This is a genomic window from Rhizobium sp. Root482, assembly GCF_001426565.1.
GTDB lineage: Bacteria > Pseudomonadota > Alphaproteobacteria > Rhizobiales > Rhizobiaceae > Pararhizobium.
On sequence record NZ_LMFA01000020.1, the window covers coordinates 2,501 to 59,840 of the forward strand.

Annotated in this window: 49 protein-coding genes, 1 tRNA gene, 2 rRNA genes and 4 pseudogenes (1 of these 56 only partly in view); 31 read left to right on the top strand and 25 right to left on the bottom strand. The window is 60.2% G+C overall.

Annotated elements, in window-relative coordinates; translation table 11 throughout:
* Positions 1-589 precede the first annotated feature (589 nt).
* From ASD31_RS12245 to ASD31_RS26795, 6 genes and pseudogenes are all read left to right on the top strand, one after another.
* A 23S ribosomal RNA gene (locus ASD31_RS12245) occupies positions 590-3,389 on the top strand.
* 447 nt (positions 3,390-3,836) lie between these two features.
* A 5S ribosomal RNA gene (rrf, locus tag ASD31_RS12250) occupies positions 3,837-3,951 on the top strand.
* Between the two features lie 252 nt (positions 3,952-4,203).
* Positions 4,204-4,280: transfer RNA gene (locus tag ASD31_RS12255), tRNA-Met, on the top strand.
* A 312-nt stretch (positions 4,281-4,592) separates the two neighbouring features.
* The coding region (locus ASD31_RS26490) for a transposase (protein ID WP_210168917.1) at positions 4,593-4,839 on the top strand (247 nt) is incomplete at its 3' end.
* Positions 4,840-4,842: 3 nt separating this feature from the next.
* Positions 4,843-5,239: pseudogene (locus ASD31_RS26495) on the top strand (IS3 family transposase); the annotation flags it as partial.
* 1 nt (position 5,240) lies between these two features.
* Positions 5,241-5,913, top strand: a pseudogene (locus ASD31_RS26795) (IS3 family transposase); the annotation flags it as partial.
* Positions 5,914-6,008: 95 nt separating this feature from the next.
* On the opposite strand, the gene ASD31_RS26930 reads toward ASD31_RS26795, so the two are convergent.
* From ASD31_RS26930 to ASD31_RS12320, 10 genes and pseudogenes are all read right to left on the bottom strand, one after another.
* On the bottom strand, positions 6,009-6,137 hold the full coding sequence (locus ASD31_RS26930) for a hypothetical protein (protein ID WP_274534268.1): 129 nt from the start codon (positions 6,135-6,137) through the stop codon (positions 6,009-6,011).
* A gap of 27 nt (positions 6,138-6,164) precedes the next feature.
* A pseudogene (locus tag ASD31_RS26510) lies at positions 6,165-6,377 on the bottom strand (recombinase family protein); the annotation flags it as partial.
* A gap of 268 nt (positions 6,378-6,645) precedes the next feature.
* Positions 6,646-7,944: a glycerate kinase gene (locus ASD31_RS12285; protein WP_056333688.1), complete on the bottom strand. Its 1,299-nt coding sequence runs from the start codon at positions 7,942-7,944 to the stop codon at positions 6,646-6,648.
* Entirely contained in the window at positions 7,916-8,998 is a 1,083-nt protein-coding gene (locus ASD31_RS12290) for an ABC transporter ATP-binding protein (protein WP_056333692.1), read from the bottom strand. Before ASD31_RS12290 ends, ASD31_RS12285 begins: the two co-directional genes overlap by 29 nt.
* Positions 8,999-9,027: 29 nt before the next feature.
* Entirely contained in the window at positions 9,028-9,855 is an 828-nt protein-coding gene (locus tag ASD31_RS12295) for a carbohydrate ABC transporter permease (protein ID WP_056333695.1), read from the bottom strand.
* Positions 9,856-9,858: 3 nt separating this feature from the next.
* Positions 9,859-10,719, bottom strand: a complete 861-nt coding sequence (locus tag ASD31_RS12300; protein WP_056333696.1) for a carbohydrate ABC transporter permease — start codon at positions 10,717-10,719, stop codon at positions 9,859-9,861.
* 79 nt (positions 10,720-10,798) lie between these two features.
* Complete coding sequence (locus ASD31_RS12305) at positions 10,799-12,049, bottom strand: ABC transporter substrate-binding protein (protein ID WP_056333699.1); 1,251 nt, start codon at positions 12,047-12,049, stop codon at positions 10,799-10,801.
* 40 nt (positions 12,050-12,089) lie between these two features.
* A complete protein-coding gene (locus tag ASD31_RS12310) occupies positions 12,090-13,202 on the bottom strand; it encodes a mannonate dehydratase (RefSeq protein ID WP_244483834.1) in 1,113 nt (370 codons plus the stop codon).
* A gap of 239 nt (positions 13,203-13,441) precedes the next feature.
* Positions 13,442-14,638 carry a mandelate racemase/muconate lactonizing enzyme family protein gene (locus ASD31_RS12315; protein WP_056334643.1) on the bottom strand — a complete coding sequence of 399 codons (1,197 nt, stop codon included), beginning with the start codon at positions 14,636-14,638 and terminating at the stop codon, positions 13,442-13,444.
* A gap of 35 nt (positions 14,639-14,673) precedes the next feature.
* A complete protein-coding gene (locus ASD31_RS12320) occupies positions 14,674-15,462 on the bottom strand; it encodes an IclR family transcriptional regulator (protein WP_056333702.1) in 789 nt (262 codons plus the stop codon).
* A 313-nt stretch (positions 15,463-15,775) separates the two neighbouring features.
* Here ASD31_RS12320 and ASD31_RS12325 point away from each other — a divergent pair, with 313 nt between their 5' ends.
* Complete coding sequence (locus ASD31_RS12325; protein WP_056333705.1) at positions 15,776-16,516, top strand: ribonuclease activity regulator RraA; 741 nt, start codon at positions 15,776-15,778, stop codon at positions 16,514-16,516.
* Positions 16,431-17,423: an SMP-30/gluconolactonase/LRE family protein gene (locus ASD31_RS12330; protein WP_244483835.1), complete on the top strand. Its 993-nt coding sequence runs from the start codon at positions 16,431-16,433 to the stop codon at positions 17,421-17,423. Before ASD31_RS12325 ends, ASD31_RS12330 begins: the two co-directional genes overlap by 86 nt.
* Before the next feature lie 96 nt (positions 17,424-17,519).
* On the opposite strand, the gene ASD31_RS12335 is transcribed toward ASD31_RS12330, so the two are convergent.
* Positions 17,520-18,500 (bottom strand): aldo/keto reductase, encoded by a 981-nt coding sequence (locus ASD31_RS12335; RefSeq protein ID WP_056333710.1) that lies wholly within the window; start codon positions 18,498-18,500, stop codon positions 17,520-17,522.
* Between the two features lie 15 nt (positions 18,501-18,515).
* Positions 18,516-18,932, bottom strand: coding sequence for a lactoylglutathione lyase (gloA, locus tag ASD31_RS12340; RefSeq protein ID WP_056333712.1), 417 nt, complete (start codon positions 18,930-18,932; stop codon positions 18,516-18,518).
* Between the two features lie 170 nt (positions 18,933-19,102).
* Here gloA and ASD31_RS12345 point away from each other — a divergent pair, with 170 nt between their 5' ends.
* Complete coding sequence (locus tag ASD31_RS12345; protein WP_056333715.1) at positions 19,103-19,885, top strand: SDR family oxidoreductase; 783 nt, start codon at positions 19,103-19,105, stop codon at positions 19,883-19,885.
* Positions 19,886-19,911: 26 nt separating this feature from the next.
* Here the strand turns inward: ASD31_RS12345 and ASD31_RS12350 are convergent, their stop codons facing one another.
* The 5 genes from ASD31_RS12350 to ASD31_RS12370 all read right to left on the bottom strand — a co-directional run bounded on the left by ASD31_RS12350 (position 19,912) and on the right by ASD31_RS12370 (position 25,521).
* Positions 19,912-20,997, bottom strand: a complete 1,086-nt coding sequence (locus ASD31_RS12350) for an ABC transporter ATP-binding protein (protein WP_056333722.1) — start codon at positions 20,995-20,997, stop codon at positions 19,912-19,914.
* A 6-nt stretch (positions 20,998-21,003) separates the two neighbouring features.
* A complete protein-coding gene (locus tag ASD31_RS12355) occupies positions 21,004-21,921 on the bottom strand; it encodes a carbohydrate ABC transporter permease (RefSeq protein ID WP_413813813.1) in 918 nt (305 codons plus the stop codon).
* 4 nt (positions 21,922-21,925) lie between these two features.
* Complete coding sequence (locus tag ASD31_RS12360; protein WP_056333725.1) at positions 21,926-22,807, bottom strand: carbohydrate ABC transporter permease; 882 nt, start codon at positions 22,805-22,807, stop codon at positions 21,926-21,928.
* A 74-nt stretch (positions 22,808-22,881) separates the two neighbouring features.
* Entirely contained in the window at positions 22,882-24,123 is a 1,242-nt protein-coding gene (locus ASD31_RS12365) for an ABC transporter substrate-binding protein (RefSeq protein WP_244483836.1), read from the bottom strand.
* Between the two features lie 369 nt (positions 24,124-24,492).
* Positions 24,493-25,521, bottom strand: coding sequence for a LacI family DNA-binding transcriptional regulator (locus ASD31_RS12370; RefSeq protein WP_056333729.1), 1,029 nt, complete (start codon positions 25,519-25,521; stop codon positions 24,493-24,495).
* Between the two features lie 184 nt (positions 25,522-25,705).
* Between ASD31_RS12370 and ASD31_RS12375 the strand changes: the two genes are divergently transcribed.
* The 10 genes from ASD31_RS12375 to ASD31_RS12420 all read left to right on the top strand — a co-directional run bounded on the left by ASD31_RS12375 (position 25,706) and on the right by ASD31_RS12420 (position 35,903).
* On the top strand, positions 25,706-26,119 hold the full coding sequence (locus ASD31_RS12375) for a Rieske (2Fe-2S) protein (RefSeq protein ID WP_056334652.1): 414 nt from the start codon (positions 25,706-25,708) through the stop codon (positions 26,117-26,119).
* Between the two features lie 57 nt (positions 26,120-26,176).
* Positions 26,177-27,241 (top strand): amidohydrolase family protein, encoded by a 1,065-nt coding sequence (locus ASD31_RS12380; protein ID WP_082520553.1) that lies wholly within the window; start codon positions 26,177-26,179, stop codon positions 27,239-27,241.
* On the top strand, positions 27,238-28,350 hold the full coding sequence (locus ASD31_RS12385) for an amidohydrolase family protein (protein ID WP_244483837.1): 1,113 nt from the start codon (positions 27,238-27,240) through the stop codon (positions 28,348-28,350). Before ASD31_RS12380 ends, ASD31_RS12385 begins: the two co-directional genes overlap by 4 nt.
* Before the next feature lie 13 nt (positions 28,351-28,363).
* Positions 28,364-29,362, top strand: coding sequence for a dihydroxyacetone kinase subunit DhaK (locus ASD31_RS12390; protein ID WP_056333735.1), 999 nt, complete (start codon positions 28,364-28,366; stop codon positions 29,360-29,362).
* On the top strand, positions 29,362-29,997 hold the full coding sequence (locus ASD31_RS12395) for a dihydroxyacetone kinase subunit L (protein ID WP_056333739.1): 636 nt from the start codon (positions 29,362-29,364) through the stop codon (positions 29,995-29,997). Before ASD31_RS12390 ends, ASD31_RS12395 begins: the two co-directional genes overlap by 1 nt.
* A 200-nt stretch (positions 29,998-30,197) precedes the next feature.
* Positions 30,198-31,145: a carbohydrate ABC transporter permease gene (locus tag ASD31_RS12400; RefSeq protein WP_056333742.1), complete on the top strand. Its 948-nt coding sequence runs from the start codon at positions 30,198-30,200 to the stop codon at positions 31,143-31,145.
* A complete protein-coding gene (locus ASD31_RS12405) occupies positions 31,145-31,990 on the top strand; it encodes a carbohydrate ABC transporter permease (RefSeq protein WP_056333746.1) in 846 nt (281 codons plus the stop codon). The genes ASD31_RS12400 and ASD31_RS12405 overlap by 1 nt, the downstream gene beginning before the upstream one ends.
* Positions 31,991-32,018: 28 nt before the next feature.
* Entirely contained in the window at positions 32,019-33,365 is a 1,347-nt protein-coding gene (locus tag ASD31_RS12410) for an ABC transporter substrate-binding protein (protein WP_056333749.1), read from the top strand.
* Between the two features lie 56 nt (positions 33,366-33,421).
* The gene (locus tag ASD31_RS12415; protein ID WP_056333751.1) at positions 33,422-34,498 is read left to right on the top strand and encodes an ABC transporter ATP-binding protein; all 1,077 of its coding nucleotides are present in this window, start codon (positions 33,422-33,424) and stop codon (positions 34,496-34,498) included.
* A gap of 61 nt (positions 34,499-34,559) precedes the next feature.
* Positions 34,560-35,903, top strand: a complete 1,344-nt coding sequence (locus ASD31_RS12420) for a mandelate racemase/muconate lactonizing enzyme family protein (RefSeq protein WP_082520554.1) — start codon at positions 34,560-34,562, stop codon at positions 35,901-35,903.
* Between the two features lie 293 nt (positions 35,904-36,196).
* Here ASD31_RS12420 and ASD31_RS25985 read toward each other — a convergent pair.
* Both ASD31_RS25985 and ASD31_RS12430 read right to left on the bottom strand, forming a co-directional pair.
* Positions 36,197-36,306: pseudogene (locus tag ASD31_RS25985) on the bottom strand (transposase); the annotation flags it as partial.
* 645 nt (positions 36,307-36,951) lie between these two features.
* The gene (locus ASD31_RS12430; RefSeq protein WP_056333758.1) at positions 36,952-37,599 is read right to left on the bottom strand and encodes a MarC family protein; all 648 of its coding nucleotides are present in this window, start codon (positions 37,597-37,599) and stop codon (positions 36,952-36,954) included.
* A 488-nt stretch (positions 37,600-38,087) separates the two neighbouring features.
* On the opposite strand from ASD31_RS12430, the gene ASD31_RS12435 reads away from it, so the two are divergent.
* The gene (locus tag ASD31_RS12435) at positions 38,088-39,479 is read left to right on the top strand and encodes a DUF3300 domain-containing protein (RefSeq protein WP_244483838.1); all 1,392 of its coding nucleotides are present in this window, start codon (positions 38,088-38,090) and stop codon (positions 39,477-39,479) included.
* A 24-nt stretch (positions 39,480-39,503) separates the two neighbouring features.
* Positions 39,504-40,469, top strand: a complete 966-nt coding sequence (locus tag ASD31_RS12440; RefSeq protein ID WP_082520555.1) for a DUF2950 family protein — start codon at positions 39,504-39,506, stop codon at positions 40,467-40,469.
* Between the two features lie 122 nt (positions 40,470-40,591).
* Here ASD31_RS12440 and ASD31_RS12445 read toward each other — a convergent pair whose 3' ends face one another.
* Both ASD31_RS12445 and ASD31_RS12450 read right to left on the bottom strand, forming a co-directional pair.
* The gene (locus ASD31_RS12445; protein ID WP_056333764.1) at positions 40,592-41,494 is read right to left on the bottom strand and encodes a proline iminopeptidase-family hydrolase; all 903 of its coding nucleotides are present in this window, start codon (positions 41,492-41,494) and stop codon (positions 40,592-40,594) included.
* 72 nt (positions 41,495-41,566) lie between these two features.
* On the bottom strand, positions 41,567-42,343 hold the full coding sequence (locus tag ASD31_RS12450; RefSeq protein ID WP_056333767.1) for a helix-turn-helix transcriptional regulator: 777 nt from the start codon (positions 42,341-42,343) through the stop codon (positions 41,567-41,569).
* A 139-nt stretch (positions 42,344-42,482) separates the two neighbouring features.
* Here ASD31_RS12450 and ASD31_RS12455 point away from each other — a divergent pair, with 139 nt between their 5' ends.
* The 5 genes from ASD31_RS12455 to ASD31_RS12475 are packed head-to-tail and all read left to right on the top strand — an operon-like array spanning position 42,483 to position 48,439.
* Positions 42,483-43,373: a proline iminopeptidase-family hydrolase gene (locus tag ASD31_RS12455; RefSeq protein ID WP_056333770.1), complete on the top strand. Its 891-nt coding sequence runs from the start codon at positions 42,483-42,485 to the stop codon at positions 43,371-43,373.
* Positions 43,374-43,424: 51 nt separating this feature from the next.
* On the top strand, positions 43,425-44,363 hold the full coding sequence (locus tag ASD31_RS12460; RefSeq protein WP_056333772.1) for an ABC transporter permease: 939 nt from the start codon (positions 43,425-43,427) through the stop codon (positions 44,361-44,363).
* Positions 44,360-45,214, top strand: a complete 855-nt coding sequence (locus ASD31_RS12465) for an ABC transporter permease (protein ID WP_056333775.1) — start codon at positions 44,360-44,362, stop codon at positions 45,212-45,214. Before ASD31_RS12460 ends, ASD31_RS12465 begins: the two co-directional genes overlap by 4 nt.
* Positions 45,211-46,890, top strand: a complete 1,680-nt coding sequence (locus ASD31_RS12470; RefSeq protein WP_056333778.1) for a dipeptide ABC transporter ATP-binding protein — start codon at positions 45,211-45,213, stop codon at positions 46,888-46,890. Before ASD31_RS12465 ends, ASD31_RS12470 begins: the two co-directional genes overlap by 4 nt.
* Before the next feature lie 34 nt (positions 46,891-46,924).
* Positions 46,925-48,439 carry an ABC transporter substrate-binding protein gene (locus ASD31_RS12475; RefSeq protein WP_056333781.1) on the top strand — a complete coding sequence of 505 codons (1,515 nt, stop codon included), beginning with the start codon at positions 46,925-46,927 and terminating at the stop codon, positions 48,437-48,439.
* 49 nt (positions 48,440-48,488) lie between these two features.
* Here ASD31_RS12475 and ASD31_RS12480 read toward each other — a convergent pair whose 3' ends face one another.
* Entirely contained in the window at positions 48,489-49,511 is a 1,023-nt protein-coding gene (locus ASD31_RS12480) for a LacI family DNA-binding transcriptional regulator (RefSeq protein WP_056333786.1), read from the bottom strand.
* A 282-nt stretch (positions 49,512-49,793) separates the two neighbouring features.
* Between ASD31_RS12480 and ASD31_RS12490 the strand changes: the two genes are divergently transcribed.
* The 5 genes from ASD31_RS12490 (at position 49,794) to ASD31_RS12510 (ending at position 55,428) form a co-directional block, all read left to right on the top strand.
* Positions 49,794-50,840 (top strand): sugar ABC transporter substrate-binding protein, encoded by a 1,047-nt coding sequence (locus ASD31_RS12490; RefSeq protein WP_056333791.1) that lies wholly within the window; start codon positions 49,794-49,796, stop codon positions 50,838-50,840.
* A gap of 73 nt (positions 50,841-50,913) precedes the next feature.
* Entirely contained in the window at positions 50,914-51,735 is an 822-nt protein-coding gene (locus ASD31_RS12495; protein WP_056333795.1) for an ATP-binding cassette domain-containing protein, read from the top strand.
* Positions 51,732-52,994 carry a sugar ABC transporter permease gene (locus ASD31_RS12500; protein WP_056333798.1) on the top strand — a complete coding sequence of 421 codons (1,263 nt, stop codon included), beginning with the start codon at positions 51,732-51,734 and terminating at the stop codon, positions 52,992-52,994. The genes ASD31_RS12495 and ASD31_RS12500 overlap by 4 nt, the downstream gene beginning before the upstream one ends.
* Before the next feature lie 15 nt (positions 52,995-53,009).
* Entirely contained in the window at positions 53,010-53,738 is a 729-nt protein-coding gene (locus ASD31_RS12505; RefSeq protein WP_056333802.1) for an SDR family oxidoreductase, read from the top strand.
* A gap of 58 nt (positions 53,739-53,796) precedes the next feature.
* Positions 53,797-55,428, top strand: coding sequence for an FGGY-family carbohydrate kinase (locus ASD31_RS12510; RefSeq protein ID WP_056333804.1), 1,632 nt, complete (start codon positions 53,797-53,799; stop codon positions 55,426-55,428).
* 47 nt (positions 55,429-55,475) lie between these two features.
* Here ASD31_RS12510 and ASD31_RS12515 read toward each other — a convergent pair whose 3' ends face one another.
* From ASD31_RS12515 to ASD31_RS12525, 3 genes are all read right to left on the bottom strand, one after another.
* Positions 55,476-56,162, bottom strand: a complete 687-nt coding sequence (locus ASD31_RS12515) for an MOSC domain-containing protein (protein ID WP_056333808.1) — start codon at positions 56,160-56,162, stop codon at positions 55,476-55,478.
* A gap of 21 nt (positions 56,163-56,183) precedes the next feature.
* Positions 56,184-56,735: an alkyl hydroperoxide reductase gene (locus ASD31_RS12520; RefSeq protein ID WP_082520556.1), complete on the bottom strand. Its 552-nt coding sequence runs from the start codon at positions 56,733-56,735 to the stop codon at positions 56,184-56,186.
* 245 nt (positions 56,736-56,980) lie between these two features.
* On the bottom strand, positions 56,981-57,340 hold the 3' portion of the coding sequence (locus ASD31_RS12525; RefSeq protein WP_056333811.1) for a hypothetical protein. 357 nt of this gene lie beyond the right edge of the window; the window shows 360 of its 717 coding nt (coding positions 358-717); its start codon lies off the right edge, out of view; it ends in the stop codon at positions 56,981-56,983.

The window sequence follows — 57,340 nt, forward strand, 5'->3', positions numbered from 1 at the left end:
CTTCGGTGGACCAAACATCATATCCTAAGAGAGAAATAAAAGTTTGCATCGGCTCGATAGAGCCTGATGCCTGTTCTGATACCATTGTGAAGAGAAGATATGTCTGGAAGCTTCCAGGTGTTGAGGGTGATCGAAAGATTGCTTGAGACGTCCGAGCCCAGTCCTGTTCAAGCTGTCGACGGTCTAGCCGATCCGAGACAGACCAGGGGCTGGAGAAGGTAGGAAGCTTGTTCACTCAAGGCATGTTTGTTGTTGGTGATTTGAACCATCTGAACTTCGAGGCTTTCGGGCTTCGGGGATTTTGGTGTTTTGGTCATCTCTGATGACATGTCGATGGATGTTGCCTGACCGCGCATCCCCGGACAGATCTCGAGAAGCTGGTCTTAAAATACGACCTCGAAGTGCACCGGCGTGCCTTCATATGAGGATTGTATCGAACACGTCGATGGCATCTGGATTGGCTGTGGCTGTAAAAGGTAGCTGCAGTGTTGGATCTGGCCGTATAGCCAGATTTGGAACCCCTTCGAGCGCAAGCGAGAAGGATAGGAATTCCAAATCCAACTCAAAGATGAGCATTGGCAATGAGAACGATCAAGTGAAATAAGGGCAATTGGTGGATGCCTTGGCATGCACAGGCGATGAAGGACGTGATACGCTGCGATAAGCCGTGGGGAGCTGCGAATAAGCTTTGATCCATGGATTTCCGAATGGGGAAACCCACCTTAAATGCTTAGAAAATCCAAACTGCCAGCGATGGCGGCTTGGGTTTCTAAGCATTGTTATAAGGTATCTTACTTTCGAATACATAGGGGTAAGAAGCGAACCCAGGGAACTGAAACATCTAAGTACCTGGAGGAAAGGACATCAACCGAGACTCCGCAAGTAGTGGCGAGCGAACGCGGACCAGGCCAGTGGCCTTGGGGAATAAAGTGGAACGGAATGGAAAGTCCGGCCGTAGCGGGTGATAGCCCCGTACGCGTAGAACACCCAAGGTCCTTGAGTAAGGCGGGACACGTGAAATCCTGTTTGAAATTAGGGGGACCACCCTCTAAGCCTAAGTACTCGTGCATGACCGATAGCGAACAAGTACCGTGAGGGAAAGGTGAAAAGCACCCCGACAAGGGGAGTGAAATAGAACCTGAAACCGGTTGCCTACAAACAGTCGGAGCCATCATTGGTGACGGCGTACCTTTTGTATAATGGGTCAACGACTTAGTGTAACGAGCAAGCTTAAGCCGATAGGTGAAGGCGCAGCGAAAGCGAGTCTGAATAGGGCGTTCAGTTCGTTGCATTAGACCCGAAACCGAGTGATCTAGCCATGAGCAGGTTGAAGGTTGGGTAACACCAACTGGAGGACCGAACCCGCATCTGTTGCAATAGATTGGGATGACTTGTGGCTAGGGGTGAAAGGCCAATCAAACTCGGAAATAGCTGGTTCTCCGCGAAAACTATTTAGGTAGTGCGTCGACCGAATACCCTCGGGGGTAGAGCACTGGATGGGCTATGGGGACTCACCGTCTTACTGATCCTAACCAAACTCCGAATACCGAGGAGTACTAGTCGGCAGACACACGGCGGGTGCTAACGTCCGTCGTGAAGAGGGCAACAACCCTGACCTCCAGCTAAGGTCCCCAAGTCATGGCTAAGTGGGAAAGGATGTGAGGATCCCAAAACAACCAGGATGTTGGCTTAGAAGCAGCCATCATTTAAAGAAAGCGTAACAGCTCACTGGTCTAAATAAGGGTCTTTGCGCCGAAAATGTAACGGGGCTAAAGCCATGCACCGAAGCTGAGGATACATGAGCAATCATGTGTGGTAGCGGAGCGTTCCGTAAGCCTGTGAAGGGAGACCCGTGAGGGCTCCTGGAGGTATCGGAAGTGCGAATGTTGACATGAGTAACGATAAAGGGGGTGAGAGACCCCCTCGCCGAAAGACCAAGGGTTCCTGCTTAAAGTTAATCTGAGCAGGGTTAGCCGGCCCCTAAGACGAGGCAGACATGCGTAGTCGATGGGAACCACGTTAATATTCGTGGGCCTGGTGGTAGTGACGGATTGCTTAACTTGTTCAGACTTATTGGATTGTCTGGGCGGGGACGCGGTTCCAGGAAATAGCTCCACCATTATAGACCGTACCCGAAACCGACACAGGTGGTCAGGTAGAGTATACCAAGGCGCTTGAGAGAACTATGCTGAAGGAACTCGGCAAATTGCACGCGTAACTTCGGAAGAAGCGTGACCTCAATATACGCAAGTATGTTGGGGTGGCACAGACCAGGGGGTAGCGACTGTTTATCAAAAACACAGGGCTCTGCGAAGTTGCAAAACGACGTATAGGGCCTGACGCCTGCCCGGTGCTGGAAGGTTAAAGGGAGAGGTGCAAGCTTTGAACTGAAGCCCCAGTAAACGGCGGCCGTAACTATAACGGTCCTAAGGTAGCGAAATTCCTTGTCGGGTAAGTTCCGACCTGCACGAATGGCGTAACGACTTCCCCGCTGTCTCCAGCATAGACTCAGTGAAATTGAATTCCCCGTGAAGATGCGGGGTTCCTGCGGTCAGACGGAAAGACCCCGTGCACCTTTACTATAGCTTTACACTGGCATTCGTGTCGGCATGTGTAGGATAGGTGGTAGGCTTTGAAGCGGGGACGCCAGTTCTCGTGGAGCCATCCTTGAAATACCACCCTTATCGTCATGGATGTCTAACCGCGGTCCGTTATCCGGATCCGGGACAGTGTATGGTGGGTAGTTTGACTGGGGCGGTCGCCTCCGAAAGAGTAACGGAGGCGCGCGATGGTGGGCTCAGACCGGTCGGAAATCGGTCGTCGAGTGCAATGGCATAAGCCCGCCTGACTGCGAGACTGACAAGTCGAGCAGAGACGAAAGTCGGTCATAGTGATCCGGTGGTCCCGTGTGGAAGGGCCATCGCTCAACGGATAAAAGGTACGCCGGGGATAACAGGCTGATGACCCCCAAGAGTCCATATCGACGGGGTTGTTTGGCACCTCGATGTCGGCTCATCGCATCCTGGGGCTGGAGCAGGTCCCAAGGGTTTGGCTGTTCGCCAATTAAAGCGGTACGTGAGCTGGGTTCAGAACGTCGTGAGACAGTTCGGTCCCTATCTGCCGTGGGTGTAGGAATATTGACAGGATCTGTCCCTAGTACGAGAGGACCGGGATGGACATATCTCTGGTGGACCTGTTGTGGCGCCAGCCGCATAGCAGGGTAGCTATATATGGAATGGATAACCGCTGAAGGCATCTAAGCGGGAAACCAACCTGAAAACGAGTATTCCCTTGAGAACCGTGGAAGACGACCACGTTGATAGGCCGGGTGTGGAAGTGCAGCAATGCATGAAGCTTACCGGTACTAATCGTTCGATTGGCTTGATTGTTCTCATTGCTAGTGCTCATCGGGCAAAGCCCGATGATGCAATAGCAATGACATTTATGTCCTCACGCTGTCGGCCCTTTGGGCCTGCGCTGCGGACGGCGCGCGTCACGAGGTATTTTGCATAGCAAAAACCTGGACGCGACGGCCCTTGGCCTTGCGGAGCTTCGCTCCGGATGTGCCCAGAGCCGCAAACGCCAAATGTTCATTGTAAAAGACGTGTTCAAAGATAAAAGGAGAGAGGCAATGCCTCCCTCGCCAGCTTCTCATTTTGGTTTTACCCCGCATTTGCGGTGTTGAAATCGCTCTGGCCAGCGCTGCCTCCTTTGGAGGTATCCGTATGGCCTGCATGGCTGCCCTTCGAGCGACAAGCGAGAAGGACAAGCTAGCCGTGCAAACAAAGAGCGAGATTTACACCTGCATTGCAGGTGTAAATCTTGCCCTTAGTTGACCTGGTGGTTATTGCGGGGTGGCTGCACCCGTTCCCATTCCGAACACGGCCGTGAAACGCCCCTGCGCCGATGGTACTCCGTCTCAAGACGCGGGAGAGTAGGTCGCTGCCAGGTCTATTAAAGGCAAGAAACAAACCAAATCATCTTCTCTGAACCAACCCGGCTCTGCCGAACAACAGGCCGCCCTCAAGCGGCCTTTTTGCTTCGGTACAATATACCGGAAAACGAGAAGAAAACGCACAGTCGCCTACTTGATCGTGCGTCCCTTACAGGAGACAAATCCCATAAGGGATTTGCTCCGGCAGAAAGCATCACCGCATAGCAGTGATGCAACCGCGACAAATCCCTTATGGGATTTGCGCTTGGCGCGGGGTGGAGCAGCCCGGTAGCTCGTCAGGCTCATAACCTGAAGGCCGCAGGTTCAAATCCTGCCCCCGCAACCAACCATCCCTGCGATCCCAAAAAAGCCCCATCACGGGGTTTTTTTGCGTTTCTGGCCTTCAATCGTCCTGACCTGAGACCCATCTTCCCTCCAGTTTTCAGGAGAGTCTTGGGTGTCAGGCTCATAACCTGAAGGCGCAGGTTCAAATCCTGCCCCCGCAACCAACCATCCCTGCGATCCCAAAAAAGCCCCATCACGGGGTTTTTTTGCGTTTCTGGCCTTCAATCGTCCTGGCTCGGCATCCGAGTTGACCTGAGCCCCTGAACTTCCTCCAAATTTTGGTAGAGTCCGTYACACTGAGGAGACGGACAGGATGAAGCATTCACGGTTCACGGACGAGCAGATCATCGGGATATTGAAAGAGCAGGAGAGCGGCATGCGAACGGCCGATGTYTGCCGCAAGCACGGAATATCCGAAGCGACCTTCTACAAATACAAGGCCAAGTTTGGCGGTATGGAGGTKTCCGATGCTCGCAAGCTGAAGGCTTTGGAAGACGAGAACGCCAAGCTGAAGAAGCTGCTGGCCGAGACCATGCTGGACAACGCCATTTTGAAGGACANCCAAGTTTGGCGGTATGGAGGTTTCCGATGCTCGCAAGCTGAAGGCTTTGGAAGACGAGAACGCCAAGCTGAAGAAGCTGCTGGCCGAGACCATGCTGGACAACGCCATTTTGAAGGACGTTGCTTCAAAAAAATGGTGACGCCCGATGTGAAGCGGGATGCTGTGGCTCATGTCTGCGAGCAGCATGGGGTGAGCCAGCGTCGGGCGTGCGAGGTTTTGTCCATTGATCGGTCGAGTGTGCGATACCGCAGCATCCGACCGGATGACGCTGATATCCGTGAGGCGATGAAGTTGGTGGCATCCGAACGTCGCCGTTTCGGGTATCGACGCATTCACGTCATGCTGGATCGGCAGGGCATTGTCATGAACCTGAAGAAGCTCAGACGGCTCTATCGGGANATCCGAACGTCGCCGTTTCGGGTATCGACGCATTCACGTCATGCTGGATCGGCAGGGCATTGTCATGAACCTGAAGAAGCTCAGACGGCTCTATCGGGARGARAAGCTGACCGTGCGCAAACGGGGTGGGCGAAAACGGGCTTTGGGAACGCGGCGACCTTTGGCACTACCGTCGCGACCCAACGAGCGCTGGAGCCTCGATTTCGTCAGYGACGCATTCACGGATGGTCGTCGCTTTCGGGTCCTGGCCGTTGTCGATGATTTTACCCGCGAATGCCTGGCGCTGGTCGCCGACACGTCGCTCTCCGGTCGTCGGCTTGCACGGGAACTCGATACTGTCATCGCCCGGAGAGGAAAACCGCGAACGATTGTCTCGGACAATGGCACGGAGATGACGAGCATGGCCATTCTCGAATGGTGCCAAAGCACTCACGTCGAATGGTATTACATCGCGCCGGGTAAGCCAATGCAGAACGGCTTTGTGGAAAGCTTCAATGGCAGCTTCCGCGACGAATGCCTCAACGAAACCCTGTTCTCGTCGTTGACGCAGGCGAGGATCGAAATCACAACATGGAAGGAGGACTACAATCGCAACAGGCCACACTCTTCACTGGGCAATATCACGCCCAGTGAATTCGCAATGAAAATGGCTATGGAAAAACTGGCCGCCTAAAGTCACATTAAAAACCCAAGACTCTCCTGAAAACTGGAGGGAAGATGGGTCTCAGGTCAGATCCACGACATCCATCTGCGCGAAGATGGCGGCGATCAGTCCGCGGACCTGCAGGCTCGCCGGTGGCCCGGTGTCTTGCCGATCACCGCCATCTGGATCAGGTCAAGCACGATCGGCATCAGGCCGTGCTTGGCCTGCTCGTCGGCATTGTTGCGCGCGAGCAAGAGCAGCTTGCGGATGGCGATCGCTGTCTAGGCCGGATCGAACTGCGCCTTCAGCCTGGCAATCTTCTCCTGAAAATCCTCCGCCGGCGCATCCGTGCCGGCGAGTTCCAAGACCAGTTTCTCACGCGTGGCTTCCAGTTCATCGAGCTGGTCGTCCAGGATCGCAAGGCGCGGCCGGCCTTCCGAATGCCGCTCCTGGATTTGCTGCATCAGGCTGGTCTGGGTCAATTTGATCGCTGCNCCGGCGAGTTCCAAGACCAGTTTCTCACGCGTGGCTTCCAGTTCATCGAGCTGGTCGTCCAGGATCGCAAGGCGCGGCCGGCCTTCCGAATGCCGCTCTTGTATCTGCTGCATCAGGCTGGTCTGGGTCAATTTGATCGCTGCAAGTTCGGCGAGCTTGCAAATTCGGCGGGACACTGGGGCGTCGGGCAGCGCGGGTAGGAGTGTATCACGCGCAACGTCCCGTGCTTTCGCGAATGACAGGTTTGTGTTCCGGCGTGCAAACATTTCATACCGAGTGACATCCGTCGCTGATCAGAATTGCTCTGAAATCGTTGACATTCGTGCCTGTGGGGCCGGTCACGAACAGGTCCCCGATCGCCTCGAAGCCTTTGTAAGAGGCATGTTGCGCCAGCAGAGCACCACAATCCAGGCCGGCAGATTGCAATCGCCGGACCGAGGAGCCGTCGAAAAAGGCTCCGGCATTGTTTTCGGTTCCATCGATTCCATCGGTGTCGGCTGCAAGGCCTGTCACATTCAGACCGTCGATTGCCATGGCCATCGCGAGTGCAAACTCCCCATTTCGTCCACCGCGCCCGCCCGCAGCCCGGAGCGTTACCGTCGTCTCCCCCCCTGACAGCAGCAGCGCCGGTTTGCGAAAGGGACGATCGCGCGCCGCAGTCTCCCGGGCGATTGCCGCATGAACCAGTGCGGCATCACGAGCCTCGCCCTCGATTGCATCGGAGAGAATATAAGGCGTCACGCCGCTGTCGAGGGCCAGCGCGGCGGCGGCCTCCAGAGATACCCGTGCGGATACGACGACATGATGTTCGTTCCGGGCGAAGGCAGCGTCCGTCGGATCCGGTGCCGCTGCGACCGGCGCCTTGAAGTGGTCCAACATGGAGGTCGGAAGATCCAGCCGGTACCGCGTGATGACGTCGAGGGCATCGTGCCGGCTGGTGCCATCGGGGACGGTGGGCCCGGAGGCGACGAAGGCCGGATTGTCGCCGGGAATGTCGGAAACGATCAGACTGACCACCCGCGCCCGCGTCAGAGCGGCCAGCCGGCCACCCTTGATGGTGGAGAAATGCTTGCGTACCGCGTTCATTGCCGAGATGGGGGCGCCCGAGGCCAGTAGCCGTTCGTTCAGCAGGATCTCGTCCCGCAAATTAAAACCCTCGGGCGGGGCCGGCAGAAGCGAGGATCCGCCGCCGCAGATCAGCGCAATCACCAGATCCTGCTCGGTGAGGTCGGCCATGGTCTGTTTGAGCCGGGCCGCCGCCTGCATGCCCGCCATGTCCGGAACCGGATGCGCCGCTTCGACAACCTCGATGGTGCGCGTAGGGCAGCCATAGCCGTATCGGCTGACGACCAGTCCTGACAGTGGCCCCTCCCACAAAGCCTCAAGTGCCGCCGCCATCTGGGCGACGCCTTTTCCGGCGCCGATGACGACGGTCCTGCCTCCCTGGGGCGGGGCCGGCAGGTGTCGCCGTATGCCTTCGCGCGGGTCTGCAGCCCTTACGGCTGTGTCGAACAGCGATGCCAGGAAGCCCCGGGGGTCACATGATGATGCGGCGGCCATGGTCATCGCTTTCGAAGAAATGCAGTTTTGCCGGATCCGCCCGCAGCAGCACCGTCTGGCCGACCCCGAGGCTGGCGCGTTCCCGCAGGACGAGGGAGACGCGCGTGCCGCAGGTCTCCAAGAGGATCACGCTCTCGGGGCCGGTGGTCTCGACGCCGACGACTTTGCCGGCAAAGGCGTCGGGCGTTCCGTCGCCGACCACCGCAAGATCCTCTGGCCGGATCGCAAGGATCACCCGCCGACCATCAAGGGCTGCCGATCCGGCAGGGAGGGTGATGCTGGTGCCGTCCTTCGCGACAAAGGATTGAGGCGATGCGGCGGAAGTCTCGCCCTCTATGAAATTCATGGCCGGGGAGCCAATGAAGCCGGCCACGAACAGATTGGCCGGGCGGTCATAGAGTTCCAGAGGATGGCCTATCTGCTCGATATAACCCTGGCGCATAACGACGATCTTGTCCGCCATGGTCATGGCTTCGATCTGGTCGTGGGTGACATAGACGGTGGTCGCTCCCAGCCGCTGATGCAGCTCGCGAATCTCGGCGCGCATCTGCACCCTCAGTTTCGCGTCCAGGTTCGACAGCGGCTCGTCAAAAAGGAAGACCTGCGGATTTCGAACGATCGCGCGGCCCATGGCCACGCGTTGGCGCTGTCCTCCGGACAGTTGCTTCGGCCTGCGGTCGAGAAGCTCCCCCAGGCCCAGAATGGAGGCAGCTCTTTCGACGGCGGCGTCGATCTCCGGCTGCGGCACGCTGGCGAGCTTGAGGGCGAAGCTCATGTTCTTGCGCACGGTCATGTGCGGATAGAGCGCATAGGACTGGAACACCATGGCGATGTCCCGCTCCTTGGGCCTGATATCGTTGACCACGCGTCCGCCGATGCTGATCGCGCCGCTCGAAATGGCTTCCAGGCCGGCGATCATGCGCAGCAGGGTGGACTTGCCGCAGCCTGACGGGCCGACAAGCACGACGAACTCGCCGTTTTCAACCCGCATGTCGACTTCGTGCAGTGCCTCGTAGGCCCCATATTTCTTCACTACCTTGTTCAATTCAACCTGAGCCAAAGCTTGGTCCTCCCTTTTTCCTTCGTCCGTCAGCCCTTTGTGGCGCCGGACATGAGACCGCTAACGAACATGCGCTGCATCACCAGAAAGATGAGCGCGATCGGTAGGGTCATGACGAATGAAGCGGCCATGACCGCGCCCCAGTCGGTATCGAATTCAGTCGAAAACTCGGCCAGCCCGATCGGCAGTGTCTTCATTTCCTTTTCGGTCGCGAAGGAAAGGGCAAAGACGAACTCGTTCCAGGTCGCGACGAAGGAATAGAGAGCCACGGCGATAATGCCGGGGGACACCAGCGGCAACGATATGCGGAACAGCACGCCGAGATGGGACGCGCCATCAATGATGGCGGCATCCTCGAGTTCCTTCGGGATGCCGCGGAAGTAGCCCGTGAGCATCCAGACGCTGAGTGGCAGCGTGAGGATCAGATAGACCAGGATCAAGCCAAGATAGGTGTTGATCAGTCCGAGATAGTTGAGAACGATATAGAGTGGCACGATGACGGTTGCGGTGGGCAGCAACTGCCCGATCAGCACGAAGGCAAGCGCAGCCGAGCGGCCGCGGAAATCAAAGCGCGCGAAACCATAGGCCGCGAAGATGGCGAAGATTAGCGCCAGCGAGGTCGAGCCGATCGAGATGATGAGGCTATTGACGAAGTAGCGCGGAATGTTGCTCTCGAAGAGCACGGTCTTGAAGTTGACGAGGGTCGGCGGATCCGGCAGCCAGCGCGGCGGTATGGTGTAGAGCTGGGCGAGCGGCTTGAAGGCGGAGACCGCCATCCAGAGAAACGGGAAGACCGCGACGAGAACCAGCAGGGCAACCGGCAGCGAAATGACAAGGGTGCGGCGTCTGTCTTGCATGGATCAGTCCTTATCCTGCGCCGCAAACATGCGCATGTAGAGTACGATGATCACCGCGATGAACAGGAAGTAGAGAACCGCCATCGCGGCTGCGCGGTTGAACTCGAAATATTCGAAGGCCTGTACATAGATCTGGATCGGGAAGATCATCGAGCGGTTGGCGGGGCCGCCGCCGGTGATCGAGTAAATGATGGTGATACCGTCGAGCGCCCAGATGGTCAGGAGCAGTGTCACGGAGACCAGGACGGGCTGGAGCTGGGGCAACATGATGTGCCAGATCTCGTGCCAGAAGCTGGCGCCGTCCACCCGCACCGCCTCATACAGTTCGTCGGGTACCGATTGCAGGCCGGCCAGCACCATCACGGCGACGAAGGGAAACATTTTCCAGGCGTTGACGGCGATCAGGGCCGGCATGACGGTATCGGGATCGGTCAGCCAGCCGACGGGCTCGGAGATAATGCCGAGTTGCATCAGCATGTAATTGATGATGCCGTAGTCGGTGTGAAACATCCACGCCCAGGTCATGGCGGCGACGATGCCCGGCACGACCCACGGGATCAGCATCAGCGAGCGAACCACCGATCGTCCGGCGAACTGCTGATTGAGCAGGATGCCCGCGAGAATGCCGAGCAGGAGCTGGAAGACCACCGAGCCGATGACGTAGTAGGCCGTGTTGAACAGTATCAGCCTGGTCGAGGGCGCGCTGATGGCTACGTTGAAGTTGCGCATGCCGGCAAAGGCGCCGCTGGAATCGGTAAGGCTGAGCTCCACGGTCGAGAGCATCGGGTAGATGATCAGTGTCGCCAGCAACAGCATGGTCGGTAGGATGAACCAGAGGCCGGGACTGATATTTCGCGATGTCATGTGAATTCCCGTCGTTGGGCGCCCGGCCGTTCTCGCCGGGCACGTTCAACCTGTTCTTGCGAAGAGGCGGTCGATCAGTTCACTGGGACAGAACGGACTTGATCTCCTCGGCCGCCGCGTCCATCGCCTCCTGAACTGTGCTGCCTTCAAGCAGGGCCTCCTGAAGATAGTTGTAGTAGATCTGTCCGATCTGCCCCCATTGCGGGATAGCCGGCTGGGGCCGGGCGTGCTGGAGCATGGTTTTGTGCGCGTCCATCAGCGGATCGTTGAAACGTTGCGCCTGCAGTCCGGACATCGCGGCAGGAAAGGTCGTGGTGTAGGCCGCCTGGCGCCCCGCGTTCGCCATGAATGCGGCCAGCTTGATCGCGGCTTCCTTGTTGGGCGCGTCCTTGGGGATGATGAAGTTCCATCCGCCCAGAATGACAGCCGTCTCCTTGCCGTCAGGGTGGGGCAGCGGAGCGACGCCCAGTTCGATCTCGGGGGCAGCTTCGCGAATGCGCTCGATATCGGAGGTCGCTCCGGGGATCATTGCGACATTGCCCACCTGGAACAGGCGGCGGAGCGCATTGGAGTCGTTTTCCAGAGTGGAGGGCGGAGAGACCTTCAACGTGGTAAAGAGGTCCACGTAGAACTTGACGGCTTCCACCGACTCCGGCGAATTGATGGTCACTTCCTTGTTGTCGGGGCCGAGAATGCCGCCTCCATTCATCCACATGAAAGGCAGCGAGCGAAACAGGGCATTGCCAGGCTGGTCGGCTCCGCCGCCCGATACGCCGTAACCATAGACCTTTTGACCGGCGCTGTTGGTGCGGGTGAGGGCCTTGGCGGAATCAAGGAATTCGGTCCAAGTTTGCGGTGGCTTGTCGGGATCGAGACCTGCCTCCTTGTAGGCGCCCTTGTTGTAGATCAGGGCGTGGGCTTCTGCCTGGAAGGGCAGGCCGTAGAGCTCGCCGTTGAAGGTGGCGGTATCGAGGCTTGCGGGAAGCACGTCGTCGAAGTTTACGCCCGCTGCCGTCAGATGGTCACGCAGGGGTTCCAGCTTGCCGGTCTCTGCCAACGGTATGTTGACGCCGTTCTGGACATCGATCAGGTCCGGCGTGCTGCCCGATTGGAGAGCAACCAGAATGCGGCTCTGCAGACCGCCGGCGACATTCGCCTCGACGCGAACGTTTATGCCGGGATTTTCCTTCATGAACTCGGCTGCGAAATCCTTTGCCTTCTGTTCGTTCCAGTTCATCGTCCACCACACCAGATCGGCGGCGGATGCGCAGGTCGCGTGGGACAGCATGAGCGCCAGTCCTGCGGCGAGTATTCTGGTTTTGCGTTTCATTGGTTTCTCCTCCCTGGTCGTTTTCGAATACCGACGTCGCTCACACTGCCTGCGAGATGGCCGCGTCGTCGCTTGAAGCATATGTCGCGGGGCCAAGCAGGTCGGCATGTCCGACGAGGGCCCGCATGTAGCCGATGGTGTAGGCCATGCCGGCGTGCCATGGCGCATTGCTGTGAACATCCGGCACGTGGTCCGGCACCATCACGCCATCGAAGGATTCGTCCCGCAGAATGCGGACGATTTCGGCCATGTCCACGTCGCCGTTATCGACGAATGTCTCTTCATAGCGGGGTACCTTGCCCTTCACGTTGCGGAAGTGGACATAGGCAATCCGGCCGGAGCGGGCGAACCGCCGGGTCGTGTCGTAGATATTGCCGGTGGTCATTTCCTGCAGCGAGCCGATGCAGTATTCCAAGGCGTTGGACGGGCTGTCGATGACCGAGAGCAGGCGGTCGTATTTGGCGGGCTGGTTGACCAGCCGTGCCGTGCCGCGCAACGTTTCCATCGGTGGGTCGTCAGGATGGGCGGCCAGTTTCACGCCGGCCGCTTCGGCGACCGGTACGAGTTCGTTCAGGAACCACTCGAGGCGTTGCCAGAGTTCGCTTTCCGAGACGCTGACGGAGGCGGCGCCGGGCACGGCAGGACGGTAACGCATGTTCCACACCATCCCGTCGGGAATGGGCGCCTGAGCGTCGAAGCCCGCGGCATCGAATACCGATGTGACGGCTCCGCCGCGCCCCACCGGAAGTCGCCGCCAGCCCCAGACGCCTGCGATCGAGAAATTGTAGCCGATGACCTTGATGCCGGCGCGCCCCGCATCTTCCACAAGCCGCTTCAACCCATCCATCTGTTGCCGCTTGTTCGGGCCGTCCAGCAGGATGTCAGACCAGAAGTTCGGCGCGAAATTTTCCATCGCCGCAACCGTCAGCCCATGTTCGCCAAGCATGTCGACGACGTCCTTCATGTCGTCGTAGGTCCAGCGAGCATGGCGGCTGCAGTCGCCGAGGATGGGACCCGGTTGTCCGCCGCTCAGATACGGCTCCGGATCCTCGACGCGCGGATAGCGGCCGAGATGCACCACGACATCCTTGATGCCGAGCTGCTGCGCGAACCGCGCATTGTCACGATTAAGCCGCTCTCCCGAAAGTGTCATTCCAACTCGGATGGGCAAGCATCCCTCCTCCTCACCTCACATCATCAAGTCAAATATGAACTGATAATGTTCGTATTAGAATGAGTATGGTTTTCTTATCTGTCAAGCGGGTTCTTGCCGAAAACGGGACTTCCTTCAAAAGCGTTGGAAACGCGACGTTTCAAGACGTCCAGACAAGCGACATCGGTGCGAGGAGGCTCTGCCACCTCGCTATCGAACACATGTCCGAGCTTTTGACGTCAGTCGAAGAAGCCGCGATCTTCTTCCGTGAGATAGGTGATCGCCTTGTCGATGATGAAATCGACCCCCATGCCGGGGCGATCCCAGACGTCGACGAATCCGTCCCTGACGATCGGATTGGGTAACCCCTCGACGATGTCGTACCACCAGTCCGGCTCACCGACCGGGATTTCGAAGGCGATGTAGTTCTGGGGCAGGGTGGCTGAGACCTGGACAAGGGCGGCAAGGCCGAGCAGACCGTTGGCCGTGCCGTGCGGCGCAAACAGCAGCCCGTGAATCTCGGCATATTCGGCCACCCGTTTCAATTCGGCGATCCCGCCGACGTCGCAGGGGTCGGGGCCGAGGATATTGACCGCTCGGGTTTCGATCAGTTCGCGGAAGTTCTGCCGCAGGTAGATCTGCTCCCCGGTATGGATCGGGGTGGTCGTGCTTGTGGTCAGGTCGCGGTAGGCGGGAGCGTTGACATAGGGCGTTTGATCGCCCGTCAGCATATCCTCGATCCACATCAGGTTCAGCGGCTCCATCGCCTTGGCGAATTTCTTGGCATCCGGCAGGGTCCATCCGGGGCCGCAGTCAAGGGCCAGCCCCACCGTGTCGCCGCACACCTCCTTCATCGCCTCCACGCATTGGACGACATGATTGAAGCCTCTTTCGGTAAGGTATCCAGTGTCCCGCAGTCCCGGCATTGGCGTCGTCGTGACCTCGCCGTAGTGAAAATCGGCCACCTGTCGCGCCATGGGGCTGTGGAAGGCGATGGGCTGCTTGATGATGGTGAACCCTTCGGGGGACGCCATCATCCTGCGGACGTCTTCGGCATAATCTTCCGGCCCCCAGCCGGTCATTGGAAAGCGCAAGCCGCCATTGTAGACGCGGACACGATCACGGACCTTTCCCCCGAGCAGTTTGTAGACCGGGACGCCCGCCGCTTTGCCGGCGAGATCCCAGCAGGCCATCTCGATGGCGCTGATCGCACTGCCCCAGGGTTTGAAGGCGCCGCGGTGACGGATGCGCAACATCACGCGCTCGACATTGGTCGGGTCCATGCCAAGGATCATGTCGCGGAGCAGCAGGATATGCTCCTTCGCGTAGGGCTTCCAGAATTCCACCTGGCCGTAGCCCGAAAGTCCCTCGTCCGTGACAAGGCGCACGACAGGGTGGCGCCCGAACAAAGCGCATTTCACGTCAATGATTTTCACGTTTTCCTCCCGCTGCCGCCGGCGAGGCGGCTCGATCAAATATCCGGAATCCGGCTCGATATGTCCGCTGCCGCCTCGATCACCAGGTCGCGCAGTCGGCCCCGTTCCTCATTTTCCTTGTCGGCCGCCAGAAAGGGTATGCTCAGCGCCGCAATCATTCGACCGGACGGCGAGGTCACGGGCGCGGCGACGGCCCAGACGCTACCGCCATGTTCGCCCCTGTCGCTTGCCCATCCCTGCTTGCGGATTTTGCTCAACTCGCTGGACAGTTTGGCCGGATCGATGATGGTACGAGGCGTGTATTTCGGCAGGGGGCCGGCCAGGAACCTGTCGATCGCACCTGCTTCCAAATGCGCCAGAAGCATCTTGCTGGCGGCGCCGGCATGAAGGGGAAAGGACTGCCCGACCGCCGGATTGAGCGCATACTGTCCCTGTCCGGCGAAGGAGGCGACCACGACCACGGCCTGATTGTCCAGCACGGACAGCTTGTTTGCCTCGCCTGTCGTCTCTGCCAGCCTTTTCATGATCGGCTGCGCGAGGGCCACCAGGTCGAAGGTGGCTTCCGAACGCACTTTCGATGCCAGGCTAAGCAGCCTCGGCCCCAGTACATAGGTGCCGTCGAGCCGTCGTTGCACCACGTTATGCGCGTGCAAGGTATTAAGGATGCGATAGACCGTACTACGGGGCACGGACAACTGGTCGGAAAGGCTTCGGATGGTTTCTCCCGCCGGCTGAAGCTCAAGCGATGACAGGATTTCCATCATTCGCTCCAGCACCGGAACGCCATACTTGTCCTTGTTGTCTTGATGGATGTCGTCGCTCATCAGAGGCCCCCGGCGGTCATTCAGCTACGAATGACGTAAATTCCCATTTGCAGCAACCTTTGATTTTTTCTGGTCTGTTCCATTCCCTCATTGACACCCGCTTTGTCAAGCTTCATTCTTAAATGAATGTCACTAGTTTATATATGAACTGATGCCGTTGGTGACAGCCAACATGAGAGGATCGATACCGAAAGAGCGATACGGCTGCGTTGCTTACCGGGCCGCCGGAAAGGCAGTGCCATTCCACCAGAAATCAACAGCCTCGGTTGCGCGCTTCGATTGAACGCGACGGGGCAAGAGACAGGACATTTTCATGATCGAGACACACGACATCAAACGGCCGCCGCGCGAATGGGTGGATGCCATCAGGAATATCGGCGCAGCCACCTCATCGAGCCAGCTCAGCAAGATGGGCATTCGCAACACCCATATCTACGGTCCGGTCACCAAAAAGGAAGGCACCGTCATGTGTGGTCCGGCCCTGACCCTGCAATTCGTGCCGAAGCGCGAAGACCTTCAGGACGCGGATGAGTATGCGCAACCGGAAAAGCAGGTACACCGGCATGTGCTGTATCACACCCAGCCCGGAGACGTGGTTGTCGTGGATGCACGCGGGGACATGAAGAGCGGCATTTTTGGCGAGATGATGCTTACCTATTTCCAGGGCAAGGGCGGCGCCGGCGTGGTGATTGATGGCTGCCTCCGGGATTATCCCAATGCCAAGCATCTCGATCTCGGCATGTGGGTTTGCGGCCTGACGCCGAACTTCCACACCCAGACGGACCTGATGCCCTGGGGTGTCAATGTGCCGATTGCCTGCGGCGGCGTATTCGTCATGCCCGGTGACATCATCGTCGCCGATGATGACGGTGCGGTGGTCGTTCCGGTCGGCCATGCCGAGGAACTGATCAAGCGGGCATCAACGCATCACGACTGGGAGGAATTCTCCAAGGAGCGCCTGCTGGCTGGTGGCGAACTCAAGCGCTACTACCCGCTTCACGACGACGCCCGGCCGGAATACGAGGAGTGGCTGCGCAACAAGGTTGTCAGGTAGGGAACTGCCAATGGAGAATCAAACTCTGGAGGAGGGCATGTTTCGTCTGGTGGCAGACAGTCGCTCGCAGCTCGGAGAAAGTCCGGTCTGGAGCGCGGCGGAGCAGGTTCTGTATTTTGTCGATATCCGCGGCCCTTCGATCAACCGGTTTGATCCGGTGACCCGCAAGCTCCAGCAGTTCATGCTGGAGGAGGAGATAGGCTGCATCGGCCTTCGCCGCGGTGGCGGTTTCATCGCCGGTCTGAGGTCGGGCATCTGGCGGCTGGACGGGCAGGGCCGTAAACTTGCAAAGCTCGCCGACAACCCCGAGGGAACCGAGTTCAGCCGGTTCAATGATGGCCGCGTCGGACCGGACGGCCGTCTATATGTGGGCACCGTCGATGAATCACGCCAACACCAAGCGAAGCTCTATCGCTATGATAGCGGTGGGCTTGCTCCGCTGATGGATGGGTTGATGACATCAAATGGCCTGGCGTTCTCGCCGGATGGCGCAACGATGTATCACGTGGACTCGCCTGCCTCGAAAGTGACCGTGCAGGATTTCGACCGGTCGACCGGAAGCATAGCGGGTAATCGCGTGCTGATCGACATACCCGACAATCCTGCCGCTCGGCCGGATGGTGCAACGATGGATGTCGAAGGCTGCTACTGGCTGGCGATCTTCGGGGCGGCAGTCGTCCGGCGGTTTTCACCACGAGGCGAATTGATGGCTGAATATCCGGTTCCGGTGAAGTGCCCGACCATGCCGGCATTTGGTGGTGCCGATATGCGAACCCTCTATGTCACGACGGCCGGAAGCCGCAGACCGGCCGAGGAGATGGCACAGTTCCCGCATTCAGGCAGCTTGTTTGCGATGAGGGCGCCGGTGGCCGGCATGCCTGAGCCGCTATTCGACGAGGAGATTTGAGGAAACAGAAAGCCGGCCTCCGAGGGCCGGTTTTTGACCTCTATCAGCTTGCGACACATGGAAGGGCGGCCGGATGATCCGGCCGCCCTTTGTCTGTTATTCGAAGCCCATGATCTTGTGGGGCACGTAGTGCTCGGTCAGTTCCGTCAGGTCTTCCGGCGTCAGCCGGATGGACACGGCCTCGGCGGCATCGACGATCTGGCTTTCGCGGCTGACGCCGACGATCGGCGCGGCAACCGCCGGGTTGGACAGCAGCCAGGCGATGGCGATGCGGGCACGCGGCACGCCGTGACGCTTGGCAACATTGGCAACCGCGTTGATGACCCGTCCGTCCGCATCTTCCGTGTCGCCGTAAAGCACCGGACGCAGAAGGTCCGTACCCTTGCGAAGCGATTCATGCCCGTCTTCGCGTGCGAGCAATCCGCGTGCAAGCGGGCTCCAGGGAATGAGGCCCACGCCTTCGGCTGCGCAGAGCGGCACCATTTCCCGCTCTTCCTCCCGGTTCAGCAGGTTGTAGTGGTTCTGCATGGAGATGAAGCGCGCCCATCCCTTGTGATCCGACAAGTAGAGCGCCTTGGCGAATTTCCAGGCATGCATGGAGGATGCGCCGATATAGCGGACCTTGCCGATCTTCACGAGATCGGAAAGCGCTTCGAGGGTTTCCTCGATCGGCGTCACCGGGTCCCAGCGGTGGATCTGATAGAGATCCACATAATCGGTGCCGAGCCGGCGCAGGCTGTGATCGATTTCCTGCATGATCGCCTTTCGCGACAGGCCCTTGGCATTGGGGCCGTCACGCAGCGGCGAGTTGATCTTGGTCGCGAGCACGATCTCGTCGCGCTTGGCGTAGTCCTTTAATGCACGCCCGACGATCTCTTCGCTCGTACCGTTGGAGTAGATATTGGCGGTATCGAAGAAGTTGACGCCAAGTTCGATCGCCTTCTTGATCAGCGGGCGGCTGTCCTCTTCCGTGAGAGTCCATTTGGGATTGCCGCGGTCCGGCTCGCCGAAGGTCATGCATCCCAAGCAGATGCGCGAGACCTCCAGCCCCGACTTGCCCAATTTTGTATATTCCATTGTCATAACTCCGAGTTACTTGCTTTCCTGGATGAGCTCGATGCGGTAACCGTCCGGATCATCGACAAAGGCGATGACGGTGGTTCCGAATTTCACAGGCCCGGGCTCGCGGATGATCTTGACGCCTTCCTTGCGCATGGTGTCGCAGGCCGCGTAGATATCCGGCACGCCGATGGCGAGATGCCCGAATCCATTGCCTTTTTCATAGGTTTCGACGCCGTAATTGTAGGTCAGCTCGATCAGCGGATCGGTTTTCTCCTCGCCGTAGCCGATGAATACATTGGTGTATTTACCTTCCGGCACGTCGATCGTGCGGATGACATTCATGCCGAAATGCGTCTGGTAGAAATCGATCGAGCGCTTGAGGTCGCCGACGCGGATCATGGTGTGCATGATCCTCGCGGCCTTGGCGGGTGAGGCTACTGCAGTCATGGGTTTGTCTCCTTCCATGTGATGATCGCCAATGGTGGTGATCGTGAAAAATAAAAATCCATCGAAAACAAAAACTTAGACTGGAAATCAAAGTTTTGTTATGTAAAATCATCCAAAAATTGCGCATGAATATAACTGAATTTGGCGCACGTCTCGTGGTGGAGGATCGAATGGATTTGACAGGCAAAGTGGTGTTGGTGACGGGGGCGGGTTCCGGCATCGGAAAGGCGACTGCCATGATGATGGCGGCCAGTGGCGCGAAGGTTGCCGTCTTGAGCAGGACGCAAAGCGAGATTCTCAAGGCGCAGGAGGAAATAGAAGGCGGTGGCGGCCAGGCGATGGCGCTGACGGCCGATGTCAGCCAGGACGCCGACATGAAAAGGGCTGTCGAACAGGTGATCGCGCGGTGGGGACGGCTCGACTGCGTCATTGCCAATGCCGGCATCAACGGGGTATGGGCGCCGATCGACGATCTTCAGCCCGACGAGTGGGACAAGACCATCGCCGTCAACTTGCGCGGGACCTATCTGACGATCCATCACACGGTTCCTCATCTCAAGGCTGCGGGCGGCGGTTCGATCGTGGTGGTATCGTCGATCAACGGTACCCGCACATTCACCACGGCCGGTGCGACGGCCTACTCGGCGACCAAGGCGGCCCAGCTCGCCATGGTGCAGCAGCTTGCGCTGGAGCTCGGTAAATCCGGCATTCGCATCAATGCCGTCTGCCCGGGTTTGATCGCGACGAACATTCCCGACAGCACGATCAAGCGCAATCAGGATGTCGCTCGCATTCCCGTCGTCTGGCCCGAGGGCGATATCCCGATCACCGGCGGTCTTCCGGGCGCCAGCGAGGACGTGGCATCGGCGATCGTTTTCCTGTCGTCCGATCTGGCGCGGCACATCACCGGCACGCCAGTGTGGATCGATGGGGGGCAGAGCCTGCTGCGCTGATCGCAGGCCCGGGTCGGGGAACGCGCTCACAGCCGCTCTCCCGCCTCGTCGAACAGCGAGGTATGGGCGATATTGACATGAACCTGGCATTCTTCTCCGATGACGGCCACCTGATCGGCGGAGATGCGGATCGAAAAGGTCTCTCCCGCCACGGTGCCCCAAAGAAGGGTATCTGGTCCCATCGGCTCCTCGATCGTGAACAGCGCCTTCAGCGGAGCGGCGTGGTTTGAAGACGGCTGCAACTGCGCCTGCTCCGGGCGAATGCCGAGGGTGGCGGGTTGTCGATCTTCGACGGGCAGTCGGAACTGATAGCCCGTGAGATCGATTTCCGTACCGTCCGTCAGTCTGAAAAGAGAAGCCTCGTCCCGGCGATGGATGGTTCCGGTCAGAAAGTTCATCTGCGGGGAGCCGACGAAGCTGGCGACAAATCGGTTGATCGGGCGCTGGTAGATTTCCTTTGGGGTCGCGAACTGCTGGATGACCCCGTTGTGCATAACGGCGACTCGATCGGCGAGCGTCAGCGCCTCGACCTGGTCATGGGTGACGAAGATCATCGTCGAGCCGAGGCTCTTGTGAAGCCGCTTGATTTCTACCCGCAGCTCCGTGCGCAACTTGGCGTCGAGGTTGGACAGTGGCTCGTCGAACAGCAGGACATTGGCGTCGCGCACCAGCGCCCGGCCGATCGCGACGCGTTGTCTCTGCCCACCGGACAGCTGGGCCGGCTGTCGCTTCAAAAGTGGCTCGAGCTGCAGGATGCGGGCGGCGTCCGCGACGCGCCGGGCGATCTCCGCCTTCGGTGTCCCGGCCATCTTCAGCCCGAAGGACAGATTGCCTTCGACCGTCAGCCGCGGATATAGCGCATAGGACTGAAATACCATGCCGATGCCGCGATCATGCGGTTCGGACCACGTGACATTGCGGCCGTTGATCCAGATTTGGCCATCGGTGATGTCGAGCAAACCGGCAATGGCATTGAGGAGTGTGGATTTGCCGCAGCCGGAGGGCCCGAGGAGCACGATGAATTCGCCCTCCGCAATCTCCAGATTGAGGGTTTCGAGCACATTCAACGCACCGAAGGTGATTTTCAGGTTTCGTATGGAAACGCTGGACATGAAGACTTACCCTTTGACTGCACCTGCGGCGATGCCCCGAACGAACCAGCGGCCGGAAATGAAATAGACGACCAGGGGAACGGCCGCGGTCATGATGGTGGCGGCCATGTTGACGTTGTAGGCAATCTCGCCCTCGGTCGGCGCCACGAGATTGGTGAGTTGCACCGTCATCGGCCGGTTGGCGAGACCGCCGAAGGTCAGGCCCATGATGAAATCGTTCCAGATACCGGTGACCTGGAGGATGACGGCCACGACCAGCATGGGCACGGACATCGGCAGCATCAGCCGGAAGAAGATCGAGAAGAATCGCCCGCCATCGACGCGCGCGGCCTTGAAGAGGTCGATCGGTATGCCGGCATAATAGTTGCGGAACAGCAGCGTCATCACCGGCAATCCGAATATGACATGCGTCAGCACCAGCGCGTAGATGGTGCTGAACATGCCTGTGGCGGAATAGATGCGCACCAGCGGATAGATGAACACCTGGTAGGGCAGAAAGGCACCCATCAGCAGCACTGCAAACAACAGGTTCGCGCCGCGGACCCGCCAGAAGGAAAGGGCATAGCCTGTCAGCGCGCCAACGAAGATGGAGAGGAAGACTGAGGGTATGAGGATCTGGACGGAATTCCAGAACCCAGGGCTGATGCCCCGGCAATCGAGACCGGTGCAGGCGCTCGACCACGCTTTCACCCAGGGTTCAAAGGTCATGTCCATCGGCAGGGCAAAGATCCCGCCCGCCCGGATCTCGGCCATCGGCTTTACCGAGGTCACGACCATCACATAAAGCGGCAGCAGGAAAAACAGCGCCGATATCACCAGGAAGGCATAGATGCCCAGACGTGCGGGACCGAACCTTTTCGGCGCGCTGCCTGTCGGTCCCTCGCCGATCGGCGTGCTTGCAATGCTATGGATCGGAGCGGTCACGGGGCTATTCCTTCGGCCGTTCGGCACGAAAATACTCGGCATAAAGCCATGGCGTCAGCACGCAGAGCACCGTGATAAGCAGTGTGGTGGCGGCAGCTGTGGCCAATCCGATGTTCTGCCGCTGGAAAAGGTAGTCCATGACGAACTTGGCCGGCACGTCCGACGAGAAGCCGGGACCGCCGCCGGTCAGCACCAGGACGAGGTCGTAGAGCTTCACAACGCCGAGCGAGAGCAGAACGGTGGCACTGATGAAGCTCGGCCGCAGCATTGGTATGACAATGTGAAGATAGAAGCGCCAGGGCTTGATGCCGTCGATGCGCGATGCCTTCCAGAGATCCTGGTCTATGCCGCGCAAGCCGGCCAGCATGATCGCCATCACAAGGCCGGCTGCATGCCAGATACCGGCGAGGACCACGCAATAGATTGCGGTTTCTTTCTGCACGATCCAGTCGAAGCGGAAATTTTCAAAGCCCCATCCGCGCACGGTCTCCTGGATGCCGAGCGTCGGGCCGAGAATCCACTGCCAGACGAGGCCGGTGACGATGAAGCTCATGGCATAGGGGTAGAGAATGACGGTCCGCAGAAAGCCTTCGGCGCGCACGCGCTGGTCCAGCGCGACCGCGAGCAGAAAGCCGAGCGCCAGAGAAATGCCGATCATCAGGACTCCGAACAATACCATGTTCTGAAGCGAGGTGAGCCAGCGGTCGGAACCGAACAGCCTGACATACTGCGAAATCCCGGCAAAGCGTGCGACCGGCAGCATCCGGCTGTCGGTGAAGGAAATGCCGATTGTCCAGATCATCGTGCCGACATAGGCAAAGACCACGATCAGGATGGCGGGTGTCAGCCCTGCATATACACTCCAGCGAATGGAACCCTGTTTCATCGAGACTTTCCGGTGCCTGTCTGGAAAAAAGAGCGGCAGTCGCCTGCCGCCCGAGTTGGCCGTCTGGGAGGTTGTTATTCCTGGAATTCCGCGAGCACGGCCGCATATTTTTCCGCGAACTGCTCGGGGGTTTCGGATGGTGTCGCCCAATATTCCACGACCACGTCGGCCAGCGAATTCAGCATGTCTGCACCCGCGAGCCAGTCCGGCCCGGCCAATTGCTTGCCGGGATCTTTCAGGGCTTCAAGCCCGATCTTGGAGCAGGCATCGAGGCCGGACGTGTCGACATCGTTGCGGACCGGTATGGATCCCTTGAGATTGTTGAATTCCACCTGGACATCTTTGTCCAGCATCACCCTGGCCATCATGTCCTGCGCCCTGGCTCCGCTTTCGGACCTGGTTTCAGGCATGATGAAGACGTTGGAATCCATCAGGAAGTTTTGCTCGCCAAGACCGAGGACACAACCGTAGTCCTTTCCCGCGACCCAACCGGCGGATGTGAATTCGCCTTTCTCCCAGTCACCCATGATATGCATGGCGGCCTTGCCGGTAATCACCATCGAGGCGGCCTCGTTGAAGGAGCGGTTCGGCGAGCCGGGATCCGTATAGCTGCGCAGCTTGGCATATACCTCCGCCACGCGCTTGAATTCGGCCCCCTTGACGGCTTCCGGGTTCTTGTCGCGGAAGACCGACATATACAGGTCCCTGCCGCCGGCGCCGGCGAGAACGCCATTGAAGAGCTGGTGCTGTTGCCAGGCCTGCGCCCCGAAAGCCAAGGGGATGATGCCACCCTGCTGGAACTTGTCGGCGACCGCGAAGAAGTCCTCCCAGGTCTTCGGCTCCTCCACGCCAAACTTCTCGAACAACGCCTTGTTGTACCAAAGCCAGTTGGGTGTCTGCAGGTTGACCGGGACGGCATAGATGTGGCCGTCGCGGCTGACGGCGGCCAGAACGTCTGCGGGAAGAGATGCCTGCCAGCCTTCCGTGGCGGCAACATCATCGAGGTTGCGCAACAGGCCCTGATCGGCGAGCTCGCCAAACTGCTTGCCCGCATTCATCATCATCACGGTCGGGGGATTGCCTCCAACGATACGGTTGATGCCGGTCGGTTTCGCGACGTCGCCATTGACGATGGCGTTGTCTACCCACTCACCGCCGGCGGCCGAGAAGGCGTCCGCAAAGACTTTTACGGCCTTCGACTGCGACTGCGTCGTCCACCAATGAAGCACTTCGGCCTTTTCGGCCGCTCCCGCCGGCTGGATGGCGGCCACGGCCAACATGGTGGCACCCAAGAGCGCGCGATATCTGCTCATCATCTGAAACTCCTCCCGATTGAAAGCCGTTCGCGGCGCCTTGCCGCGCGCCAGCCTCCGAGCAACGATTGCAGACAAGGCTTCCTCCCCCTGTCTGTATGCGACCATAATCTCCACGCAGTTTTTAAGTCAACAATATGCGCAATGAAATTGCGGTAATGTCAACTTTTGTTATGTTGTTGCCTCTTCCCTGCCCTGGTCGGGGACCCTGCGAAGGTTACGACGCGTCAATTCAAATGTGAATTGATGTTATTCCAATAAGAATTGCAGCTGATGATCTGCTTGTCAAGCGCACAGGCGCGTCCGCGCACTTGCGTTATCCGCGCCTGCGATTGTGGGGTGAAAAGGTCAGGTGCCGAATTTCGACAATGGTCAGCTGGCCGCGGCCAGCATCCTCTTGCGCCAGTCTGTTGAACTGGCGCGGGCCGTGGATTCCCGTTCGATGATTTCCGACACCAGTGCCAGTCTGACCGGCGGACGCTTGCGTGCGTCGGCGCTGGTCAGCCGTTCGCTGATACAACGAACCATGGCGGCGCCCATTTCAACCTGGGGGGTTCGAACTGTCGTCAGTCGCGGCGAGACATGTAGTGCGGACGCAAAATCGTTGAAGCCGACCACCGAGATTTCTTCCGGCACGCGAACGCCGAGGCGCAGCAGTTCGGAAACGACGGTGATTGCGATGCCGTCATGGGCGCAGAACAGCGCGGTCGGAGATTTTCCCGATCGTAGATAGGTCAGAAAGGCGCCACGGAAGCCTGCCGATTCGTCAAACACGATGTCGTCGACATGGGCGTCGGTTGCGCTCAAAGCGCCGTCGCGGAAGCCGCGGAAGCGTTCCGCCCGGCCCATGGGGGTTTCGTTCCCGTGAACGAAGGCCATCTGACGGTGTCCGAGCCGCAGCAGCATTTGCGCCACACCATAACCCGATTCCCAGTCGGCCCCGACCACCTGATCGACTTGTTCCATGGGGCCGGCATAGCTGGCGCAGACGACCGGAAGGCCGGTTTTTGTTGCGACTGCGGTCCAGTCGGTCGGCTTGGGTACGGCCAGTATCATGCCGACAACGGACGATTCCATCTGTGCTACGTCGCTGAGATAATGCGCCTGCCGCGGCACGATCATGAAGCCCAGCTTCTCTCCCTCGCGTTCGGCGCCATGCATGATGTTCAGCCAAAGCTCACTGCTGACGGGGTCGATTTCCTGGCGGATGAAAAGAATATGGCCGGCCGTGTAGCTTACATCCTGCTGGACCCGGTAACCCATGGCGTGCGCGGCGCGGATAACCCGGCTTCTCGTGCTTTCGCCCACCCCCGCTTTCCCTGAAAGCGCGCGCGAAACAGAGAATTTTGAAAGCCCCAGCTGGTCTGCAAGATCTTGGATTGTTACCCGGTTGGAGGCCATCGGTGTTCTCTCTAATGATAGGCTTTTGTTGTGGCGTATGAAACGTTTAACGTCAAGTCGAGCGAAAAATGCCCAAATAAAGTTGCGCTATCAAATTTTCTCTGTTAGCTTTTACCTAACAAAACCAAACGAGATTGCGAGGCGCCGGGAAGAGGATTCCGGCATCCGTGATGGGGTGGGAATCGTGGGAAAATTTGTAGTTGCGCCGCTGGCTGATATTCCGCCGGGCACGCAGAAACGCGTCCACGTGGCGGGTCGCGACATTGCCGTTTTCAATGTGGGCGGCGAGCTGTTCGGAATATCAGATGCCTGCCCGCATCAGGGGGGCAGTTTGTCCACGGGCGCAACGGTTGGTTTGACGACGTCTTCGGAGCCGGGAAAGTTCTGCCATTCCCGGCCTGGCGAGTTTGTGCGCTGCCCCTGGCACAGCTGGGAATTCGATCTGCGAACCGGTCAATCGTGGTGCGACCCCCGCCGATTTCGCACGAAGGCCTACGATCTGAGCGTCGAGCCGGGCGAGGCGCTGGTTGCAGGCCCCTATGTCGCGGAAACATTCGGCGTGTCGGTCGAAGACCAATATGTGGTGGTCGAGTTCTAGGCACGCCCCGAAGGCGAGCGGTTGCTGGACCAAAATAATGAGGCGGGAGTGTTACAGGTGTCCGTTGCCAATGCCATCGATTGCGATATCCATCCCGGCGTTCCGACCATCAAGGCGCTTTTGCCTTACATGAGCGACTATTGGCGCGAGGCATTCATTGCCCGCGGACAGGATGGGTTCCAGCCTGCCAGCTACCTGCCGAATTCGCCCCTGGCCTGTCGTCCGGACTGGCGTGAGGGCGATGCTGTCGGCGCCAGCCGGCTTGAATTGCTGCAACGGCATGCCCTTGATGGGCTCGGTACCGGTCTCGCCATCTGCAATGTCCTTTATGGCGGTTCTTTCGCGATCAGCGAAACCATGGCGGCGGCGATCTGCTCTGCGGTCAATGATTGGCTGCGCGCGGAGTGGCTGGATCGCGACCCGCGGCTTCGCGCCTCCATCGTCGTGCCGACCCAGAATCCGCGCCTTGCCGTGGAAGAGATCGAACGTCTCGCTGGTGACCGACGCTTCGTCCAGATCCTGATGCCGGTGGCGCTGGATATGATGCTCGGCAAGGAACACTACTGGCCGATTTTCGAGGCGGCGGAGCGTCATGCTCTGCCGATCGGCCTTCATGCCGGAAGCCTCTATCGCTATGCACCGACGACGAACGGCTGGCCGACGCATTTCCTGCAGGATTATGTCGGAAACAACCACGCCTTCGAGAGCCAGTTGCTGAGCCTGATTGCCCAGGGGGTCTTCCTGCGCTTTCCGGATCTGAAAGTAGTGCTTCTGGAGAGCGGCGTGACCTGGCTTCCGGGTTTTCTCTGGCGCGCTCGCAAGACTTGGCGCGCGGTGCGGCCGGAGGTGCCGTGGATCAACGAGTCGCCGATCGACATCGTCCGGCGCCATGTCAGGCTCACGGCGCAGCCGATCGACGGTCCTGCCGATCCGGCGGTCCTGGAACGGGTCCTCAATCAGATCGGTTCGGACGACATGCTGCTCTATGCCTCGGATTATCCGCACTGGCAGTTCGACGGGGACCGGGTTGTCCCGGACGGCGTGCCGGCGCGTCTCATCGAGAAGATGGCTCGCGACAATCCGCTGGCGACCTATCCCCGACTGAGGGAGACGATTCAATGAGCATGACGGACGATACCGTGCTGGAGCCTTCCGAAAAGGCGACCAAGCTCAGGATGGTGGATTGCGACATTCATCCCGCGCTGAAACACAAGAAGGCGCTTCATCCCTATCTCGAACAGCGTTGGCGCCAGCACCTCGACGAGTTCGGTGCGCTTGCCCATTGCGTATATGCGACCCGTGGCGGTCCCTATCCGCGTTTCACTCCGGAAACGGCACGCCGGGATGCCTGGCCGCCCAATGGCAATCCTCCGGGGTCCGATCTTGAATTCATGCAGACCCAGCATCTCGATGCCCATGGCATCGAATACGGCATCTTGCAGCCGATCGTCGGTGCCAACAATGCACGCAACACCGACCTGTCGGCCGCGCTCTGCACGGCGACGAACCGATGGCAGGTGGATGAGTTCACTTCCAGGGACCCCAGGCTGAAGGCTTCCATCCATATCGGCGCTGAAGACGCCGAACTGGCTGTGGCCGAGATCGAGCGCTGGGCGGGTGATCGCAATTTCGCGCAGATCCAGTTGGGCTCCCGCTCCGTGGAGCCGATCGGACGAAAGCGTTACTGGCCGATCTTCGAAGCGGCGGTGCGCAACGACATGCCGATAGGCTTCCATGTCGGCGGGCCGTCGCCTTATGCGCCATCGCCGAGCGGCTGGCCCGATTATTACCTGGAGGACCACCACGTCCTGACCCATAGCGCCCATGCGCAGGTCTCCAGCATGATCCTGGAGGGGGTGTTCGAACTGTTTCCGCGCCTTCGTGTGGTGATGATCGAGGCAGGGTTTGCCTGGGTGCCGTCGCTTGGCTGGCGGCTTGACAACCACTGGCGCAAGCTGCGGACCGAAACGCCGCTCTGCAAGCGGCCACCATCCGAATATCTGCGTCAGAACGTGTGGTTCACGACACAGCCTGCCGATGAGCCCGAGCGGCGCGAAGACCTGCGCTTCCTGTTCGAGCAGATCGGTTTCGACCGGATGATGTTTGCAACGGACTATCCCCACTGGGACTTCGACGATCCCGAGCGCGCGCTCGTCATGCCCATGAGCAAGGACGAACGGCGGATGCTGTTCCGCGACAATGCGATGAAATTCTACGCGAATCTCGACTGAAGGACGACTGCAGATGAAGAAGTTGATCAATGATCCCGCGCACTATGTCGATGAGGCACTGGACGGGCTGACGCTCGCCTTTCCGTCGCTTGTCCGGGACGGGGCGGCGGGACGCGTCATTCGCCGGACGCACCCCGCGAGCAGGGGCAAGGTGGGGATCGCGACCGGCGGGGGCTTCGGCCACTTGCCGTTGTTTGCCGGTTACGTCGGCTGCGGATTGGTCGATACCTGCTCGGTCGGCAACGTCTTCGAGGGGCCGAATGTCGACAGCTGCATCGAAGCGATACGCCTCGCGGATGGCGGTCGCGGTGTGCTCCGGCTTTATGGCAACTACGGTGGAGACCGGATGAATTTTGACATGGCGGGCGAGATGCTGGAGGACGAAGGCATTGCCTGCACCACCGTCCTCGGCACGGATGATATAGCCAGCGGCGGCCCGGATCAGCCCGCCCGCCGTCGCGGCGTGGCGGGCCTCATCTATGCGTACAAGGCGGCCGGAGCTGCGGCCAGGTCAGGTTCCGATCTCGACGAGGTGACGCGGATCGCAGCAAAGGCGGTGGCGGCCACGCGCACCATCGGCGTCGGTCTTGCCGCCTGCCGCCTGCCTTCCGCCGCCAAGCCCAGCTTCGATCTGGGAGACGACGAGATCGAGATGGGAATCGGCATTCACGGGGAGCCGGGAATCTGGCGCGACAAACTGCGCCCGGCGGATATGATCGCGGACGAAATGGTCGAGCGCCTGCTGGCCGATCTTCCGCCGGCGGCTGGCGGCGAGGTTTCCGTGCTGATGAACGGGCTGGGCGCAACCCCGATGGAAGAACTGCTGATCCTTTATCGCCGGGTCCGCGCCCAGCTGCAGGGGGCCGGGCTGACGATCGTGGCGCCTCTGGTCGGCAACTATGTGACCTCGATGGAAATGCAGGGCGCTTCCCTCAGCATCTTCCACCTGGATGCGGAGTTGAAGGCTTTGCTGGCCGCGCCGGCGGATTGCCCGTTCTGGAGGGTTGGCTGATGTCCATTGACGCATCCCGGATCGGTGCCGCAATCGGTCGCGCGGCAGGGGCCGTGCAGACCCTGGAGCAGGAGCTCAACCAGGCCGACGCAAAACTCGGAGACGGCGACACCGGCTCGATGCTGGCGCGTGTCGTCGGCGCGATGGCGCAGAGCGGCGCGGCCGACGCAACGGATGTCAGTGATGCCTTCGGCAAGCTTGCGCGAGCCGGAATGTCTGCCACCGGTTCCAGTCTTGGAACCCTGATCTCGGGCGCGTTCCTGTCTCTCTCCAAGCAGACGAAAGGGCGTGCCACTGTCGATTGGAGCGACCTTTCCAGGCTGTTAGCCATTGTGCTCGATGGCATGATCGCGCGGGGCGGCGCCAGCCTGGGCGACAAGACCGTGCTGGACAGCGTCCACGCCCTCGTTCTGGCCCTGGCCGATGTCTCCGACGGCGCTCAGGCCGCGACGGCGGCGCGGGTGTCGGCGAACGACGCACTTCATCGCTACCGCGACCTGCCTTGCCGCATGGGTCGGGCGAAGTTCTTTGGCGACAAAAGTGTCGGACTGGATGACCCCGGCATGCTCGCATGTGCGAAATTGGTTGACGCAGTTGCAGGAGCTGAAACCGAATTTGCGAACATAACAACCTAACAGATATAACAAAACAACGGCCTTTTGTGGAGAAATCGCCCAGAAGCGTCAAAATTTTGGAAATTACCAAAAAATTGCACTCAAAAGACAGATTCATCTTGATGTTTGTTAGGTAATGAAGTTGATTATTGATGCTTCCTGTTAGGTTGGCAAATTGAAACGGCAGGCCCGGAGGAGGGTTGTCGTGGGAGGAGAAATAGATGGTGGCCCATCACATGGAGCCTGCGGGCGGCTTTGTCGCCGCGGTCGATGACAGCAATGATGTCGAGCGTCGCAACGCCTGGATAAAGTTTCAGGATCGTATCTTCGTGTCGTTGACGATCGTGCCGACAATGCTGGCCAGCGCGCTGGTTTTCGGCATTCCCCTGGTATTTTCGCTGCTGCTGAGCTTTCAGGGCTGGACGATCGACAGCGCCCTGTTCGGCGGACGTTTCGTCGGTCTCTCGAACTATCAAGATCTGTTCAGCGATCCCCTGTTCCGGTCCAGCCTGATGCTGACGATTGCCTATACCCTTGCGACGGTTACCGCCGAGTTGGTCCTCGGCCTTGGTGTGGCGCTTCTTCTCAACAGTCGCGTGCCCTTCGTCCGTGTCTTTCGCACGGCACTGATCATCCCCATGATGATCACGCCGATCGTAGCCGCATTGACCTGGAAGCTGTTGTTGGATCCGAGCTATGGCCTGGTCAACGCGCTGCTCGGCACGAAAACCGTCTGGCTCGGCGATCCCGATCTCGCGTTGTTCGCGGTGGGCATCGTCAATGTCTGGCAGAACACGCCGTTCGTGGCCATCCTGCTGCTGGCCGGATTGCAATCCCTTCCGAGCGAACCGGTGGAGGCTGCCGCTGTTGACGGCGCCAATCGCTGGCAGACTTTCCGCCATGTGACGTTGCCGCTGTTGATGCCGTATGTGGTCGTCGCGGTGCTGTTGCGGACCATCTTCGAGTTCCGCTCCTTCGAAAATATCTGGGTGATGACCGGCGGTGGTCCGGCCAATTCGACAAAGCTTTTGTCGGTCTACACCTTCGAGGCGTCGTTCCTGTCGTTCGACCTGACGCTGGCAGCGGCCGCATCCTGGGTCATGCTGCTGATCGTGTTGATCTTCTGCGTCCTTTTCATACTCGCAACCAAGCGCAAGGAGATCCAGTAATGTCAGGTTCCTCGCTCGGAAAACGCCGCAAGGCGATCCGCTACGGCCTTACCTATGCCGGCCTCGCGGCCCTGCTCGTGATTTTCCTCTTTCCGCTGCTTTGGATCGTCGGGATATCGCTGAAGACGCGTGAGGAAATCTTCACCAATCCGCCGATCTTCCTGTGGGTGCCGACCTTCGAGAACTACGCCCAGGTGCTGACTCAGTCGGATTTCCTGTCGTCATTCTCCAACTCGCTGATCGCCACGACCTGTTCGGTCCTGTTGTCACTGATCATCGGCATTCCGGCATCATACACCTTCGCCCGCTTCAGCTTTCGCGGCCAGGGCGTCACGATGATCTTGCTGCTGATCATGCGAATGCTGCCTCCAGTCGCGATCCTGCTGCCGCTCTTCGTCCTGTTCAAGGCAGTCGGTCTGTCGAATACGCGGTTGTCGATCATCATCGCCTACACGACCTTCAGCCTGCCGCTGATCGTTTGGGTCATGAAGGATTACTTTGCCAATCTTCCCAAGGAGCTGGAGGAAGCGGCCTATATCGACGGCGCCTCGCGAATGCTCGCCTTTCGCAAGATCGTCCTGCCGCTGGCCCGGCCCGGCATCGTCACAGCCGCGATCCTGTCGCTGTTGCTGGCCTGGAACGACTTCATCTTCGCAGCGATCCTGACCAACAATTCGACGCGGACCTCGCCGGTCCTGCTTGCAGCCTATGCCGGTGGGGAGACCGGCACCAATTGGGGAGCGATTACCGCCACCGGCGTCCTCGTCGTCATCCCCGTCATCATCTTCTCGATGATCGTCCAGAAGCACCTTGTGCAGGGCCTGTCATCGGGAACGGTGAAATAACGAACTTCAACGGAGGAGGAGAAGACCAATGGAAAAGAACAAGGGAATTTTGAACGGACCGAAGGTTACGCGTCGCAATTTGCTGATAGGATCGGCGGCGACGGTGGCGGGCGTCGGCATCATGAGCTCCACGCTTTTCACGCCGGCGCTGGCGCGAAGCAAGCCGGCAAAGCTGACCGTGCTGGGCGACAGCGCGCCCTGGAAAGGCACGATCATCGAGGACGCGATCCCGGCCTTCACCAAGGAAACCGGCATCGAGGTCGAATATATCCAGCTTCCAAACGAGCCGCTGGTCACCCGTGCCCGCGCGGAACTGACGAGCGGCAGCACCACCAGCTTCGACGTCATGCAGATGGGCGCATCCATGATCGGCTGGATGCACCCCTACATGGCTGACGTCAACGAACTGATGAAAACGGCAGGCGGCAAATATGCAGCCGATTTCGGCATGGACGAGTTCTCGCAGGCTTCCATCGATCTCGCCTCCATCGATGGCGTCCAGCGCGGCATTCCCTATCGCAGCACGACCTATATCCTGCACTACCAGCCCGACCTTCTGGAACAGGTCGGACTGAGCGCTCCGCCCAGCAATTTCGCGGAATACCTGGATGCGGCGCAAAAGCTCACCGAGGCAGGCAAACCGAACCGCTTCGGCGTGGGCTATTGCGCCCGCCAGGGCGGCGCGATCGTCGACCATTTCGGTCCGTATCTGTTGTCGTCGGGTGGTGGCTTCTACGACAGCAAGACCAAGGAAATCCTGATCAACAATGCGGAATCGGTTGCAGCCGTCGACTATTACGCAAGCCTTCTCAACAAGCACAAGGTCGTGCCTGAAGATGCGCTGACCTGGGAATGGGATGAAATCATCGCCAATGCCCAGAACGACCGCTACGCCATGGGCATCACGCTCAACGCCTCCGCGACGCCGATCAACCGCTCTGACAAGTCCAAGACCAAGGGCCGCTGGCAATGGGCGCTGGTGCCGGGTCGGGAAACCATCGCCGACAGCCGCTCCTCGCTCGGCGGCTGGAGCTTTGCCGTGCCTTCGGCCGGTGCCAACACGGAATGGGCCTTTGAGTTCGTGCAGTTCATCACCAGCCGCGAATGGGCAAAGCGGTCCATGGAGAAGGGCAATGCCTCGGCGCGCCTGTCGGTCCTGAACGATCCGGAGGTGATTGCAAAATATGGCTTCACCAAGGTGATGGCGGATCAGCTGAAGACGGCCATCGCCAATCCGCGCGATGCCTATTGGGGCGCGGTCGAGGCTCAGCTTCGCGCCGGCCTTTCCAAGACGCTGCTGGGGCAGGCGTCGCCGCAGGATGCCATGGATGAAGTGGCGGCCGGTTGGGAACGCACCATGCGGCGTGCCGGCTGATACTCGCTGCCGGGCGGTTCGCCGCCCGGCACATTTCGAACGACAGGAGAAGAGCCATGGCTTCCGTGAAGATGACGGGCATCAAGAAGAAATACGGCACGTTGGATGTCATCCACGACATCGATCTGACGATCGAAGATGGCGCGTTCGTGGCGCTGGTCGGACCGTCCGGCTGCGGAAAATCGACCCTGTTGCGGATGATCGCCGGGCTGGAGGAAATCAGCGGTGGCGAGATCGCGATCGGCGACCGGATCGTCAACGACCTGACGCCGCGCGAGCGCAATATCGCGATGGTTTTTCAGAACTACGCGCTTTATCCGCACATGACCGTGGCCGAAAACATGGGCTTCAACCTGAAGCTGGCGAAGAAATCCCCGGCCGAGATCGAGGCTCGCGTCGGCGAGGCGGCCCGCATGCTCGGTCTGACGCCGCTCCTTCATCGTCGACCTTCGCAGCTTTCGGGCGGCCAGCGTCAGCGTGTCGCGATGGGACGTGCCGTCGTCCGCAATCCCTTGGTGTTCCTGTTCGACGAACCCCTGTCGAATCTCGACGCGAAGCTGCGCGTACAGATGCGGACCGAAATCAAGGCGCTGCACCAGAAGGTGAGGACGACCTCGATCTATGTGACCCACGACCAGATCGAGGCCATGACCCTGGCTGATCATATCGTCGTGATGCATGGAGGCCGCATTGAACAACAGGGCCACCCCTTGGAGCTTTATCGCAGGCCAGCCAATCTTTTCGTCGCGGGGTTCATCGGCACGCCCGCCATGAACTTCATCGAAGCCGTCGGCGGCAGCGATGATCGGGGGGCGGTCGCGACGCTCGCCGATGGCGGCACGATCCGCGTAGGTGGCGTGCAACTGGAAGCGGGCAGGCCCGTGACGCTCGGTGTTCGCCCCGAACATCTCGTCGCACAGGGCGACGGATCCCGGCTGTCCGGCTCGGCGCGCTTCGTGGAGCCGACGGGAGCGCTGACCCACGTCACCTTCGATGTCGGCGGGCGTGACCTCGTCGCGGTGGTCGATGGCGAACGCACGATACGCGCCGGCGAGCCTTTCGAGGTCTCCGTCGCACCCGATCTCATCCATGTTTTCGACAGTCGGTCCGGCCACAGGCTGAATGCTGCCTGACGACAAAAATTGATTTAAGGGGCCGGGTCCCAAGACCGGCCTTTCAACCAGGAGATTGAAAGTGAACAAGGCCATCAATTCGGCTGAGGCCATCGAGGCTGTGGAGAACGCCGTCCGGATCCACTCCCGTCCGTCCGACATCCGGATCACGGACGTGCGGATCGCTGTGGTGACGGGCATCTGCTACTATCCGTTGATCCGGATCGATACCAATCAGGGCATTTATGGCCTGGGCGAAGTCCGCGATGGCGGGCACCCGGAGAGCGCGCTGCGGCTGAAGCATTTCCTGCTTGGCCAGAACCCCTGCAATGTCGACATGATCTTCAATGCTCTGCGCCTTTACGGGGGAGACGGGCGGGAAGGGGGCGGCATTTCGGGGATCGAGATCGCCTTGTGGGATCTTGTCGGCAAGATCTATGGCGTGCCGTGCTACCAGTTCTTCGGCGGGAAGTACCGTGACAGCGTTCGCATCTATGGCGATACGCCGGCGCCCGAGAAGCTCACGCCGGAGGCCTATGCCAAGGCGGTACGTGCCCGGGCCGACATGGGGCTCACCTTCATCAAGTTCGACCTGCCGCCCAGGCTGTTCGAAACGACCGAAGACGCGCTGGTGGGGTCTGCGACCCGACATGAATATGTCCTCGGCAAGAGCACCCGGGTTGCCGGTTCCGGCCGCGGCGCCAAGATTTCCGAAAAGGGGATCGAGACCGCCGTCGAGATCGTGCGGGCCGTTCGCGCCGAGGTCGGCAGCGAGGTGTCGCTCTGCGTCGATCATTTCGGCGAAGGCTATGTGACCGCCGATGAGGCCATCCGTATCGGCAAGGCGCTGGAGCCCTTCAATCTCGCCTGGATCGAGGATCCGGTCATCTGGCACGACATCAAGGGCCACAAGAAGGTTGCCGACGCGCTGTTGACGCCGGTGGCAGGCGGCGAGGACCTCTACCTGCTCGACGGTTTCCGCGAGGCGATCGAAACGCAGGCCTTCGATGTGCTGCATCCCGATCTGTTGACGTCGGGCGGTATGCTCGAGACCAAGCGGATTGCCGATTACGGTGCCCGGTACGGCTTGGCGACGGCGCTGCATTCGTGCTGCTCGCCGATCGGCTTCATGGCCAACGTGCATTGCGGGGCGGCGATCGGCAGCCTGATGGCCGTCGAGCATCATGGCCTCGATGTGCCTTTCTGGGAAGAGCTGGTAACGGGTCTCGAGCCGAACTATCTGGATGACGGTTATGTCAAGGTTCCAGACCTGCCGGGCCTGGGTCTCGACCTCAATCTGGATGCGATCAAGGCCAATCTTCGCGACCCCGACAGCTTGTTCATGCCGACGGAGGAATGGAACAAGTGCAAGGCGGGCTTCGAGAGGGTCGATCCGCCACGCTACCAGACGCAATTGGTCCGTTAGCAGCCCTCGGCGATCTATCCTGTCATCAGGCATCAGCGGCAAGGGATCGAGAGCGATCATTTCCCGTGACGAAGAGCATGCCGAAAGTCGTTGGCTTCCAACCATTCAGCACGAGACGGCGGACCATTGCCGGTTTTGAGGTGATGTTATGGGCGCGAGCAGCAGGGCGGCCGCCTGTTTGCCATGTGCGGCGACGGCATCAACGACGCCCCGGCACGCGCCCAGGCCGATGTCGGTGTTGCCACGCAGACCGGCACCCAGGCCGCCCGCGAGGCCGCCAACATGGTGGATCTGGAGGCCGTGCTCATTCCGTGCTCCCGGATAGCTCGGGCACAGGAACACCGCCTTCTGCCTGGCGCAAGATGGCCAATATCTGGGGTTCGCTAAATCTGCTCGTCTTCATTAAAATCTCCTCGATCATAAAGCCCGAGAAAATTCTACTTTGAAGCCCATTGTTTTGCGGGAGGATTACCGCCTTTTTCGAACGGCCAAAGCCTCCTATGGCTTAGCGGAAATTGCAATGTTGGGTCGGAATAAGGCTGAAAATTTGCAAGTTTCCGTGCAGCCGAGCTCCCAATAATAATCGTAAACCCCTGCCTCGTCATAGGCAGGTTTTTTGCGTTCAAGGACACTGTGCGACGGAACCGTAGTCCGCCCGGAATGCGCCTTCGACAAACGCTCCTCTGCGAGAGACGCCCGGCTCTTCCCCCGGAAACCGCTATCCGCATGGCAGTCAGCGGTTTGGCCATGCTCGTGGAGGCGGGGGCCGGGAGACAGGCGCCGGTCATCGCGATCGCCACCATTATTGTCAAACTGAACAGGACTGCGACATCGCTGGCTCGTTAGAAACGCGACACTTGCTCCGACAACCCGCCCCACCTGACCGGCTGGGATGCAGCTATGGCGTCCTCGCCGGATATCTTCCGGCTGCCGTGTCGCATCGAGCCGGTTTGTGGACGTGTGACCGGGCAGTTCCTCGACTTCAGCTTGTACCGGTTCGGGTCAGGAAACAACGACGCTGGCGGGCTTTTTGGGCCAGAGCCGCCCGTCAGTGTGCAGCGTTCGTGGTGATGATTCCCATATTGGCAAGTCCCGTCACGAAAAGCTGGACGGCAACCGCTGTCAGGAGAATTCCGAAAACGACTTCCGAGATCACGAGGCTCGCCGGCCTCATGCGCTTTGCCAGGACGTCGATATTGGTGAAGATCAGATAGTCGAATGCAGCAACGAGCAGGACCAGGCCGATGACGAGTATCGCGCTGGCCACGGAGACGACTGCACCAGATGCGATGATCAGCACGGTAATGCCAACGGGATTGAGCAGGTAGGGAACGGCCAGGGGGAAAACCGCGATCTTCGCATGATCGACCGGTATCCCAAGATCTTCCGCAGGTTTCTCGGTGGGGCCTGCCGCCATCTTGAGGGCAAGCAGGGCCAGCACGATGCCGCCCGCCACCGCCACCGCGCCGCCCGTAATATGCAACAGCCGCATGAGCGCTCCGCCGGCAGCGAAGAGGACCAGAGCCGTCACCGTCGCCGTCAAGACCATCTGGCGGCCGATCTTCGCCTTGGTTTCGGCGTCAAACTTGTGGGTCATTTCAAGGAAGGGGACGAGTGCGATCTTCGGTCCCATGCCGATAAGCAGGAGAAGGAGCATCTTTGCTACCAGGCCAGTATCGATGACCGAAAAATCCATGAAAAACTTCCCCCTTAAATATCGCCCGTGGCGCTGTGAATATTGACCGGACAATCGAGAATGGCAACCGGAGATGCTCGCGGATACAACCTCGACCCACCGAGATATGGGCGATCCCAAAAGAAATGTTTTCTTCCCAGGCTTCTGCTTAGGCAATTTTCCATGCAGCCGCCATTGCTTTCAAAAAGTTTTCTTTCGCGGCGGCGGCTCAGTGAACAATAGCACCCTAGAGATTAACCAACCTGCTGGACGCATTTCGGATGCCCCAGTACCTTCTTGTTGTCCGCGATCTTTTTCGGCATTCTATTCTTTGCCATTCCGATTTTCCTTCCTGGCCGTGAACGCACGGTATATCGTTCGCCGCGAGAGTCCATCGCCGATCAAACCAAATACTGATCAAGTCCGTTTGTTATGGGGCAACTACAGGGATTCAAGTGATGCAATTCCACGGATTTTCGACCTATTTGCGCTCTTTTTGTACAGTCTTCATGGTGTTGGCAATTGGTTTTGGGGCTGGTGTAGCTGGGCCGGCCCGGGCGCAGCAGCAGGTTTCTGCGGCGGCTCCCAGTGGAGACCCCGCGGATGAAGCGCCCAACCTCCTGACCGAAGATGAACTCGGGGTGCTGGTGGCGCGCATCGCGCTTTATCCGGACGAACTGGTGGCGCTGGTGTCTTCCGCTTCGCTTTACCCGCTGCAGACCATCGAGGCGCAGCGCTTCCTGGAGCAGAAGAAGAAGGACAAGGAAGCCACGCCCAAGGATAATTGGGATGACAGCATCATCTCGCTGCTCAACTATCCCGACATCGTCAAGATGATGAGCGACGACCTCGACTGGACCCAGGCGCTCGGCAGTGCGCTTGCCTACCAGCAAAAGGACGTGCTGATCGCCATCCAGAACCTGCGCGACAAGGCCGTGGCCAATGGCGTCATCAAGACGGACGATAAGGTCAAGGTCGAGACCCAGGGCGAGAATGTCGTGATCCAGGCCGCGAACCCGGAAATGATCTACGTTCCGAAATACGAGCCGGAAATGCTTTACGAGCCGGGCTACGTCCAGGCGCCGATCACCTATTACGTCGAGCCCTATCCGAACTACTACTATCCTTCGGCACCATATTTCGCCGCCGCGATAACCGGCGCTGCCATCTGGGCCGCGGTGATCGACTGGGACGACGGGGGTGTCTGGGGCGGCCGCTGGAACGGCGATGTCGATATCGATTGCAACAAATGCTTCAACGACATCGATATCGACCGCGACAAGTTCAAGATGAACGATGTCGACTGGAAAAACATCGACCGTTCGAAGATCAAGTTCGATAAGAACCAGATTGCCAATATCGACCGCAACCAGTTCAAGAACGAGTTCAAGGCGAACCGCGGCAACAATATCGCCAATCGCGCAAAGGATGTACGCCGTAGCGATGGCGACCGCATGGCCAGCAAGCCGAAGGTGACGGTGGACGATGTCCGCAAGAGCAAGGTCGAAGCCAATCGTCAACGTGCTGACCGGGATCGAGCGGCCAATGCCAACCGTAACGCCGGCAACAAGGCGGGCCAGGCAGCGGCAGCGCGAAAGGATGGTGGCAAGGCGGCCGCCAATCGTCCGGCAGCGAACAACAAGAAGGTTTCCAACAAGGGCAAAAACGTCAGCCGCAAGGCTACCAAGCCGAAACCGGGTTCGCAGGTCAACCGGAAATCCGGCAATCGTTCCGCTGTTGGAAACGTGAACAACAGGCGCCAGACGCAGATGGCTTCCAATCGGGGCCGCCAATCGATGAATGCGGGCGGGCAGCGCCGGCAACAGTCGATGGGTGGCAATCGCGGCGGTGGGCGGCAGATTCATCGTGGCGGCGGCGGACGCGGCGGTCGTGGTCGGTAACAGAGAGCTGGACAGGAGTTGACGATGATGAACATGGCACGTGAAAGACTGATGCTCTCCGTTTTTGGATCGATACTTCTCGGTGGAATAGTGCTGGCGGGGCCTGCTCATGCAGCGAACGAGGACAATGATCCGCCGCTTGAGGAATATATGTCCGCGGACAATCCGCCCGAGTTCGATACGCCCGATCAGGCGATGGAGGCTTTCAAATCCTCCGTTAGCGGCGGCGATTTCGACAAATTGGCGCAGTTGCTCGGACTGGATGCGGCGAAAGCCAAGGCGAGCGATGGCGCGACCGGCAATTATGCGGCGATCCAGGCCGGTGTGAAGCAAAAGCTCGCCCTCAAGGACCAGGACGAGGGCAAGGTGCTGGAAATCGGCAACCAGCTTTGGCCCTTGCCATTCCCGCTGGTGAAGACGGAAGGCGGAAAATGGGTGTTCGACACCTATGCCGGGCTCGAGGAAATAGCAGACCGACGCGTTGGCGAAAACGAAATCTCGACCATCGATACGGTGCGGGCCTATGTAGATGCGCAGGAAGATTATGCCTCCGAAGATCGGGACGGCGACGGTGTGCGGGAATATGCCCAGAAGCTTATCAGCAGCGATGGACAACATGACGGGCTCTATTGGCCATCCGAGCAGGGAGATGGCGGGGACAGTCCCGCCGGTCCGGCGCTGGTCGATGGCAGTGCGCTTGAAAAGGCCAGGGCCGGGTATGGCTATAACGGCTATCGCTATCGGATCCTTACCGGGCAGGGGGAGAATATAGCCGGCGGCAAGTTTGATTATATCATCAACGGCAACATGCTTGCAGGCTTCGGGCTGGTTGCCTGGCCGGTGAAATACGGGATCACCGGCGTCAAGACCTTCGTCGTCAACAGGGGCGGCATCGTCTACGAGGCGGACCTTGGAGATCAGACCTCCAAGGTCGCCGACGGTATCCGCACCTTCAATCCCGGAGACCGGTGGGACGTCGTGAAGGAGTAACGACGGGCGCAATACGGGGAGGAGAAGATCGCTGATCTCCGCCCCTCTATTTGGCTAGATGTGTCGCAGTGTGCCAATTCGCCGGCCCTGGTCGTATCGGTAATGTCGCAGGGGATCAGCATTCAGTCGAATTCGGCGAGGAAATCGGAGACCGTTTTCAGGCAGAGCTGCTTTTCCTCGACATGCGGCATGTGGCTCGATTCCTCGAAGACGACCCAGCGGCAGCCCGGTACGTTTTCGACATAGGGCCGCACGACCAGTGGGGTGGCCTCATCGTAGCGGCCGGAAACCAGGAGCGTCGGTGCAACGATTTTGCGCAGGCGCTCCTCGATCGTCCAATCCTTCATCGTGCCGATGACATGGAATTCGGTCGGTCCGTTCATGTTGCGATAGACAGTATTGTCCTCGTCCATGATGGCGAAGGTGCGCGCGACCTCCGGCGGCCATGGCACGGTGCGACAGACGTGCCGTTCGTAGAAGACCATCGAGGCGGCGATGTATTCCGGGTCGGTCAGGCTCCCGGCCTCCTCATGACGCAGAAGCGTCGCCTGCACGTCGGCCGGCAGTTCGGCCCTCAGCCGGTTCGCCTCGGCGAGCCAGGTGCGCATATTGGCCGGCGAGTTGGCGATCACCAGCGCCTTCAGGCCGGGTGGGCGGCGCACCGCATGTTCGGCGCCCAGCATGCCACCCCAGGACTGGCCGAGAAACGCGTAGCGCTCTCGAATTCCCAGATGATCCAGGAGGGCGTCGAGCTCATCAAGGAAGAGGGACACGGTCCAGAAGTCCTGGCCCTTGTCCGGAAGGCGGGTCGAATTTCCGTTGCCGAGCTGGTCGTAGTGAATGACGGCGCGGCCGTCGAGCGCTGCGATATCCTTGAACGAATCAACATAATCGTGCGTGCAGCCCGGTCCGCCATGGGCGACGACGAGAGGCAGCCGCCCGGAGGACAGCGAGCCTGTAACCCGGTACCATGTCCGGTAGCCACGAAACGGAAGATATCCTTCACGGGACGCAATATCGACCATGCCCAATCTCCTTGCCCTGCTGCATTCGGGGCGACAATAACGAGGCGCGGCAGAGCGTGGCAGCTATCAAGACTAATAGGGTAGGGTGCCCTCGAGGAGACGGCATTGCGCGGCTCGGACGACGGCCTGTGTCCTGTTCTTGGCGCCGAGCTTGCGGGTGGCGGACTTGATATGCAGGACGACGGTCGGCACGGAGCGGTCGATGATGCGGGAAATCTCCTTGGCGGAGAGCCCCTGCGAGGAATAGGAAAGGCATTGCCGCTCCCGCTCGGTCAGGCGCACGCCCGACATATTAAGCACCGCGTCGTCGAAGAGCTCGTAAGCCGCCTCGTTAAACACCTGGGCGAGCAGGGCGAAGTCGGCAATGACGTGCATGGCGTCACGCTCGAATTCCCGCCGGACACCGTACCGCACGCCTGTCACGGTCGCATAGTCGCCGCGCGGCATATGTACCGGAACGGTAACTCCAGCCAGCATGTCATGCTCGCGCAGGTAATCGCATACGGGCTTGGTGTCGTCCGTCATGAAACGGCTGATCCTGGTCTTTGCACCCGGATCGTAATTCCAGAAGAAGGGCACGGAGGTTCGCATCGCCAGGCGCTGCACGGGATCGATGCGGAAATATTCGCGGTTGCACCAGTGGTCGTGCATGTCGCCGGACACGTTGCGCAGCTTGAGCAGGGAAGGAATCTCGACCTCGCCGTCGATGATGCAGGCTCTTGGCGTGTAATCGTAGATCAGCGCTTCGAAGCCCATTGAACGCATCGCGCCAAAGGCTTCGTCGATCCTGCCGTCGAGCGTTTCCCGGGCAGAGAAACGCTCCGCTATCACACTTAGTTCGTCAAGCATGCCAGCACTCTCCCCAGCACTCCGATGTGTCGGTCGAGCGGGCACCCTATCACTTCTTATAGCTGGTGCGCAGGGTGCGATGCGATAAAATTCGCCGTGCTCAAAAAATGATCAGGTCAATTCGAAGGTATGGCGCAGCATGTGGCGTGAGATCGCTCCGGACAAAAAAATCGAGGTCGAAGTCGATGGTTTCAAGGTCGTCGCCTATAGTTTCGGCGAGGGCGACGAGACGATATTCTGTCTCAATGGTGGTCCCGGCCTGCCCTGCGATTATCTGCGCGACGCGCATTCGTGCCTGATCGACAAGGGATATCGCGTCGTCGCCTTCGACCAGCTTGGAACCGGTGCGTCGGATCGGCCGACGGATGCCGGTCTCTGGACGATCGACCGTTATGTGGAGGAAACGGAGACTGTCCGCCGGAAACTTGGTCTCGGCAAGGTCCATCTGCTTGGCCATTCCTGGGGTGGATGGCTGGCGATCGACTATGCGTTGAAATATCGCGACAATCTCAAGTCGCTCATCCTCGAAGACACAGTCGCCGACATGCCGCATCTGGTTTCGGAGCTGGAGCGGCTGCGCGCGGCACTCGGATCGGAGACCGTTGCCATGATGCAGAAGCATGAGGCGGCGGGAACGATCGATCATCCAGAATATATGGCGGCCATCACGATCCTGAATTATCGCCATGTCTGCCGGTTGCCGGATTGGCCGGCGCCGGTGCGCCGTTCGCTCGACGACTGGAACATGGGGCCATACGTGACCATGCAGGGGCCGAACGAGTTTCTCTACACCGGAAACCTGAAGGACTGGAATCGCATTCCGGACCTGCCTGGCCTCGATCTGCCGGTGCTGATCACCGTCGGCGAGCACGATGAACTGACGCCCGCCTGTGCAATGCGCATGAAGAACGCGCTTCCGGACGCTAAATTGCACGTTTTCCGCAATGCCAGCCATATGCCGTTTTATGAAAACCCCGAAGCCTATTATGCTGCATTGACAGATTTCCTGGCCGTGCACAGGTCGTCGTGATGGTGACCGAGCGGCATCGTAAACTGCAAGAGAGGGGCGACCGCCGAGCCAATGCATCGCTATAAGTTCGTACTCTACCGGCCGCTGCAACTGCTGCCGGTCCTCCTGGGCATCAGCATCATCACCTTCGTGCTGGTACGCCTCATTCCGGGCGATCCGGCGCGCGTGATCCTCGGAACGCGGGCGACGCCGACGGCGCTTGCGCGTATCCGTGAACAATATGGCCTCGATGAACCGATCTGGCTGCAATATTTCTACTTTATCGAGAACATCGGGCACGGTGAAATGGGCAAGTCGATCCTGTACAAGATCGATGTCCTGCGCCTGATCGCCACGCGCGTCGAGCCGACCTTGATGCTCGTGCTTGTCAGCGTCCTCCTGTCCCTGCTGATTGCGCTGCCGCTATCGGCGATCGCCGCGCGCCGGCAGGGCGGTTGGCCCGATCATGCCGTGCGGGTCGTTTCGACGATGGGCATCGGCTTTCCGCCGTTCTGGCTTGGGCTGATGCTGATCATCTTTTTCAGCGTGCAACTCGATCTCTTTCCCGTCTCCGGCTATGGCAGAACATTCACCGAGAAACTGTGGCATCTGGCCTTGCCGAGCCTGACGATCGCGCTCTCTCTTTCAGCCGTCGTGACGCGCAGCCTGCGGGCTGCGATGATCCAGTCCCTGCGGTCCGATGTCGCGACGGCGGCGCGGGCGCGCGGCATGCCGGAAAGCATCGTCTTCTGGCGCCATGTGCTGCCGAATTCCATCGTTCCGACCGTCAACCTGCTCGCCGTCAATATCGGCTGGCTGATCGGCGGCAGCGTTGTCGTCGAGAGTGTGTTTGCCTTGCCGGGCATGGGACAGTTGCTGGTAAGAGGGATATTTTCACGCGACTACATGGTGGTGCAGGGCGTGGCCATGGTCTTTGCCTGCGCCACCGTGCTGGTGAACTTCCTCGCCGATATCATCACCGTCGCCCTCGATCCGCGGGTGAAGCTATGAGTGCGTCGGCCACGCGCCTTTCCTTCACGCCAGGGCTCAGCCGCTGGCTCGGGCGGCATCTCTCCCTTGCCGTCGGCGCCGGGTTGCTGGCGCTCTTTTTCCTCGTGGCGTTGGCAGCCCCGTTGATCGCACCCTACGATCCCGTGGTGCAGATGGCCGACATGCGCTTGCAGCCGCCGTCGTTCGGCCACCTCTTCGGCACGGACAATTTCGGCCGCGATATCTTCTCCCGCGTGATATGGGGCGCGCGGATCGATCTCCAGATCGCCTTTATCGGCGTCGTCTTTCCCTTCATCATCGGAACGCTTGTCGGCACAATCGCCGGTTTCTTCGGCGGGATCGTCGATGCCATTTTCATGCGCATCATCGACATCATCCTGGCCTTTCCTTTCCTCGTGCTGATGCTCTCCATCATCGCCATTCTCGGTCCCGGGCTGACGAGTTTCTATATCGCCATGGCCCTGGTTGGCTGGGTGTCCTATGCGCGCCTGGTGCGGGCGCAGATTCTTGTGCTGAAGAATGCCGATTATGCCGTCGCCGCCATCAGCCTTGGCTTCAGTCGCACGCGCATCATGTTTCGCCACCTCTTGCCCAACGCGGTCGCGGGATCGCTGGTTTTCGTGATGTCGGATGCGGTTCTCGTGCTGCTCAACGGTGCCGCGATCAGCTATCTCGGCCTCGGCGTGCAACCGCCGACGGCCGAATGGGGCATCATGGTTGCCGAAGGCCAGCCCTTCGTCACCACGGCCTGGTGGATCACGCTCTTTCCGGGACTGTCGATCGTCTGCCTTGCCTTTGCCTTCAGCCTGCTTGGCGATGCGCTCGGCGATATGCTGGGGGTCCAGGAATGACGGCGCCGCTCCTTTCCGTTCGTGATCTCGTGGTGAATTTCCATGGCGAAACGCCGCCGCGCAGGCTGATCGACCGGGTCTCGTTCGATCTGGCCGAGGGCGAAATCCTCGGGCTGGTGGGTGAAAGCGGCTCAGGCAAGAGCTTGCTCTGCCGTGCCATCATGCGCCTCCTGCCGACGCGCGAGCTATCCATAGACGGCGGCTCCGTCATGTTTGCGGATCGCGATCTTGTCAGGGCCAGCCCGGCCGATATGTTGTCCGTGCGAGGCAGCGAGATCGGCATGATCTTCCAGAATCCGACGAGCCATCTTGATCCGGTCATGAAGATCGGTGAGCAGATTGCGCAAGGCATCCGCTTCCATCAGGGAGCAAGCGCGCGCGATGCGCGAGCGGCGGCGGTCGAAATGCTGGCGCAGGTCGGGTTTCCCGATCCCTCGCGGCAATTTGACAATTATCCGCACGAGCTTTCGGGGGGCATGCGCCAGCGCGCGATGATCGCCGCCGCCTTGTCCTGCCGCCCGAAAATCCTGATTGCCGACGAGCCTACGACAGCGCTGGACGTGACGATCCAGGCGCAAATCCTGGAGCTTCTGCTTGGGCTTCGCGATCGGCTTGGCCTGGCGATCATCCTGATCACCCATGACCTCGGCATCGTCGCGCAGACCTGCGACAGGATCGCCGTGATGCGCGACGGCAGGCTGGTGGAGCAGGGCGAGAAAAGGCAGATACTCGCCGCGCCACGACATGATTACACGCGCATGCTGATCGGCAGTCACCCGTCGCTGCCGGCGGAAGGGCCGTCAAATGCTCCGGCGGACGATCTGCAGACCGCCGGAGCAGCCCAGCCGATCCTGGAGGTCAATGACCTCCATGTGACCTTCGATGCCGGTGGGTCCGTCTTCACGGGAGGGCGAAGAAAGATCAGCGCCGTCAAGGGCGTCAACCTTCGGATCATGCCGGGCGAAACGGTCGGCATCGTGGGTGAATCCGGCAGCGGAAAGAGCACGCTCGCCCGCGCCATTCTCGGCCTCACGCCCCTGTCGGCCGGCCATGTCATCTTCGGCGGAACGGACCTTGCGGGACAGCCGCGCCAGGCGCTCGCCAAACTCCGGCGCGAGACGGCCATGGTGTTCCAGGATCCGCTCAACGCGCTCAATCCGCGGCTGACCATCGGCGAGACGCTGGGGGAAGTGCTGAGGGTTCACGGCATGCCGCGTGAAGACGTTCCGCGCCGTATCGACGAGCTTCTGGACCTCGTGCATCTCGACCGGGAATTTGCCGGCCGCAAGCCGCGCAGCATGAGCGGCGGCCAGTGCCAGCGGGCCGGCATCGCCCGCGCGCTGGCGGTCAATCCGCGTCTCGTCATCGCCGACGAATGCGTGGCGGCGCTCGACGTGACGATACAGAAACAGATCGTCGATCTTTTCGCCGAGTTGAAGGCGCGCATGGACCTGACGCTGCTCTTCATCGCCCACGATCTTGCGATCGTGCGCAATCTCTGTGAGCGCGTTCTCGTCATGCACCGAGGCGAGGTGGTGGAGGAGGGGACTTCAGCCAGCGTCTTTTCCCGCCCGCGAATGCCTTACACGGCTGCGCTGATCGGCGCGGTTCCCGATATCGATCCGGACAAGAAACTTCTGGCGCCCAAGTCCGAACCGGCGCCGGCTGCTGCATGAACGAAGCCTGAAACAACAAAAAGGGGACTATCAGATGCTAAGCAAATGGATGAAAATCGGCCTGGTCAGCGTGATGACTTCACTTTCCGTCGGCGCGGGTATTGCCGAAGCCGCCGGGGTGCTCACCATCGGGCGCCGGGAGGACTCCTCGACCTTCGACCCGATCAAGACGGCCCAGAATATCGATTTCTGGGTCTTTTCAAATGTCTACGACGTGCTGGTGCGCGTCGACAAGACCGGAACGAAGCTGGAGCCGGGCCTTGCCGAAAGCTGGACGATCTCCGACGACGGACTGACCTATACGTTCACGATGCGTGATGCGAAATTCTCGGATGGCAACGCGATCACGGCGGAAGATGCCGCCTTCAGCCTGTTGCGCATCCGCGACGACGAGGGCTCGCTGTGGAGCGATTCCTACAAGGTTATCGAAACAGCGCAGGCGAGCGATCCCAAGACGCTGGTGATCAAGCTTTCCGGCCCCTCCGCACCGTTCCTGTCCACGCTCGCAATGCCCGGTGCCTCGATCATCTCAAAGGCTGGCCTGGAATCGATCGGCGCCGAAGCCTATGCCGAAAGCCCGATCGCATCGGGCGCCTTCACGGTGAAGGAATGGCGCCGCGGTGACCGAGTCATTCTGGAAAAGAATCCGAATTTCTGGGAGGCGGATCGCGTCTCGCTTGACGGCGTCGAATGGATTTCCGTTCCCGACGACAACACACGCATGCTGAACGTGCAGGCAGGCCAACTCGACGCGGCGATCTTCGTGCCCTTCTCGCGCGTCGCGGAGTTGCAAAAGGACGAAAACCTGACGGTGCATCTGGATACCTCGACCCGTGAGGATCATCTGCTGATGAACCACGAGCATGGCGAACTCGCCAGGAAAGAGGTCCGTGAGGCGCTGGACTACGCGATAGACAAGAAGGCCATCATTGACACGGTGACCTTCGGTTTCGGTGACGTCGCCTATTCCTTCATTCCGAAGGGCGCGCTTTACCATTATGCCGACAATCTCCAGCGCCCCTATGATCCGGAAAAGGCCAAGGCGCTTCTTGCCGAGGCAGGCGTCAGCGGCCTGACGCTGAACTACCTGGTCAATGCCGGCAACGAGGTCGACGAGCAGATTGCCGTGCTCCTGCAGCAGCAGTTGCAGAAGGCTGATATCACCGTGAACCTGCAGAAGATGGACCCGAGCCAGACCTGGGATATGCTGGTCGCGGGCGACTACGACCTGTCGGTCATGTATTGGACGAACGACATTCTCGATCCCGACCAGAAGACGACTTTCGTCGTCGGCCATGATTCCAACATGAATTACATGACCCGCTACAAGAACGACAAGGTCAAGGATCTCGTCGCGGCTGCGCGCCTGGAGATGGATCCGGCCAAGCGCGAGCAGATGTATGTGGACATCCAGAAGATGGCCAAGGACGACGTGCACTGGATCGATCTCTACTACAGCCCGTTCATCAACGTCTCGCGCAAGAATGTCGAGAATTTCTACCAGAACCCGCTCGGCCGCTTCTTCCTCGAGGATGTCGTCAAGAACTGATCGGGTAAAGAGCATTCGGCTGATGAGGACGGCGGCGTGAGAGCGCCGCCTATCCGATCTTCGTATCGAAAATCGGCGGCACTTCGATCAGCGGGGATGTGGCGTGCCCGTCGTCGATGATCTTGAAGACGGACTGGAGCATTCCCCCGACGTCCTGGCGAACCATCTCGATATTATCCCCCAGCAATGCGACGAAGGGATCCCAGTCGAAGCAGCCGATGATCGGCGGCTTGCCGTCGAAATGATGCGAGGCCTTGATCCAGCGCATCACGCCTTCCAGCGATATCGTCGAATTGACGAACATGCCTCTGGGAAGCGTATGTTCGGTATCGGCAAGCGCCTGCAGGGCACCGACGGCCTTCTCCGGTGCATAGCCGCATGTGAGAATGTGGTTTTCATCGACGGATATGCCCAGGTCCTCATGGGCCCGCCTGAACCCGCGAACACGTTCCGCGGTGTTGTGGTCGGAGGCTCGCCCGCCTACGAACAGCAGGGGAGACAGGCTTCCGATCTCCCGCTGGCAGTTGCGCAATGTGCGCTGCGTCAATTCCCTTGCTCCGGCAAAATTGTCGGAAATGATCGAGGGCGCCTTTGAGCCGGGCAGATCGAGATTGAGACTGTGGGCGCCGGCTGCGAGACAGATATCGGTGATACGATCGGGATCGGTCGCGCCCGTCGAGATGAGCCATTCGACCTGATAGGACAGCATGGTGCGCGCGGCTTCCAGTTCCAGTTCGGGATCGCGAAGCGTACAGGTGATGATCGGAAAGAGGCCGCGTTCGCGGGCCATGATCTCGAATGTCTCGACGATCGAGCCGAAATAGCGGTTGTCGTATTTCGGAACGATCATGCCGACGATCTTGGATTTTTCACGCCGCAGGAGGCTCGCCTGCATGTTCACGGCGTAACCCTGCTCTTCGGCAATGCGCGTGATTTTCTCGGCAAGCTTGATGCTGATCCGGCGCTTTTTCCAGTTGCCGTTCAACACGGCGCTCACGGCACTGGCTGAGGTGCCCGCCAGTTCGGCGAGATCGTAGATCGTCGTCTTCTTCGTCGGTTTCTGCTGAATCACTGATTTCTCCCGTTGACGCCAACTTGACATCAAAGAGCAAAAGCGGCAATCTTGCTTCATCGATTGAGCAACGGTGCTCAATCGATGAATTTGGTTGACTGTGGAGGGTCAGTCGGGAGGGTGTTCGCCCAGAAGCCACGGAGAGCGAGGACGTCGGGACGTTCGGCGGCGATCGTAAGAATGCGCGCGTTGAAAAACGCGCAGCGCTGATGGCGGCGAGGCGAACAGACATCCGGAACAGTCTCTCGATGCGCTTTCATCCACAACAAGGAGGAGAAAAACATGAAAATTCGTTCCACGCTGATGGCAACCGCCGGGCTTGCCGCAATGCTTGCCGGTTCCGCCTATGCACAGGATGCCGCCACGGTGGCCTTCCTGATGCCCGACCAGGCGTCGACCCGCTACGAAGAGCATGACTATCCGGGCTTCAAGGCCGAGATGGAAAAGCTCTGCGCGACATGCACGGTGATCTACCAGAACGCCAATGCGGATGTGGCGCTTCAGCAGCAGCAGTTCAACTCGGTGATCGCGCAGGGCGCGAAAGTCATCGTGCTTGATCCGGTCGATTCCGCAGCTGCGGCCGCACTCGTCGAAATCGCCCAGTCGCAGGACGTCAAGGTCATCGCCTATGACCGTCCCATTCCCGACAAGGCCGCCGACTACTACGTCTCCTTCGACAATGAAGGCATTGGTCATGCCATCGCCAAGTCGCTGGTCGACCACATGAAGGCCAGCGGCGTGCCGGAAGGCGCGGGCGTGCTGCAGATCAACGGCTCCCCGACAGATGCGGCCGCCGGCCTTATCCGCGACGGCATCCATCGCGGCCTGAAGGATTCCGGCTACAAGACGCTTGCCGAATTCGACACGCCGGAATGGGCGCCGCCGAAGGCGCAGGAATGGGCCGCCGGCCAGATCACACGCTTCGGCGATGAGATCAAGGGCGTGGTCGCTGCAAACGACGGAACCGGCGGCGGCGCGATCGCGGCCTTCAAGGCTGCCGGCGTCAATCCGGTTCCGCCCGTCACGGGCAATGACGCGACGATCGCCGCACTGCAGCTGATCATCTCCGGCGACCAATACAACACGATCTCCAAGCCCTCCGAAATCGTGGCTGCCGCGGCTGCCAATATCGCCGTCAAGCTCCTGAAGGGCGAGACGGTGGAAGCCAAGACGACGCTCTACGAAACGCCGTCGGAACTGTTCGTCCCGGCCGTCGTGACTGCCGAGAACATCAAGGCGGAGATCTTCGACAAGGGGATCCAGAAGCCTGAGGAAGTCTGCACCGGCGAATATGCCGAGGGTTGCAAGACGCTCGGTATTACGCAGTAATCAACCTCCCAAGGAATCCGGTCGGGGCTCGTCCCCGGCCGGGTACACTCCATTTCAGAAAGAGCGTCTTGTCATGGTGCCAATCGACAAGGGTCTGCCCGCAAAGGGAACGACCATCCTGAAACTGACCAATGTCTCGAAAAGTTTCGGGGCCGTGTCCGCCCTGACCGATATCGATCTGGAGGTGAAGGCTGGAGAGGTGGTCGCTCTCGTCGGCGACAATGGTGCTGGCAAATCGACGCTGATCAAGATTTTGGCGGGCGTGCATCAGGCAAGTTCCGGCCGGATCGAATTTTGCGGACGGGACGTGGTGCTCGATAGCCCCAGCCAGGCGCTGGAGCTGGGAATAGCCACCGTATTCCAGGATCTCGCTCTGTGCGAAAACCTCGATGTCGTGGCGAACCTGTTTCTCGGACATGAGCTTTCGCCCTGGAATCTCGATGAAGTGGGCATGGAAGTCCGTGCCTGGACGCTTCTGCGCGAGCTTGCCGCCCGCATTCCTTCCGTGCGCGAGCCGATCGCGTCGCTCTCCGGCGGTCAGCGCCAGACGGTGGCGATCGCCCGCTCCCTGCTGCTCGATCCGAAGATCATCATGCTCGACGAGCCGACCGCGGCGCTTGGGGTAGCCCAGACCGCGGAAGTGCTGAACCTGATCGAGCGCGTGCGCGAGCGCGGCCTCGGGGTCATCATCATCAGTCACAATATGGAAGATGTGCGTGCCGTCGCTGACCGGGTCGTGGTCCTGCGTCTCGGGCGCAACAACGGCATCTTCAACCCCGATGCCTCGAACCATGAACTCGTGGCGGCCATCACCGGCGCCACCGAAAATTCCGTCTCGCGCCGCATCGACCGCAAGGCGGGCGAGCAGATCGAGACCGGCGGGAGCCACGCATGACCAACCAGGACACCAAGCAGAGCAGCCCGGCCCCAATGGCTCTCGATCGCAGCGACGAGCGCGTCAGCCATTCGACGGGGCTGACGGAAACGATCCGCGCCTTTGTCAGCCGTGTTCGCTCGGGCGATCTGGGGATGTTGCCGGTCGCCATCGGCCTGATCGTCATTTCGACCGTCTTCAGCATTCTCAATCCCATTTTCCTGGCGCCCAACAATCTGGTCAATCTCCTGTTCGATTGCGCGACGGTCGGCATCATCTCGCTCGGCGTCGTCTGCGTTCTCATTCTCGGCGAAATCGACCTCTCCGTCGGGTCGATGAGCGGTCTCGCTTCCGCGATCATCGGGGTGCTCTGGGTCAATTCCGGCATTGCGTTGCCGCTGGCCATCGCGGCCGCCCTGGTGACGGGGGCCGCCGTCGGCGCGCTCTATGCGGTGCTCTACAATCGGCTTGGAATGCCGAGCTTTGTCGCGACGCTTGCCGGTCTGCTGGCGCTGCTCGGGATGCAGCTCTACATTCTCGGTCCGACCGGAAGCATCAATCTGCCCTATGCGTCGCCGCTTGTGCGGTTCGGCCAGATCCTGGTGATGCCGGACTGGGCGTCGCATTTTCTCGCCCTGGTGCCGGGCGGCATCATGATCGTTGCCGGCTTGATCGTCCGGCAGCGCCGGACGGCCGTGAACCTCTCCACGCAGCCGCTGAGCAGCCTCTTGGTCAAGGCGGTCGCGCTCACCGTGGCGCTTCAGATCGTCGTCTTCTATCTCAACACGGGACGCGGCGTGCCGTGGATGTTCGGCCTGTTCGTGTTTCTCGTCGTCGTGCTCAACTATGCGCTGACCAAGACGAAATGGGGCCGCTCTATGTTTGCCGTAGGCGGGAACAAGGAAGCAGCCCGTCGCTCGGGCATCAATGTCCGCCGCATCTATATGAGCGCTTTCATGCTCTGCTCGACATTGGCGGCGCTCGGCGGCACCCTGTCTGCCTCGCGCCTCGCCTCGTCGAGCCAGCAGGCGGGCACCGGCGACGTCAACCTGAATGCCATTGCCGCGGCCGTCATCGGCGGCACCAGCCTGTTCGGCGGTCGGGGCAGCGCCTATTCGGCCCTGCTCGGCATCATCGTCATCCAGGCCATTTCCAATGGCCTGACGCTTCTGAACCTGAGCTCGTCTCTCAGATACATGATCACAGGCGCCGTTCTCGCCATCGCCGTCATCGTCGATTCGCTCGCAAGACGATCGCGTGTCAGCCACGGCCGCGCCTGACAAACCGGAGGAAACATGACCGATCTCATGAAAGGCAAGGTCGCTGCCATTACCGGCGCAGCGTCCGGCATCGGGCTCGAATGCGCCCGCACCCTGCTTGCCGAAGGCGCCACCGTCGTCCTGATCGACCGTGCCCAGGACAGGCTCGAAACGCTCTGCAGGGAACTCGGCGAAAGGGCCCGCCCGCTGGTGGTCGACCTTCTCGATGGCGGACAGGTCTCCGGCATCCTGCCGCGCATCCTTGATCTCGCCGGTCGTCTCGACATCTTCCACGCCAATGCCGGTGCCTATATCGGTGGCCCGGTCGCCGAGGGCGATCCGGATGCATGGGACCGGATGCTGAACCTTAACATCAACGCGGCCTTCCGTTCGGTGCATGCCGTCCTGCCGCATATGATCGCTAAGAAGACCGGCGACATCCTGTTCACCAGTTCGATCGCCGGCGTCGTGCCGGTGGTGTGGGAACCGATCTACACGGCCTCCAAGTTCGCCGTTCAGGCCTTCGTGCATTCGACCCGCCGCCAGGTTGCCCAGCATGGCGTTCGCGTCGGTGCCGTCCTGCCTGGCCCGGTGGTCACCGCACTGCTCGACGACTGGCCGAAGGAGAAGATGGAAGACGCGCTCGCCAATGGCAGCCTGATGCAGCCGAAGGAGGTTGCGGACGCCGTGCTGTTCATGCTGACCAGGCCGCGCAACGTGACCATTCGCGATCTCGTCATCCTGCCGAACAGCGTCGATCTCTGACGCCGGCCTTCCTGCCAAACACGGCCATCAAGCCTTTCCGACAGCAGAGCACGAGACCATGACGTCACCACAGAACATGCCAGCCGATCCAGTGCCGCGTTACGTCATCGGCGTCGATGTCGGGACCGGCAGCGCGCGGGCAGGGCTTTTCGACCTGAATGGAACCATGCTCTCGGTGGCAAGGCGCGATATTTCGCTCTACCGCGAGGCGGGGGCGATCGTCGAGCAGTCGAGCGCGGAAATCTGGGACGCGGTCTGCGCGAGTGTGAGGGAGGCGGTGGCTGCGGCGAATGTCGATCCTTCCGCCGTGATCGGCATCGGCTTCGATGCGACCTGCTCGCTTGTGGTGCTGGGGGAGGGCGGGACACCGCTCGCGGTCGGTCCGTCCGAAGATCCGGCTCGAGACATCATCGTCTGGATGGATCATCGCGCCGTCGACCAGGCCGAGCGCATCAATACCACAGGCCATGAGGTGCTGCGCTATGTCGGCGGGCGGATCTCGCCTGAGATGGAAACGCCAAAACTCCTCTGGCTCAAGGAAAACCGGCCCGAGACCTTCGCCAGAGCCTGGCAGTTTTTCGATCTTGCCGATTTTCTCACCTGGAAATCGACCGGCGACCTTTCGCGCTCGACCTGCACGGTGACCTGCAAATGGACCTATCTGGCGCATGAACGCCGGTGGGACCCGAACTATTTCCAGGGGATCGGTCTTGGTGAACTTGCAGACGAAGGCTTTCGTCGCATCGGCACAGAGATCGTCGAGCCCGGCACGCGGCTTGGAGACGGACTCTGCCCGGAAGCTGCCCGCGCCATGGGGCTTGCGCCCGGCATCGCGGTCGCCGCCGGCATGATAGATGCCCATGCGGGCGGCATCGGCACCGTCGGTATCGGCGGGCGACCGTCCGAAAATCTCGCCTATGTGTTCGGCACGTCGTCCTGCACGATGACCTCGACGGCCGAGCCGGTCTTCGTGCCGGGTGTCTGGGGGCCCTATTATTCGGCGATGGTTCCGGGCATGTGGCTGAACGAAGGGGGGCAGAGCGCTGCGGGTGCCGCCATCGACCAGTTGCTCGCCTTTCATCCGGCCGCCGGCGAAGCCGCGCAACTGGCGGCCGATCGCGGCATCCCCCTTCCTGCCCTGATGGCCGAGGCCGCATCGGCGCGGGTGAAGGACCATTCCGATGCCGTTGGCCTTGCCGATGGATTGCATGTCGTGCCCGAGTTCCTCGGCAATCGTGCGCCCTTTGCCGATCCGCATGCCCGCGCGGTGATCGCCGGCCTTGGCATGGAGCGGGATTTTGACAGCCTTGTCGCCCTTTATGTCGCCGGGCTTTGCGGCATCGGCTACGGCTTGCGCCAGATCATCGACACGCAGGCGCGGTGCGGCGCCACGATCGAGCGGGTGGTGATCAGCGGCGGCGCCGGCGCGACGGACCTTGTCCGGCAAGTGCTGGCGGATGCCTGCGGCAAGCCGGTCGTCGCGCCGACGGCAGAGGAGCCCGTCCTACTGGGTTCGGCCCTCCTCGGTGCCGTTGCAAGCGGTGCATTCACGGATATGCGCTCGGCCATGGAAGCCTGCAGCGCGATTTCATCCGTCTACGAGCCTGCAGGCGGATCGCTCGCCGCCCTGCACGAGAAACGCTTTCGCTTTTTCGAAGGTCTCCAGGCCCAGGCACGATCCTGGCGATGAGGGGTGCGGCACGCGCGGGTGCCGTTGGACGTGACCCGATGGCGTTTTCACGTTCCGGAAAGGCGTTTGGTCCAATCCTCGACCCTATTGCTTTCGAGGCGGCGCACGGCGTGGGTTCGCCAGCCCTCAGCCAGTCTTTCGAGCCCGGCAATGCCTGAGAGTTCCACCCGGTCGAGGGGATCGATGTAGAAGGTGCGCCAGAGGCGCGCGAGTGTCCATTCCGGCGAGCGGCGATCACGCAGGATCAGCCGGTCGCCGGAACCGACAATGCCGGGCTTGAGCACCCGGTAGTACCATCCGGTTCGTCCGCTGGTTTGAACCTCCCGTGCCATGTCCCGCCGGCCGAAACGCTCGTTGAGCCTCCAGCAGGGCTGGCGGCCCTGGCTGACCTCGATCACGGCGGTGCCAAGCGCAAAGACGTCGCCGATCGCGACCGTCTCTTCGGTAAGACCCGATGTCGCGATGTTCTCCCCGAAGGCGCCCGGCTCCGCAAGCAGCGGGTGATCGCCCAGTTCGCGCCTCCAGACGACATAATGGTCGAAGGGATAGTGATGAACAGCTTTCTCCGGCCCGCCGTGATGGCGGGTGTCGCCCTGCATATCGCCGACGAACCCGGTTTTCGAGAGCATCAGCGGGCCAGTGACAGGCGATTTGGCGATACCGCTTGCCGCCGCGCGCGCACCAAGAGGCGCCACGCTGCCGATACGAAGGCTGAGAAGCGGAAAGCTGGCCATGTCTTCATCTCCATCAAGCAATTATCGAGCATCACCGGGAGCACATCGGCCATCGATGCAGGCGACGTCCTCGTCCGGCTGGCCGGGCGCCCCGGGAGGAGCGGCGGCGAGCGCGTTTGCGATCCGCGCCCCGACAGCGATATCGTCCTCGACGCCGAAAACCTGATGCAGGATGGTGCCATCCCGCCCGATCAGCACGGAGGAGGGCGTGCCGCGCAGGCCGAAGCGCCGCATCGTGACCGGAATGTCGGAGCCTTCCTCGGCCAGGTCAACGCCGACCGGCGACTTCAACCGGTATTCGTGCAGGAATGCCCGCAAGGTGACGGGCGACATCGCCGCATGATGCTCGAAGACCGTGTGAAGGCCCACGATCTGGAGGTCGCTGCCGGCAAAGACGCGCTCGATGCGCTGGACCTGCGGAATTGCCTGCGCGACGCAGCCCGGGCAGAGAAGCTGGAAGCTGTGCAGAAAAACGGGCCGACCATGCAGGGCGGCAAGCGTGAGCGGTCGGGGCGTGTTGAACCATTCGCTGACGGCCAGTTCCGGCGCCAGCGGCCGGGCGATGTGTGACATGATATCTGCTCCTTTGCAGCGGGCGGACGGCAAGGAAACGGTCCGTCCTTTCGAATATTAGGCTAAGCGTGTCGCCTCGGCGTCACGCCTGAAAAAACGGCGGGCACAACGGCCAAAATCTTCGGCGGTCCGGCCTGTTGCGTCCGTCGGCTCGATCAGGGTAATTCTGATCATATTCCTTCTCTCTATCAGCCTGGAGGGGGAATAGCCGGTTCGTCGATGGCAGTTGACGAACCGGCGCTTGATCAATTGGCGGGCATGACCTTGCCGGGCAGGCTCAGATTGCCGGAGGCGACCTTGAACACGTTGCCGACGCAGAGCAGCGGCGCATGCAGGTTGCCGTTGATCTTGAGGCCGGCGGTGACGCCGTCATAGGCCGCGCCCTTGATGCCGCCGATCAGCGACAGGGGGATTGCGACATCGACCGTGTCGCCCTTGAAGGTGGTTTCATAGTCCGGGCTGTCGATCAGCAGGGGAACGCCCGGCCAGGTTTCCGGAACTTTCGGCTTGGCGCCTTCCGGAATGTCGATCACCTTCAGGCCGCCGCCACAGGCCTTGTCCTGCGCCAAAACAACCCAATGCGGGTGCCAGACATGCCGGTTCTT

What these genes read in the sequence shown, in the direction of transcription:
- ASD31_RS12285 (WP_056333688.1), bottom strand. Translation starts at nt 7,944, where the DNA reads ATGACCATGGCCGCCGCATCATCATGTGACCCCCGGGGCTTCCTGGCA.
- ASD31_RS12295 (WP_056333695.1), bottom strand. Translation starts at nt 9,855, where the DNA reads ATGCAAGACAGACGCCGCACCCTTGTCATTTCGCTGCCGGTTGCCCTG.
- ASD31_RS12300 (WP_056333696.1), bottom strand. Translation starts at nt 10,719, where the DNA reads ATGACATCGCGAAATATCAGTCCCGGCCTCTGGTTCATCCTACCGACC.
- ASD31_RS12305 (WP_056333699.1), bottom strand. Translation starts at nt 12,049, where the DNA reads ATGAAACGCAAAACCAGAATACTCGCCGCAGGACTGGCGCTCATGCTG.
- ASD31_RS12310 (WP_244483834.1), bottom strand. Translation starts at nt 13,202, where the DNA reads ATGACACTTTCGGGAGAGCGGCTTAATCGTGACAATGCGCGGTTCGCG.
- ASD31_RS12320 (WP_056333702.1), bottom strand. Translation starts at nt 15,462, where the DNA reads ATGAGCGACGACATCCATCAAGACAACAAGGACAAGTATGGCGTTCCG.
- ASD31_RS12325 (WP_056333705.1), top strand. Translation starts at nt 15,776, where the DNA reads ATGATCGAGACACACGACATCAAACGGCCGCCGCGCGAATGGGTGGAT.
- ASD31_RS12335 (WP_056333710.1), bottom strand. Translation starts at nt 18,500, where the DNA reads ATGGAATATACAAAATTGGGCAAGTCGGGGCTGGAGGTCTCGCGCATC.
- gloA (WP_056333712.1), bottom strand. Translation starts at nt 18,932, where the DNA reads ATGACTGCAGTAGCCTCACCCGCCAAGGCCGCGAGGATCATGCACACC.
- ASD31_RS12345 (WP_056333715.1), top strand. Translation starts at nt 19,103, where the DNA reads ATGGATTTGACAGGCAAAGTGGTGTTGGTGACGGGGGCGGGTTCCGGC.
- ASD31_RS12350 (WP_056333722.1), bottom strand. Translation starts at nt 20,997, where the DNA reads ATGTCCAGCGTTTCCATACGAAACCTGAAAATCACCTTCGGTGCGTTG.
- ASD31_RS12360 (WP_056333725.1), bottom strand. Translation starts at nt 22,807, where the DNA reads ATGAAACAGGGTTCCATTCGCTGGAGTGTATATGCAGGGCTGACACCC.
- ASD31_RS12365 (WP_244483836.1), bottom strand. Translation starts at nt 24,123, where the DNA reads ATGATGAGCAGATATCGCGCGCTCTTGGGTGCCACCATGTTGGCCGTG.
- ASD31_RS12370 (WP_056333729.1), bottom strand. Translation starts at nt 25,521, where the DNA reads ATGGCCTCCAACCGGGTAACAATCCAAGATCTTGCAGACCAGCTGGGG.
- ASD31_RS12385 (WP_244483837.1), top strand. Translation starts at nt 27,238, where the DNA reads ATGAGCATGACGGACGATACCGTGCTGGAGCCTTCCGAAAAGGCGACC.
- ASD31_RS12390 (WP_056333735.1), top strand. Translation starts at nt 28,364, where the DNA reads ATGAAGAAGTTGATCAATGATCCCGCGCACTATGTCGATGAGGCACTG.
- ASD31_RS12395 (WP_056333739.1), top strand. Translation starts at nt 29,362, where the DNA reads ATGTCCATTGACGCATCCCGGATCGGTGCCGCAATCGGTCGCGCGGCA.
- ASD31_RS12400 (WP_056333742.1), top strand. Translation starts at nt 30,198, where the DNA reads ATGGTGGCCCATCACATGGAGCCTGCGGGCGGCTTTGTCGCCGCGGTC.
- ASD31_RS12405 (WP_056333746.1), top strand. Translation starts at nt 31,145, where the DNA reads ATGTCAGGTTCCTCGCTCGGAAAACGCCGCAAGGCGATCCGCTACGGC.
- ASD31_RS12410 (WP_056333749.1), top strand. Translation starts at nt 32,019, where the DNA reads ATGGAAAAGAACAAGGGAATTTTGAACGGACCGAAGGTTACGCGTCGC.
- ASD31_RS12415 (WP_056333751.1), top strand. Translation starts at nt 33,422, where the DNA reads ATGGCTTCCGTGAAGATGACGGGCATCAAGAAGAAATACGGCACGTTG.
- ASD31_RS12430 (WP_056333758.1), bottom strand. Translation starts at nt 37,599, where the DNA reads ATGGATTTTTCGGTCATCGATACTGGCCTGGTAGCAAAGATGCTCCTT.
- ASD31_RS12435 (WP_244483838.1), top strand. Translation starts at nt 38,088, where the DNA reads ATGGTGTTGGCAATTGGTTTTGGGGCTGGTGTAGCTGGGCCGGCCCGG.
- ASD31_RS12440 (WP_082520555.1), top strand. Translation starts at nt 39,504, where the DNA reads ATGATGAACATGGCACGTGAAAGACTGATGCTCTCCGTTTTTGGATCG.
- ASD31_RS12445 (WP_056333764.1), bottom strand. Translation starts at nt 41,494, where the DNA reads ATGGTCGATATTGCGTCCCGTGAAGGATATCTTCCGTTTCGTGGCTAC.
- ASD31_RS12450 (WP_056333767.1), bottom strand. Translation starts at nt 42,343, where the DNA reads ATGCTTGACGAACTAAGTGTGATAGCGGAGCGTTTCTCTGCCCGGGAA.
- ASD31_RS12455 (WP_056333770.1), top strand. Translation starts at nt 42,483, where the DNA reads ATGTGGCGTGAGATCGCTCCGGACAAAAAAATCGAGGTCGAAGTCGAT.
- ASD31_RS12460 (WP_056333772.1), top strand. Translation starts at nt 43,425, where the DNA reads ATGCATCGCTATAAGTTCGTACTCTACCGGCCGCTGCAACTGCTGCCG.
- ASD31_RS12465 (WP_056333775.1), top strand. Translation starts at nt 44,360, where the DNA reads ATGAGTGCGTCGGCCACGCGCCTTTCCTTCACGCCAGGGCTCAGCCGC.
- ASD31_RS12470 (WP_056333778.1), top strand. Translation starts at nt 45,211, where the DNA reads ATGACGGCGCCGCTCCTTTCCGTTCGTGATCTCGTGGTGAATTTCCAT.
- ASD31_RS12475 (WP_056333781.1), top strand. Translation starts at nt 46,925, where the DNA reads ATGCTAAGCAAATGGATGAAAATCGGCCTGGTCAGCGTGATGACTTCA.
- ASD31_RS12490 (WP_056333791.1), top strand. Translation starts at nt 49,794, where the DNA reads ATGAAAATTCGTTCCACGCTGATGGCAACCGCCGGGCTTGCCGCAATG.
- ASD31_RS12495 (WP_056333795.1), top strand. Translation starts at nt 50,914, where the DNA reads ATGGTGCCAATCGACAAGGGTCTGCCCGCAAAGGGAACGACCATCCTG.
- ASD31_RS12500 (WP_056333798.1), top strand. Translation starts at nt 51,732, where the DNA reads ATGACCAACCAGGACACCAAGCAGAGCAGCCCGGCCCCAATGGCTCTC.
- ASD31_RS12505 (WP_056333802.1), top strand. Translation starts at nt 53,010, where the DNA reads ATGACCGATCTCATGAAAGGCAAGGTCGCTGCCATTACCGGCGCAGCG.
- ASD31_RS12510 (WP_056333804.1), top strand. Translation starts at nt 53,797, where the DNA reads ATGACGTCACCACAGAACATGCCAGCCGATCCAGTGCCGCGTTACGTC.
- ASD31_RS12515 (WP_056333808.1), bottom strand. Translation starts at nt 56,162, where the DNA reads ATGGCCAGCTTTCCGCTTCTCAGCCTTCGTATCGGCAGCGTGGCGCCT.
- ASD31_RS12520 (WP_082520556.1), bottom strand. Translation starts at nt 56,735, where the DNA reads ATGTCACACATCGCCCGGCCGCTGGCGCCGGAACTGGCCGTCAGCGAA.